Source organism: Flagellimonas pelagia (assembly GCF_003584135.1).
Lineage (GTDB): Bacteria > Bacteroidota > Bacteroidia > Flavobacteriales > Flavobacteriaceae > Flagellimonas > Flagellimonas pelagia.
Map to the genome: position 1 here is coordinate 114,173 of NZ_QXFI01000013.1, position 57,671 is coordinate 171,843.

Annotated in this window: 48 protein-coding genes and 1 tRNA gene (2 of these 49 running past the window's edge); 18 read left to right on the forward strand and 31 right to left on the reverse strand. The window is 42.7% G+C overall.

Features of this window, described 5'->3' with window-relative positions:
- On the forward strand, positions 1–2,060 hold the 3' portion of the coding sequence (locus D2V05_RS05000) for a TonB-dependent receptor (RefSeq protein WP_119646424.1). 424 nt of this gene lie to the left of the window's left edge; the window shows 2,060 of its 2,484 coding nt (coding positions 425–2,484); the start codon falls outside the window, past its left edge; the stop codon is at positions 2,058–2,060.
- 176 nt (positions 2,061–2,236) lie between these two features.
- Here D2V05_RS05000 and D2V05_RS19635 read toward each other — a convergent pair whose 3' ends face one another.
- Entirely contained in the window at positions 2,237–2,413 is a 177-nt protein-coding gene (locus D2V05_RS19635; RefSeq protein WP_183114785.1) for a hypothetical protein, read from the reverse strand.
- A 67-nt stretch (positions 2,414–2,480) separates the two neighbouring features.
- On the reverse strand, positions 2,481–3,374 hold the full coding sequence (locus D2V05_RS05005) for a DUF2167 domain-containing protein (protein WP_119646425.1): 894 nt from the start codon (positions 3,372–3,374) through the stop codon (positions 2,481–2,483).
- Positions 3,375–3,530: 156 nt separating this feature from the next.
- Between D2V05_RS05005 and fumC the strand changes: the two genes are divergently transcribed.
- Entirely contained in the window at positions 3,531–4,928 is a 1,398-nt protein-coding gene (fumC, locus tag D2V05_RS05010; protein ID WP_119646426.1) for a class II fumarate hydratase, read from the forward strand.
- Positions 4,929–5,006: 78 nt separating this feature from the next.
- Here the strand turns inward: fumC and D2V05_RS05015 are convergent, their stop codons facing one another.
- Positions 5,007–5,897, reverse strand: coding sequence for a hypothetical protein (locus D2V05_RS05015; RefSeq protein WP_119641720.1), 891 nt, complete (start codon positions 5,895–5,897; stop codon positions 5,007–5,009).
- A 160-nt stretch (positions 5,898–6,057) separates the two neighbouring features.
- On the opposite strand from D2V05_RS05015, the gene D2V05_RS05020 reads away from it, so the two are divergent.
- Positions 6,058–6,846 (forward strand): MBL fold metallo-hydrolase, encoded by a 789-nt coding sequence (locus D2V05_RS05020; RefSeq protein WP_119646658.1) that lies wholly within the window; start codon positions 6,058–6,060, stop codon positions 6,844–6,846.
- Positions 6,847–6,914: 68 nt separating this feature from the next.
- Positions 6,915–7,607, forward strand: a complete 693-nt coding sequence (locus D2V05_RS05025) for a hypothetical protein (RefSeq protein WP_119646427.1) — start codon at positions 6,915–6,917, stop codon at positions 7,605–7,607.
- An 8-nt stretch (positions 7,608–7,615) separates the two neighbouring features.
- Here the strand turns inward: D2V05_RS05025 and ettA are convergent, their stop codons facing one another.
- The 3 genes from ettA to D2V05_RS05040 form a co-directional block, all read right to left on the reverse strand.
- Positions 7,616–9,307: an energy-dependent translational throttle protein EttA gene (gene ettA, locus D2V05_RS05030; RefSeq protein ID WP_119646428.1), complete on the reverse strand. Its 1,692-nt coding sequence runs from the start codon at positions 9,305–9,307 to the stop codon at positions 7,616–7,618.
- Between the two features lie 34 nt (positions 9,308–9,341).
- Positions 9,342–9,518: a CAL67264 family membrane protein gene (locus tag D2V05_RS05035; RefSeq protein ID WP_231562643.1), complete on the reverse strand. Its 177-nt coding sequence runs from the start codon at positions 9,516–9,518 to the stop codon at positions 9,342–9,344.
- Positions 9,519–9,590: 72 nt separating this feature from the next.
- Positions 9,591–10,574 carry a Gfo/Idh/MocA family protein gene (locus tag D2V05_RS05040; protein WP_119646429.1) on the reverse strand — a complete coding sequence of 328 codons (984 nt, stop codon included), beginning with the start codon at positions 10,572–10,574 and terminating at the stop codon, positions 9,591–9,593.
- Positions 10,575–10,636: 62 nt separating this feature from the next.
- On the opposite strand from D2V05_RS05040, the gene D2V05_RS05045 reads away from it, so the two are divergent.
- Positions 10,637–12,265: an acyl-CoA carboxylase subunit beta gene (locus D2V05_RS05045; RefSeq protein ID WP_119646430.1), complete on the forward strand. Its 1,629-nt coding sequence runs from the start codon at positions 10,637–10,639 to the stop codon at positions 12,263–12,265.
- A 4-nt stretch (positions 12,266–12,269) separates the two neighbouring features.
- On the opposite strand, the gene D2V05_RS05050 is transcribed toward D2V05_RS05045, so the two are convergent.
- From D2V05_RS05050 to menC, 6 genes are read right to left on the reverse strand one after another with little or no spacing between them, the layout of a single operon-like run.
- On the reverse strand, positions 12,270–14,018 hold the full coding sequence (locus tag D2V05_RS05050; protein WP_147378231.1) for a hypothetical protein: 1,749 nt from the start codon (positions 14,016–14,018) through the stop codon (positions 12,270–12,272).
- An 8-nt stretch (positions 14,019–14,026) separates the two neighbouring features.
- Complete coding sequence (locus D2V05_RS05055) at positions 14,027–15,760, reverse strand: tetratricopeptide repeat protein (protein ID WP_119646432.1); 1,734 nt, start codon at positions 15,758–15,760, stop codon at positions 14,027–14,029.
- Positions 15,761–15,801: 41 nt separating this feature from the next.
- On the reverse strand, positions 15,802–17,148 hold the full coding sequence (locus D2V05_RS05060) for a M24 family metallopeptidase (RefSeq protein ID WP_119646433.1): 1,347 nt from the start codon (positions 17,146–17,148) through the stop codon (positions 15,802–15,804).
- 31 nt (positions 17,149–17,179) lie between these two features.
- Positions 17,180–18,253: an AMP-binding protein gene (locus D2V05_RS05065; protein WP_119646434.1), complete on the reverse strand. Its 1,074-nt coding sequence runs from the start codon at positions 18,251–18,253 to the stop codon at positions 17,180–17,182.
- Positions 18,231–19,193 carry a CPBP family intramembrane glutamic endopeptidase gene (locus D2V05_RS05070; protein WP_119646435.1) on the reverse strand — a complete coding sequence of 321 codons (963 nt, stop codon included), beginning with the start codon at positions 19,191–19,193 and terminating at the stop codon, positions 18,231–18,233. Before D2V05_RS05070 ends, D2V05_RS05065 begins: the two co-directional genes overlap by 23 nt.
- Complete coding sequence (gene menC, locus D2V05_RS05075) at positions 19,184–20,236, reverse strand: o-succinylbenzoate synthase (RefSeq protein ID WP_119646436.1); 1,053 nt, start codon at positions 20,234–20,236, stop codon at positions 19,184–19,186. The genes D2V05_RS05070 and menC overlap by 10 nt, the downstream gene beginning before the upstream one ends.
- A gap of 46 nt (positions 20,237–20,282) precedes the next feature.
- On the opposite strand from menC, the gene D2V05_RS05080 reads away from it, so the two are divergent.
- Positions 20,283–21,077: an SDR family oxidoreductase gene (locus tag D2V05_RS05080; RefSeq protein ID WP_119646437.1), complete on the forward strand. Its 795-nt coding sequence runs from the start codon at positions 20,283–20,285 to the stop codon at positions 21,075–21,077.
- Between the two features lies 1 nt (position 21,078).
- Here D2V05_RS05080 and D2V05_RS05085 read toward each other — a convergent pair whose 3' ends face one another.
- The 9 genes from D2V05_RS05085 to D2V05_RS05125 all read right to left on the reverse strand — a co-directional run bounded on the left by D2V05_RS05085 (position 21,079) and on the right by D2V05_RS05125 (position 30,586).
- A complete protein-coding gene (locus D2V05_RS05085; RefSeq protein ID WP_119646438.1) occupies positions 21,079–23,040 on the reverse strand; it encodes a sensor histidine kinase in 1,962 nt (653 codons plus the stop codon).
- Between the two features lie 547 nt (positions 23,041–23,587).
- Entirely contained in the window at positions 23,588–24,340 is a 753-nt protein-coding gene (locus tag D2V05_RS05090) for a LytR/AlgR family response regulator transcription factor (RefSeq protein WP_119646439.1), read from the reverse strand.
- A 33-nt stretch (positions 24,341–24,373) separates the two neighbouring features.
- Entirely contained in the window at positions 24,374–25,282 is a 909-nt protein-coding gene (gene menA, locus D2V05_RS05095) for a 1,4-dihydroxy-2-naphthoate octaprenyltransferase (protein WP_119646440.1), read from the reverse strand.
- Between the two features lie 2 nt (positions 25,283–25,284).
- Positions 25,285–25,884, reverse strand: coding sequence for an SPOR domain-containing protein (locus D2V05_RS05100; RefSeq protein WP_119646441.1), 600 nt, complete (start codon positions 25,882–25,884; stop codon positions 25,285–25,287).
- Between the two features lie 159 nt (positions 25,885–26,043).
- The gene (locus D2V05_RS05105) at positions 26,044–26,874 is read right to left on the reverse strand and encodes a CvfB family protein (protein ID WP_119646442.1); all 831 of its coding nucleotides are present in this window, start codon (positions 26,872–26,874) and stop codon (positions 26,044–26,046) included.
- A gap of 77 nt (positions 26,875–26,951) precedes the next feature.
- Positions 26,952–27,293, reverse strand: coding sequence for a DUF2853 family protein (locus D2V05_RS05110; protein WP_119646443.1), 342 nt, complete (start codon positions 27,291–27,293; stop codon positions 26,952–26,954).
- 38 nt (positions 27,294–27,331) lie between these two features.
- Positions 27,332–29,068, reverse strand: coding sequence for a 2-succinyl-5-enolpyruvyl-6-hydroxy-3-cyclohexene-1-carboxylic-acid synthase (menD, locus tag D2V05_RS05115; RefSeq protein ID WP_119646444.1), 1,737 nt, complete (start codon positions 29,066–29,068; stop codon positions 27,332–27,334).
- A 53-nt stretch (positions 29,069–29,121) separates the two neighbouring features.
- Complete coding sequence (locus D2V05_RS05120) at positions 29,122–30,138, reverse strand: chorismate-binding protein (protein WP_119646659.1); 1,017 nt, start codon at positions 30,136–30,138, stop codon at positions 29,122–29,124.
- Between the two features lie 25 nt (positions 30,139–30,163).
- Positions 30,164–30,586 carry a PaaI family thioesterase gene (locus tag D2V05_RS05125; RefSeq protein WP_119646445.1) on the reverse strand — a complete coding sequence of 141 codons (423 nt, stop codon included), beginning with the start codon at positions 30,584–30,586 and terminating at the stop codon, positions 30,164–30,166.
- Positions 30,587–30,646: 60 nt separating this feature from the next.
- Here D2V05_RS05125 and D2V05_RS05130 point away from each other — a divergent pair, with 60 nt between their 5' ends.
- The gene (locus D2V05_RS05130) at positions 30,647–31,321 is read left to right on the forward strand and encodes an alpha/beta hydrolase (protein ID WP_119646446.1); all 675 of its coding nucleotides are present in this window, start codon (positions 30,647–30,649) and stop codon (positions 31,319–31,321) included.
- Here D2V05_RS05130 and D2V05_RS05135 read toward each other — a convergent pair.
- Together D2V05_RS05135 and D2V05_RS05140 are read right to left on the reverse strand one after the other, a co-directional pair.
- Complete coding sequence (locus D2V05_RS05135; RefSeq protein WP_119646447.1) at positions 31,318–32,247, reverse strand: hypothetical protein; 930 nt, start codon at positions 32,245–32,247, stop codon at positions 31,318–31,320. The two genes, D2V05_RS05130 and D2V05_RS05135, sit on opposite strands and share 4 nt — an antisense overlap.
- A gap of 84 nt (positions 32,248–32,331) precedes the next feature.
- A complete protein-coding gene (locus tag D2V05_RS05140; protein ID WP_119646448.1) occupies positions 32,332–33,588 on the reverse strand; it encodes an NAD(P)/FAD-dependent oxidoreductase in 1,257 nt (418 codons plus the stop codon).
- 141 nt (positions 33,589–33,729) lie between these two features.
- On the opposite strand from D2V05_RS05140, the gene D2V05_RS05145 reads away from it, so the two are divergent.
- A complete protein-coding gene (locus tag D2V05_RS05145) occupies positions 33,730–35,286 on the forward strand; it encodes a M28 family peptidase (RefSeq protein ID WP_119646661.1) in 1,557 nt (518 codons plus the stop codon).
- A 102-nt stretch (positions 35,287–35,388) separates the two neighbouring features.
- On the opposite strand, the gene D2V05_RS05150 is transcribed toward D2V05_RS05145, so the two are convergent.
- Positions 35,389–35,464, reverse strand: a tRNA-His gene (locus tag D2V05_RS05150).
- A gap of 384 nt (positions 35,465–35,848) precedes the next feature.
- Between D2V05_RS05150 and D2V05_RS05155 the strand changes: the two genes are divergently transcribed.
- Positions 35,849–37,819, forward strand: coding sequence for a tetratricopeptide repeat-containing sensor histidine kinase (locus D2V05_RS05155; protein ID WP_235855395.1), 1,971 nt, complete (start codon positions 35,849–35,851; stop codon positions 37,817–37,819).
- On the opposite strand, the gene bshB1 is transcribed toward D2V05_RS05155, so the two are convergent.
- The 4 genes from bshB1 to D2V05_RS05175 all read right to left on the reverse strand — a co-directional run bounded on the left by bshB1 (position 37,820) and on the right by D2V05_RS05175 (position 44,504).
- Positions 37,820–38,542: a bacillithiol biosynthesis deacetylase BshB1 gene (gene bshB1 / locus D2V05_RS05160; RefSeq protein ID WP_119646449.1), complete on the reverse strand. Its 723-nt coding sequence runs from the start codon at positions 38,540–38,542 to the stop codon at positions 37,820–37,822. It lies immediately after the preceding gene.
- 7 nt (positions 38,543–38,549) lie between these two features.
- Positions 38,550–39,716, reverse strand: coding sequence for a trans-sulfuration enzyme family protein (locus D2V05_RS05165; RefSeq protein WP_119646450.1), 1,167 nt, complete (start codon positions 39,714–39,716; stop codon positions 38,550–38,552).
- Positions 39,717–39,751: 35 nt separating this feature from the next.
- Positions 39,752–41,128, reverse strand: coding sequence for an MATE family efflux transporter (locus D2V05_RS05170; RefSeq protein WP_417935670.1), 1,377 nt, complete (start codon positions 41,126–41,128; stop codon positions 39,752–39,754).
- A 205-nt stretch (positions 41,129–41,333) separates the two neighbouring features.
- Positions 41,334–44,504, reverse strand: a complete 3,171-nt coding sequence (locus D2V05_RS05175; protein WP_119646452.1) for a cytochrome c biogenesis protein CcsA — start codon at positions 44,502–44,504, stop codon at positions 41,334–41,336.
- 133 nt (positions 44,505–44,637) lie between these two features.
- Between D2V05_RS05175 and D2V05_RS05180 the strand changes: the two genes are divergently transcribed.
- The 3 genes from D2V05_RS05180 to D2V05_RS05190 are packed head-to-tail and all read left to right on the forward strand — an operon-like array spanning position 44,638 to position 46,496.
- Positions 44,638–45,399 (forward strand): Rossmann-like and DUF2520 domain-containing protein, encoded by a 762-nt coding sequence (locus D2V05_RS05180; RefSeq protein WP_119646453.1) that lies wholly within the window; start codon positions 44,638–44,640, stop codon positions 45,397–45,399.
- Complete coding sequence (locus D2V05_RS05185) at positions 45,383–45,910, forward strand: KdsC family phosphatase (RefSeq protein WP_119646454.1); 528 nt, start codon at positions 45,383–45,385, stop codon at positions 45,908–45,910. Before D2V05_RS05180 ends, D2V05_RS05185 begins: the two co-directional genes overlap by 17 nt.
- Positions 45,911–45,932: 22 nt before the next feature.
- Positions 45,933–46,496: a Maf-like protein gene (locus D2V05_RS05190; RefSeq protein ID WP_235855396.1), complete on the forward strand. Its 564-nt coding sequence runs from the start codon at positions 45,933–45,935 to the stop codon at positions 46,494–46,496.
- Here D2V05_RS05190 and D2V05_RS05195 read toward each other — a convergent pair whose 3' ends face one another.
- Positions 46,497–46,727: a ferredoxin gene (locus tag D2V05_RS05195; protein WP_119641759.1), complete on the reverse strand. Its 231-nt coding sequence runs from the start codon at positions 46,725–46,727 to the stop codon at positions 46,497–46,499. It lies immediately after the preceding gene.
- Entirely contained in the window at positions 46,727–47,971 is a 1,245-nt protein-coding gene (locus D2V05_RS05200) for a peptidase U32 family protein (protein ID WP_119641883.1), read from the reverse strand. Before D2V05_RS05200 ends, D2V05_RS05195 begins: the two co-directional genes overlap by 1 nt.
- 246 nt (positions 47,972–48,217) lie before the next feature.
- Here D2V05_RS05200 and D2V05_RS05205 point away from each other — a divergent pair, with 246 nt between their 5' ends.
- A complete protein-coding gene (locus tag D2V05_RS05205) occupies positions 48,218–50,749 on the forward strand; it encodes a PIG-L family deacetylase (protein WP_119646456.1) in 2,532 nt (843 codons plus the stop codon).
- 111 nt (positions 50,750–50,860) lie between these two features.
- A complete protein-coding gene (locus D2V05_RS05210; RefSeq protein ID WP_119646457.1) occupies positions 50,861–52,573 on the forward strand; it encodes a sodium:solute symporter family protein in 1,713 nt (570 codons plus the stop codon).
- A gap of 49 nt (positions 52,574–52,622) precedes the next feature.
- Here D2V05_RS05210 and D2V05_RS05215 read toward each other — a convergent pair whose 3' ends face one another.
- Positions 52,623–53,477, reverse strand: a complete 855-nt coding sequence (locus D2V05_RS05215; protein ID WP_119646458.1) for a DUF2911 domain-containing protein — start codon at positions 53,475–53,477, stop codon at positions 52,623–52,625.
- Between the two features lie 182 nt (positions 53,478–53,659).
- Between D2V05_RS05215 and D2V05_RS05220 the strand changes: the two genes are divergently transcribed.
- The 4 genes from D2V05_RS05220 to D2V05_RS05235 form a co-directional block, all read left to right on the forward strand.
- The gene (locus D2V05_RS05220; RefSeq protein ID WP_119646459.1) at positions 53,660–54,157 is read left to right on the forward strand and encodes an SRPBCC family protein; all 498 of its coding nucleotides are present in this window, start codon (positions 53,660–53,662) and stop codon (positions 54,155–54,157) included.
- A complete protein-coding gene (locus tag D2V05_RS05225; RefSeq protein ID WP_119646460.1) occupies positions 54,158–55,471 on the forward strand; it encodes a cryptochrome/photolyase family protein in 1,314 nt (437 codons plus the stop codon).
- Positions 55,472–55,566: 95 nt separating this feature from the next.
- Positions 55,567–56,994, forward strand: coding sequence for an amidohydrolase (locus D2V05_RS05230; protein WP_119646461.1), 1,428 nt, complete (start codon positions 55,567–55,569; stop codon positions 56,992–56,994).
- A gap of 89 nt (positions 56,995–57,083) precedes the next feature.
- Positions 57,084–57,671: the 5' portion of a pirin family protein gene (locus D2V05_RS05235; RefSeq protein ID WP_119646462.1), read on the forward strand. Its footprint extends 414 nt past the window's final position; only the first 588 of its 1,002 coding nucleotides appear in the window; its start codon is at positions 57,084–57,086; its stop codon lies off the right edge, out of view.

The window sequence follows — 57,671 nt, forward strand, 5'->3', positions numbered from 1 at the left end:
TTACCACCAGTGGAGGGAATGTAAGTGATGCTTTGAACAATATCCCTTCTGTTTCCGTGGATGTGGAAGGTGCCATCAGTCTTCGTGGAAATGACAATGTTAGGATCTTGATCAATGGAAAACCATCCGCTTTGGCTGGTTTTGGTTCTACTGATATTTTGCAACAATTGCCCGCGGATGCCATTGAAAAAGTGGAAGTGATCACCAGTCCATCGGCCCGGTATGATGCCGAAGGAACTGCAGGCATCCTGAATATCGTGCTCAAAAAAGAAAAAACGTTGGGCATCAACGGGTCCGTGAACACTACGGTAGGAGTGCCCTTCAACGCCAGGGTGACCACCAATTTCAATATCAGGACCGAAAAGTTCAATATTTTCAACACCCTGGGCTATTTTCACAGGGAATCTCCTGGAAGTGGTTTGAACGACAACCGATATTTTTCCGATGCCAGTGATTTTGACAGAATCATTGAGGATAGGGACATTACCCGAAACGATGACGGATTCAATATCAATATCGGGATGGAGTATTTCCTGACTGATAAGTCTTCCGTCACCGGTAGCTTTTTCTACAGGTGGTCTGATGAGAACGATGTGACCGAAAACGACAATCAAAGGTTTGCAGATGGCGATTTAAACAGTAGAACTTTAAGGACCGAAGATCAAGCACAAAAAGAGAATAGTAGACAGTTTTCCTTGAACTACACGAACAACATCAATGATGAAGGCCACAAATTGACCGCCGACCTTCAGTATTCATATGACAATGAAGATGGATTGACGGGAATACAGGAAAACAACACCATTCCCAACAACGATCTTTTGGCCTTGGAAAACATCTACGATAATCAGAAACAGGACGACTTTTTAGCACAGATAGACTATGTGCTGCCTATGGGTGATGCGCAGTTTGAAGCGGGTTACCGAGGGAATTTTGAAAAAGAGGTGAACGATTATCAATTGGATACCCTAAACCAGAATACCGGACAGTTTGAGACCAATTACGATCTTACCAATGTATTTACCTATCGTGAAAACGTGAATGCCCTGTATACCCAATACGGCAACAAATACGGTAAGTTCTCGGTGTTGTTGGGTCTTCGTTTGGAAAATACCCAAATGAAAGGAAATGTGGACGCCAACATCGATAGCGAAGCCTTACAGGAAATCATAGGACAGGATGTGGATCTTAATTTTGATAAGAATTATTTGGGACTTTTCCCTACCGTCAACCTTATCTTTGAACTCTCCAAGACGCAGAACATTTCCGTTGGGTACAACCGAAGGATCAATAGGCCACGCGGCTGGTTTATCAATCCTTTTCCTTCCAGATCTAGTAGAACGAATGTTTTTCAGGGGAATCCCGATTTAGATCCGGCCTATGCCAATGCCTATGATATTGGGTATATGAAAAGATGGAAAAAATTGACGCTTACCTCTTCCATCTATTATCAAAAAGAAACAAGGTCTTTTGAATTCATTAGGGAAGAAACGGGACAAGTAACTTCAGATGGGATTCAGATCATACGGTCATTACCCATCAACCTATCTACCAACGAACGTATTGGAGCGGAAGCAGGTGTTATATACAGCCCTGCCAAATGGTGGCGATTGAACAGCAGTTTCAACTTCTTTACCTTCACTTCCGATGGTGAGTTCAATGGGGTTGAGTATGGAACCACCAATTCAAGCTGGTTCGCTAGGTTGAGTTCCAAGTTTACCCTCCCAGCCAAAATTGAACTCCAGGCCAACTCGTTTTACATGGGTCCACGACAAACGGCACAAAGTGATACCAAAGGTATGTTCTCCATGAACTTGGCCATGAGCAAGGATGTGTTTAAGGATAAGGCCACGGTTTCCTTGAATGTGAGCGATGTGTTCAATTCGAGAAAAAGAAGGTCCTTTACCGAAACACCGACCTTTACCTCTGATAGTGAATTTCAATGGAGAAAAAGACAAATAAACCTTTCTTTTATCTATCGTTTCAATCAACCTAAGGAGAAAAACAACCGAAGGGGACCACAAGAGGACGGCGAGGAAGAAAGACAGTTTGAAGGATAAACCAACTGACCAACCTAAACCAAAGAAAAAAAGAAGCCGAAATGGCTTCTTTTTTTATGCTATAGTTTTACGTAAACTGGTTTATCATCAAATACTTTTATGGTAGGTATAAGAGCTGTCACCATAAAAACATGGTATCTTTCAAAACAAAAAAGAAGCCAAATTGGCTTCTTTTATTATTCTTCTAGTCTGGCCGCTTGCCTGGCCTCCTTTTTTTCTTTGTACAATTCCCTAAGGTTACCGATCAACCAATAAGGTACTACGAAGGTCAACAAGAAAATCATCAACCAAAAACCTATGGTCAAAATCGTTAAAAAAGCTAGAAAACCTAAATATTGGTCAAATTCGAACATTTTTTTTCCTTTAGATGCAACAAAGATACAATGAAAAAATAGTTTTAAACAAGGCCTCTTTTAAATTTTATGCGTTTTTCGAACCAAAAAGTCTTTTTCTCAAAGTACCAAAAGCGGCTACGACACCTACGGCAATAATCTTCCAAAATTTGAGCAATGCAGCAAAGAACCCTACTTTGGCCAATACTTTGCCTGCAATCAATCCACCTATACCGTAAGCCGCCACTTCGTCAAAATCTGGATCAAAATCCGAATAACGTTTACCCGGATTGAATTCGGCACTGGATATGACCCTGTCTATGTTGTTCTGTACCAGATGTAATTTATCCATATCACTTATGGCATTCAGGTTCAAATATCCTTTTCTGCCCAGTACCCTGATGTTGTAGTTAAGGGTGTTCATATCCATCCCCTCAAATTTTATCTCCTTGGCCCAATGCAATTTTTTGGCGTTATGGTCGTAAAAGGGCTCAGCGGCCCATCCTACAATCTCCGCGGTCGGGTACCCCTGTTTTTTGCGTTCCTCGTTTTCTTCGATGGCACTCTCTTGCATATCCTCCAAAAGGTCATCATAATCGATATCGTCCGCATCGTCGTCGTCGATATAACCTTCTTCCGAGTAGGTAATTTCAATGGCATAGGTAAAATCGTCACCCAGAACGGAAATCTCCTCGGGAAACAACATGCCCAAGGTTTCAGACGGTGGATTGCCCCAAAGTTCGGTAAGCACGCGTTGGCTCTGTTGACCATCCAAATATTTAAAACCTTCGGGCACATGTAGTGTGGCAAGATCATTCCCAAGTTGTATGGTACCTTTCTGGAAAGTATAGGAATTATTGATGCTGTCCAGAATTTTTAAATAGATTTCTTCGTCCAATTCAAAACCTGTATCGGTTGAATCTGTTTGCGAGAAGACATGGGAAATACATAGCAAAAATGCTAAAATGGTCAGGTTTTTCATGGTTGGTGTTTTATATGAGGTCCAATTAAAACATAAATAATGAAAGAAAAAAGCCACATGGCCCATTTTAGTTGAAAAACAATATTATTCGGTTGACTTTTACATATGATACTGTGATGGTTTATCTTTGTAGAACAACAAAATCATCATATTCCAATGAGTTTCAGAATAGAAAAAGATACCATGGGCGAGGTGAAAGTGCCCGCGGACAAATATTGGGGTGCACAGACAGAACGCTCCAGAAACAATTTTAAAATCGGCACCCCTGCCTCCATGCCGATGGACATCATTTACGGATTTGCCTATCTAAAAAAGGCCGCCGCTTATGCAAACCATGAGCTTGGTGTACTCAGTGTAGAAAAAAGAGACCTGATCGCACAGGTCTGTGACGAAATCCTGGAAGGGAAACTCGACGACCAATTTCCATTGGTTATCTGGCAAACAGGCTCCGGCACGCAAAGCAATATGAACGTGAACGAAGTAATTGCCAACAGGGCGCATGAAATTGCTGGAAAAAAAATTGGGGAAGGTGAAAAAACCATCCAACCCAATGATGATGTGAACAAGAGCCAATCTTCCAATGATACCTTCCCGACGGGAATGCACATTGCCGCCTACAAAAAAATTGTTGAGGTCACCATCCCCGGTGTGGAGCAGCTCAAAAATACGTTGGACAAAAAATCCAAAGAATTCAAAAATGTTGTAAAAATCGGTAGGACCCACTTAATGGATGCCACTCCCCTAACCTTGGGGCAGGAATTCTCCGGATATGTTTCGCAATTGGAACACGGCATCAAAGCACTCAAAAACACCTTGGCCCACCTTGGAGAACTGGCTTTAGGTGGAACCGCTGTGGGTACTGGATTGAACACCCCAAAAGGGTATGATGTGCTTGTGGCCAAATACATTGCCAAGTTTACAGGCCAGCCTTTTGTCACGGCTGAAAATAAGTTCGAAGCTTTGGCCGCACATGACGCCATTGTGGAGAGTCACGGGGCATTGAAACAATTGGCTGTTTCTTTGAACAAGATTGCGAACGATATTAGAATGATGGCCTCAGGCCCACGTTCCGGTATCGGGGAGATCATTATTCCGGCCAACGAGCCAGGAAGTTCCATTATGCCCGGTAAGGTGAACCCAACTCAGTGTGAAGCCATGACCATGGTCTGTGCCCAAGTAATGGGCAACGATGTTGCTATTAGTGTTGGTGGAACCCAAGGACATTATGAGCTTAACGTGTTCAAGCCTGTAATGGCAGCCAATATTCTACAGTCGGCCCAATTGTTGGGCGATGCCTGCGTAAGTTTTGATGAACATTGTGCCATAGGAATTGAACCCAACCACGAAGTGATCAAGACGCTTTTGAACAACTCTTTGATGCTTGTCACCGCCTTGAATACTAAAATAGGATACTATAAGGCAGCAGAAATTGCGAATACGGCCCATAAAAATGGTACTACGTTGCGGGAAGAAGCTGTTAACCTTGGTTATGTTACCCCAGAAGAATACGATGCGTGGGTGCGTCCAGAGGATATGGTGGGCAGTTTGAAATAGCTTTTCAAAAAATATTGAAGCATAAAAAAAGCCCGTCCAAATTTGGACGGGCCTTTTATTTATGATGGATAGTGTGTATTATTTCAACTCGAACTTGGAAGTACCCAACAATTTCAATTTGCTGTCATAAACATTTACCATGTAGTTACCTTTTTGGTAATCATCTGCTGGTTTGTTCACATAGTCACATACATCCAAGGCATCATTTTCGTAGTAGAAATTGGTTCCTTTGCTGTAAGTGATGGAAGCACCTTCTTCGGTTGACTTGCTGAAGCCATCACCAAGAACGTTTCCTTGTGGTCCCAAAACTTCAATGTAGAATTCCCTGTCACCAGCTTCGGCAATGGTGTTGCTAGCCACGGTGAAACAAACTTTAAGTTTATCGGTAGCTTTAGCTCTTGAAGTGGACACCAATTTACCGCTGCTTCTTTCTTTAACAGCATCTACACTGATAGTGGAAAGATTAAGGGCAGAACCTCTTTCAACAGCATCGGCCAATTGAGTGTTCTGAACGATCAAAGAATCGTTGAAGACGGTTTGTTTTTCCAATTCAACAAACGTGCTGTCCCTTTGCATGGCCAACAAGCTGTTAGATTGTGTCAAGGAATCTACTTGCTTCAATAATTTCTCCCTTTCAGCTTTAAGAACGCTTACTTGTCTTCTGTATCGGGAAAGAGAAGCGATATCAGCTTTCATACCTTGTACAGAATCGATGTACTTTGCAATATTGTCCCTAGCGGCAACCAATTCTTCATTGGTAGCGTTGCTTTCCAAAATGGCCTTGTCATACTCGGATTTCAAGTTGTTCAAGTCCTCAACAACCAATTCCTTTTCTTGGGTAAGCGCTTCGGTTGTCTTCTTTTTGTCTTGGTAAAGGCTCACGGTATAGATGATGGTTCCCAAAAGAACTACACCCAACAACCCGGCAATTACCTTCAATCCATTGTTATTGCTTTTTGTTTCAGTCATAACTTTTTGATTTAATTGATTCTCGTTAAATGTTTTGATCAATTGTGTTTGGTTTATATACGCTTCAGATTCTGGTTTGGATTATTTAACCAAAATTTTTTGTGAAAAAAATCATCATAGTGTCGGAGAAACCTTATTTTTAAAGGAACTCAAAAATTCCATGATGAAAAGAATTATGCCCATTATAGCATTGATGCTCTTCTTTGCCTGTAAGCAGAACAAGCCTCAGGATGAAGAATCTACAGAAGTTGCCACCGAAATGGAGACGGAGGTTCCTGAGAAAGCTACCATCATTCCTATTGAACATGCCACCGCTGTTTTAGAATGGGATGGAAATACCGTTTACATAGATCCCGTAGGTGGCAAAGAAGCCTTTGTGGGTCAAAAATCACCCACTTTAATTTTAATCACCGATATCCATGGCGACCATTTCAGTTTGGAGACCCTACAAGCGTTGGATACCGTAAAAGCAACCGTGGTGACCCCAAAAGCAGTAGCTGACCAAATCCCTGCCGATTTTGGTTCTCCTGTTGTGGTAATGAACAATGGGGACACCAAAAATTTCTCCGGAATTACCGTTGAGGCCATCCCTATGTACAATCTTCGGGAAGAAGCCCTTGATTTCCATACCAAGGGAAGGGGTAACGGATATGTGCTTACCGTTGGCCAAGAGCGTATTTATTTTTCTGGGGATACGGAAGATATTCCAGAAATGAGGGCATTGCAGAACATTGACAAAGCCTTTATTTGCATGAACTTACCTTATACCATGACCGAGGAAAGTGCCGCCGATGCTGTGTTGGAGTTCAAGCCCAAAGAGGTATACCCTTATCATTATAGGGGCCGTCCCGACGTTAGTGATGTGGCGAAGTTCAAAACTTTGGTGAACGAAGGAGACCCTAATATTAAGGTGGTACAACTAGATTGGTATCCCAAAGATGATTTTTAATCCATTATAATAATACCGCCTTTTTGGCGTTAGCATAACAAACTATTAACCAAATCAAATACTTGACCATGGCCCCCAAATCCCATGTTTTAGTAGTTGCGGTACTATTTTTTGCCGTTCAAACTACCTTCGCAAACCAGTGTGATGCCTTTTATTCCAAAGTGACCTACGCGCTCAACCATTGTAAGAAGGCGATGTCCGCCACCAATTTTGAACACCAGATGTACTATGCCGAAAGGGCATGGGAAGCCCTGGAAAAGGCAAAAGCTTCCAAGGGTGAATGTGTATGTGCCAAAGCAGACGAGAAGACCATAGATGCTATGGAATCCTTGGACAAGGCCATTGAACCTGCGGATTGGGAAGCAGGAAGGTTCTTTACCAAAAAAGCACTGGGACAAATCACCGAGTTGATCACGTTCCTTGATGAATGTACCATTGGCATTTCAACAACCGAAACCGTTGTGGAAGATACCGATACGGCCATTTTTGAAAACGAGGCACATCCACAACAAGAGGACACGGAATCCGTGAACAGCATGGAATTGGAAATGATCAAAATCTTTGACAAACACGCCCAAGATAAACTGCATTCCGCAGAAAGTGCCATTTCCCAATTGGTGGAACTATCCAAGACCATTGGAGCCAATCCTGCACAAGACAATGGTGACCCCAATAATTTGGCGGCCCATCAAAAAGCCTATTTGGAAAGGGCCAAGAAAATATTGGAAGAGGGAATCAAAAATCTCGGTGGAGAAGAATAATCCTCTTCTTATCTTATCAATTTTTTATACTTGATGCGCTTGGGCATGATATCACCGCCCAAGCGTTTCTTTTTGTTTTCCTCATAATCCGAGAAGGACCCCTCAAAGAAATAGACTTGTGAATCCCCTTCAAACGCCAAGATGTGGGTACAGATCCTATCCAAGAACCATCTGTCGTGGGAAATTATTACCGCACAGCCTGCAAAGTTTTCCAATCCTTCTTCCAAGGCACGAAGGGTGTTTACATCCAAATCGTTGGTGGGCTCATCCAAAAGTAAAACGTTGCCTTCTTCCTTTAGCGTCATTGCCAAGTGGAGGCGGTTTCGTTCACCACCCGAAAGCATGTTTACTTTCTTGTTCTGCTCACTTCCAGAGAAATTAAATCGGCTCAAATAAGCGCGAGAATTTACCTGTTTTCCACCCATCATCACCAATTCCTGTCCATCACTGAAGTTTTCCCAAATGGTCTTTTCTGAATCGATGTTGGAATGGCTTTGGTCCACATAAGCAATCTTAGCCGTTTCTCCTACCACAAATTCACCTTTGTCGGGAGTCTCCTCCCCCATGATCATTTTAAAAATGGTAGTCTTACCTGCTCCGTTAGGTCCAATGATTCCAACGATACCCGCCTGCGGAAGGTTAAAGTTCAACTCTTCGTACAGCAATTTGTCACCAAAAGCCTTACTGACACCTTTGGCCTCGATTACGTTGGTTCCCAAACGAGGACCATTGGGAATATAGATCTCCAAATTTTCCTCTATCTGTTTTTGATCTTGGCTGAGAAGCTTGTCGTAATTCTTTAAACGTGCCTTTTGTTTGGCCTGACGACCTTTGGCTCCTTGTCGTACCCATTCCAACTCTCTCTCCAAAGTCTTTTGCCTTTTGGATGCCTGTTTGCTCTCTTGGGCCAATCGCTTGGCTTTTTGATCCAACCAACTGGAATAGTTCCCCTTCCATGGAATACCTTCTCCCCTGTCCAGTTCCAGGATCCAACCAGCAACATTATCCAAGAAATAACGGTCGTGGGTCACGGCAATCACCGTTCCTTTATATTGTGCCAAGTGATGTTCCAACCAATGAACCGATTCTGCATCCAAGTGGTTGGTAGGCTCGTCCAACAAAAGAACATCGGGCTCCTGCAACAACAGACGGCACAAAGCCACCCGTCTTCTTTCCCCTCCTGAAAGCACATTAATTTTTTTGTCCGATTCCGGTGTGCGCAGTGCATCCATGGCAATCTCCAACTTGGTATCGAGTTCCCAAGCATTAGCAGCATCGATTTTGTCCTGTAAAGCCGCTTGTTTGTCCATCAGCTTTTGCATCTTATCAGAATCTTCATACACTTCGGAAAGGCCGAACATATCATTGATCTTATTGTACTCATCCAGAATGGCAACAGTTTCCGCAACCCCTTCCTTTACAACTTCCAGTACGGTCTTGTTCTCATCGAGAAGCGGCTCCTGCTCCAAATAGCCCACTGTATATCCTGGGGAAAAAACCACATCTCCTTGATAGTTTTTATCGACCCCCGCAATGATTTTGAGCAAAGTGGATTTACCAGAACCATTGAGACCCAAAATACCGATCTTGGCACCGTAGAAAAAACTGAGATAAATATTTTTAAGCACAGGGGTATTGGCCGTTTTATAGGTCTTGGTAACCCCGGACATTGAAAAAATGACCTTTTTATCGTCTGACATTTGGTTGTAATTAAAATGTTATGAAAAATTGGGCCTACACCCTACCCTTAAGTGCATTGAATACCCAGGCCACGGCAAAAAAGCCAATGCCCACGGCCCCGAAACCGTATCCTGCCACTTCGTCGTATTTGAATGCCCCAAGTGCTATCATTCCTATTCCCACAAAAATCATAATCCATGTGGCCCATGCGAGCACCGTGTTCTTGTTCATTCCCATTGTCTGTAGTTCTGAAGAGGTTCAAATATCGTAAAAAATGAAATAATGCAAAGGCAAAGCTTAGGATTAAGTTTCAAAAGGAAAGGTTATGCCGCATTTTTCACGGACTGTGTCCAATAATTCGGACAGATTTAAGCTGTTTTGGTGCGACCAAAGGTCACTTTCAATCTTTTCTTCCTTGAGACATTTGTTGACTTCCAAGATTTCATAGTAATAACCAATCCCCGTCAACGGCATGGGAACTTCTTGTTCTTCCCCTTCTTTTACCAGTCTATAACCATTTGCTTCATGCCATCTTGAATTCAACAGCAGTTCTCCTTTTGTACAGGAAACTTCGGCTATCATGCTAGACCGACTGGTCAGACCGGAATACAAAACCGCTTGTGCCCGGTCGTAGTCAAAAATCATGCTGGTCTGAAGTTCCGTCCCATTGGGGTGGAAATTGGAGGTAGCCAAAATTTTATCCGGCATCCCCAACAACAAATACGCAAGAAAAATAGGATAAATCCCAATATCAAGAACAGAACCTGAAGCCAATTCGGGGTTCAATAATCTTGAATCCTCGTCCCTGTCCAAAGCATAGAAGGCAAAATCAGCATGCAGGTAACAAAGCTCGCCCAACTCTTCATCATCGATCATTTGCTTTACTTTTTGAATCGTAGGATTAAAGCGCGACCACATAGCTTCCATCAAGAAAACGTTGTTCCGCTTTGATGCTGCCACCATCTCCTCCACCTCGGCTTTGCTTATCCCCAACGGTTTTTCGCAAAGCACATGTTTTCCATTTTCCATGGCCCCAATGGCCAAATCCTTGTGAAAATTATGAGGGGTTGCTATGTAGAGTACGTCCACCTCAGGGGATTGAAACAGTTCTTCATAAGTACCAAAAACATGTGGCACCTCAAATTCATCCGCAAACTCCTGTGCCCTTTGCAAACTTCTTGAGCCAACTCCCGTGAGTATGGCATCTTTAACCAATTGAAGGTCCGACGCAAATTTCCTTGCTATTTTTCCTGGGCCAACAACGCCCCATTTGATTTTGCTTTCCATATATCCCAAAAGTAATGATTATAACTCCTTATCTTTAGCCGACTAAACGAATTTGGACAAAAATGGACCTTACCTTCAATAAAAACGAAGACCATAATAAATTAAAACTCTCCGAGTTACGAAGAAGACTTGCAGAAGTAAAACTGGGTGGTGGCAAAAAGCGGATTGAAAAACTACATGCCCAAGGCAAAATGTCGGCCAGGGAGCGCATCGATTATTTGCTGGATAAAAATGCTCCTGCAATCGAAATTGGCGCTTTTGCAGGTGATGGCATGTATGCGGAGCATGGAGGTTGCCCTTCGGGAGGGGTTGTGGTGAAAATTGGATACGTGAAGGGAAAACAATGTGTAGTGGTCGCCAATGATGCCACCGTAAAAGCCGGAGCTTGGTTTCCCATCACAGGAAAGAAGAATTTAAGGGCCCAAGAAATTGCCATGGAAAACAAACTGCCCATCATTTACTTGGTTGATAGTGCCGGGGTATACCTTCCCATGCAGGATGAAATTTTTCCGGACAAGGAGCATTTCGGTCGCATTTTCAGGAACAATGCCATCATGAGCAGTATGGGAATCACCCAGATTGCCGCAGTTATGGGTAGTTGTGTGGCCGGTGGCGCCTACTTGCCCATTATGAGTGATGAAGCTCTGATCGTTGACAAAACAGGAAGCATTTTTTTGGCGGGCAGTTATCTGGTAAAAGCGGCCATTGGCGAAAGCATCGATAACGAAACCCTTGGCGGGGCAACGACCCATTCTGAAATCAGTGGGGTTACCGATTACAAAGCCAAGGATGACAAAGATGCTTTGGACAGAATCAAAAACATAGTGGACAAGATCGGAGATTTTGAAAAAGCTGGGTACAACAGAGCTGAGGCCAAGTCACCCATCGACAATCCGGAGGATATTTACGGACTTTTGCCTTCATCCCGAAGTGATCAGTACGACATGTTGGAAATCATCAAACGCTTGGTAGACAATTCCGAATTTGAACAGTACAAAGAGGGCTATGGCAAAACCATTCTGACCGGTTATGCCCGTATTGATGGCTGGGCCGTAGGCATTGTGGCCAATCAGCGAAAAGTGGTAAAAACCAAACAGGGAGAGATGCAGTTCGGGGGTGTGATCTATTCCGATTCTGCTGACAAGGCCACCCGTTTTATTGCCAATTGCAATCAAAAGAAGATCCCATTGGTCTTTCTTCAAGATGTTACGGGATTCATGGTGGGTAGCAAGAGTGAACATGGGGGTATCATAAAGGATGGTGCCAAAATGGTGAATGCGGTGAGCAATTCCGTAGTGCCTAAATTCACTATTGTAATTGGAAATAGTTATGGTGCAGGCAATTATGCCATGTGTGGAAAAGCATATGACCCCCGGTTGATAGTTGCTTGGCCCAGCGCGGAACTTGCAGTAATGAGCGGGAATTCAGCTGCAAAAGTTTTATTGCAAATTGAAAAAGCATCATTGGAGAAAAATGGAGAGCCCCTTGACCCTGAAAAAGAACAAGCCCTTTTTGACAAGATCAAGCAGCGATATGATGATCAAATTTCACCGTATTACGCCGCTGCGCGACTTTGGACAGATGCCATCATCGACCCCCTGGATACCCGTAAATGGATTTCCATGGGTATTGAGGCCGCCAATCATGCTCCGATTGAGAAAAAATTCAATTTGGGAATATTGCAAGTGTAAGTTCTTAATTATGAGCCACTTCTGAAGGTAAAACAATACTGAACAAAAATTGATTGGCTTCTTTTAAACCCAACCGAAAAAACTTAATTTCCTTGGTCTGCAACTTGCTCCCGTAATTCTTATAAACGGTGGCCTTCAAGTAACTCGGCGTAAATTGTTTGTTTCCGTGATACGTGGCATTTACCTTCCAAATCCCAGGTAAGGCATCATCCAAAAGAAAATCTGCCATGGAGTATCCCTGTTCTTTTTCAGACCGGATGCGATCCGGCATATCTTCCATAGTATGTTTCCAGTTGAAATATTGATTGTTTGGGTTCACAAACTGCAAGTCGAATTCCGCCTCGGAATCGTTCCATTCAAAGACCAATCTTGTGGTATATGCGTCAATCCCATCCCCGTTCCGCACACGTATCTGTTTGGAACCAGACTTCAAAGTGAAAAGGTTGTCCATTTCCCGCTGAAGGATTTCCGATAATTCGAGGGTGTCCTTACTCAAAAGACCTTCATCCAACAAATAGGAGTGTCGTGCATAAATTGAAGTTGCCGACTCCTTGAATCCTAGGTTGCGATAGCTATTGGCCATATCAATATAACTCTGGGCATATTCAGGTCTTAGGGCATACACCTCTTTATACAATGCATGGGCTTTTTCTAATCTTCCTTGGGATTCGTATATGTAGGCTAGGGATTTTAACCATATCGCATTGTTCCTGAATTGATTAAAATTCTCTTCCACAATTTTATCGGCTTCATCCACCCCAAACATTTCATACATCAAGGCATAACAATCCAAATAGAAATAGGGCACATTGGAATATGATTTTTCAAATTCATCAAAGTTGTTGAGCGCCTCGGTTAAGGAGGTTGCATTTTGAATCGCCAGCAAATAACTTGGCACTTCATTTTTGGCTTCCTCGTGTGAAACTACTTTCTCGGTCACAAAATTGTCTCTTAATCTGGCCCGATCGTAAGATTGTGAACTGTTTTCCTCCCTTAATCCATGGACCCCATTTTTGGTATTGATAATGACCACACCGCCACTTGCAATATGTCCATACCGCCAAACTGCCTGGATACCTGGAATGATACCCACCCTTATAACCATGGAAACATCCAACCAAGTAGGTGCATCATTGAAAATATTCCCGTCAATTTCAAATAAGGCCGGTGTTCGGTAACCTACAGAACCCATTCCCCTTATAAATAGAGCCCTGTTAGATACTCCAGTAGCTGGATTACTAACTGTTCCAACCCGTATACCCGCTCTTCTACTTGCAATGGCGTTTAAAATATCGGATCCGGGAGTGAATTCAGAACCGTCAATCACCTTCAAATGATAGGCAACTGTGGCTGGACTTATATATCCAAATGAAGTGTTGACCACAGAAGAATCCGTGATGTAGGTCATCGCGAGTTTTTTCTGTTTACTGATTTTTTGTTCAACCACCACTTCATCCAACTGTTCCACCCTCAGGTTCATTTTAATGTTCAAAATTTTGGTGACATCCTCTACCAAAATGGAAACGGTGTCCATACCGATGTAGGTATATTGGAGTTCGTCCTTGGGTTTTGCCAAAATCCGATACCATCCTTCATCATTGGAACTTGTTTTTAATCCAGAAGCTAGATTGACAACATGGACATTGGATAATTTGGATGTGCCATCCGTAATTCTCCCTGAAATGGTGTTTTGCGCATTAATGCACCCCATCCAAAAAAAGAATAACAGTATGAATCCAAAATACTTTCCCATCCTGAATTTTAGTTATGAACCACTCTTGCAGGAATACTCATGGTAAACAGTTGTTGGTTGATGTCCCTTGTTCCCAATTGAAACACCTTTACTTCCTTACTTTGCAGTTTGCTGCCATAATTTCTATAAATGATGGCCTTGACAAAAGTTGGCGTTACCTGTTTGTTGCCATGATAAGTTGCATTTACCTTCCAAATGCCTGGCAGCTCATCATCCAACAGAAAATCCGCCATGGAATACCCTTGCTCCTTTTCGGATCGGATACGCTCTGGCATCTCCTCCATAGTATGTTTCCAATTGAAGAATTGGTTATCGGGGTTCACAAACTGTAAGTCGAATTCCGCTTCGGAATCGTTCCATTCAAAAACCAATCTGGTGGCATAGGCTTCATCTGCATTGCTCTTTCGTTGCTTGATTTTTAGGGAGCTACTTTCCAAAGTGAAAAGATTGTTCATTTCACGTTTCATGATATCGGCTAAATCCAGGCTATCCTTGGGCAACAGACCCTCGTCCAACAAATAGGAATGTCTGGCATAAAGTGAAACAGCCGACTCCGGTCTATTAAGGTCACGGTAACTGTTTGCCATATCAATAAAACTTTGGGCATAATCCGGCCGTAGGGTATATATTCTTTTGTAGAGTTCATGTGCCGTTTCCACTCTGCCCTCTGCGTCCAACACGTAAGCCATGGCTTTTAGATAAACGGGGTTGTCCTGCGACATAGTCATGAAATCATTCAAAATACCATTAGCATAATCCTTGGCGTTCTGCTCCTCATAAAAATAACGATAGGCTTCCATCAAAAAGTAGGGATGACTTTTGAATGCGTTGCCATTCTGTTCGTAGGTTAATTTGGCCTCTTGTAACGATTCACTATTCCAAAGTTTTTCACCATATGTTGATGTGGGCGCTTCCTTACCATCAATGGAAACCACATTCCCCTTTACATAATTGTTTCGCAAAAGGGCTTGATCATAGTTTTCCTTTTCTTTCAACCGATACGTGCCGTTTTTGGTGTTTACCACTACCACACCACCAGCACCAATAGATCCATATCGTGAGGTAGCCATAATTCCTGGCATGAGTGCTACGCGTTCCACATTACTTGGGTCAAGCCATGAGGGGCCTTGTGTAAATATCTGGCCATCAATGTCATAAATAGCAGGTTTCTTAGCCATAATGGAACCCATACTTCTAGAGTACACATCAAATGAGTAATCCGGGTTAATTACAACATTCAAACCAGCAAATTTGCCCCTCAAGAACATGCCAAAATGGTAGTGATTGCTGATCATGTCCTTACTTGTCAGAATGGGCAATCGACCTGCAAATGTTTCTTTGTCTATAATGCCGAATGCAGTCCGGATCAAGTTTTCATTGGTGGCATATTGTTGCTCCATGATTCGTTGCTTGTTCCTGCCCACTTCACTTACAACTTCCACTTCATCCAGTGCTTCTACCTGCATTTGCATGCTTACGTTCAAAATCCTGGTCACATCTTCCACAATAATGGAAATCGTATCCATACCCATATAAGAAAATTGAAGCTCTTCCTTGGGTTTTGCCAAAATTTGATACATACCCTCCTGATCAGAAGCTGTTGATACTCCCGAAACAAGGTTTTGTATGTTCACATTTTTTAAGGCACTCCCCTCATGGGTAATACGTCCACCGATCGATTTTTGACCATAAACCAAAATCGTTGGACAAAGCAACACGAAAACTACAATAGATAACCTCATAAGATCATGATGTTTAATAGGTTATCTAATTTACAAAAAAATCAGTTGCCCAATTGTGGTTTAGGCCTTGGAATAAGTAGCATTTCTGTTTGTCTACCATTCACATACCTAAATCCGTCCTCTCCATAAAACCCTGGTTCTTCGAGCATGATTCGAATATCACGATTCCATTCGGGGATATTCACGGTAGCATTGAGTTCTATGGCATAAGCGGTATTGGGGTTGAGGGGATAGTTTTCCCCATCATCTTTCATGACACCTCCTTGAGCGTCCCACATGCCAATAGTGGTTCCGGCTGAGTGGCCATAGGTTCCCAATGGATGGGTATAAAGGGCAGGTCTAAGACCCGCATCTTTGGCATCTTGTAAGGCCTTGGCCAAAATTGCATTGCCCACCTTTCCTTTGATCATGTTCTGGGTCAAGAAATCCTGCACACGGTTGCCCTCTTTCAAGGCATTGACCAAAAATTCAGGTGCTTCCCTTTCTTCTGGTAATAAAACATAGCCCATTTCCTGACAATCCGTATTGAGTCTTAGGTAGGTAATCCCAAAATCACAGTGCAATAAATCTCCGGGAAGAATCACTTTGTCAGCTTCTCCTGCAGAAAAGGAGGTGAGATGACTTACTAGACCTTCGTTATTTCTTTGGATATCCACAGTAGGATGGAACCACGTTTCCAGCCCAAGGTCGGTGACCTTTTGGCGCATCCACCACACCACATCATCTGTTGTGGTGATTCCAGGGGTAATTACTTTTTCAGAAAAGGCTTCTGCCACGATACTATGGGTAATATCCGTCAATTGGGCAAAAATGGCCATTTCCCGAGAGGTACGGGTCTCTATCCAACGTACGGCCAATTGCTCAGCAGAACCCACTTTGGAATGATATTTTTTGGGAAGATTGGCCATAAACTCATCGTAATCTGTTTTGTCCAGTCCATCGGCTATATTGTGGTCCTTGGAAAAATTCAGACCTATCTTTTTAGGGTTCCGCTCTTCGATCAACTCCATCAACCGTTTCCATTGATTGGGTTCTTTCTCCTTGTCCCATGCCGAAATGATGCTCTTTCCCACATTGTAACGGGCCACTGCCAATTTATCGATCGTGTTTTTTTCCTTGTTGCGGTAAAAGAGAAGAATGGTGCGCCTTCTGGCATTCAACCACGTGGCAGGTAGCATGGTCCTGATCACGGGGTCTTCGTTATATTCCCTAGAAATAACGACCCACATATCCAAACCCGTATCGTCCATCAGTTTTGGTAGCAAATGGTTAAATCGTTCCTCCAATATTTCATCCACTACCCGAGCCCTTTCTTTTTCTGAAAGGATCTCTTGTGACATCACAAAAAAGGGAAGCAGCAGCAGAATAAGGTTTATTGTTTTTAGCATGGTTGATTTTTGGTTTATGAAAATACTGAAATTATAAGATTTGCAGTACTGTTTTTTCTCGGTGAATTTTTTGTGTAGAAGTTTCCACAAAAGATTTTACAAAGTAAATCTCCTTGGGAACTTCATATTTTGAGATATCCCTTAAGGATTTAATCTGTTTAAGGAGTGCTTCTTTTGGTGTAGGTTCCCCTTCAATGACCAGAACCAGTTTTTGTCCCAACGCCTGATCTGGTATTCCCATGACAAAAAAACGTGGTGTGATTATCGATGCCAACTTGACCTCAATGGTTTCAGGCATCAGTTTGACCCCTCCTGAATTGATTACACTATCATAACGCCCCAACCATTTAAAACGGGTTTCACTGACCAATTCTACCAGGTCATTGGTAACAACTTCATGATCTGAAATATTGGGAGCATCAATGACCAAACAGCTTCTATCATCTGTTGCCAAAGTAACATGGGGAAGGGCCTCAAAATAAGGGGTTGGTTTAGGAACTATTTCTTTTACTGCTATATGGGTTATGGTCTCCGTCATTCCATAGGTCTCGTAGGCCCTCAAGTGAATTTTAAGCAACTCGGAACGTAATTTGTCGTCCACCGGGGCTCCACCAATGATCAAAGTCTTGATTCGTGACAAATACTCCAAGGAGTTTTGGACCTGTAGCGGAACCATCGCGGTAAAATCGTACTGTTTTTGATTGTGGGACAAAGGGGTTGATGTAGGTTCCACTTCATCCAAATGCAGACCAAGGACCATGGCCCGTACCAACATCATTTTTCCTGCAATACCTGTGCAAGGCAAACATAAAAGAGCAGATTGTTTGGGTCGTAACTTAAAATATTCCCCTGTGGCCATGACCGAATTGACCATCTGCTCTTTTTTCAAAGTGATTTTTTTGGGTTTTCCTGTTGAACCTGAAGTGAAGACTTCCACCGTGGGTTTGTCAGAAACCCAATCCAATAAAAAATCGCCCAAAGGAATCTCGTAGGCTTCCCCTTCCTTGACCAGACTGTAACCAATCTCCGATAAATCCTCCAAAGAATAGGAGACACCGTTCAGTCTAAATTCAGGATGGATGTTATGCCAAATCGGAATCTCCATCTGTGAGGGCTACAAATTCTTCTTTGGTCAATACTTTTCCAAAAAGTCGTTCCTTCCAGTTCTCCCACCCATATTTCTTTGAAAAAATAAGGATGAGGATGGGATAGAATACAAAAACAGGTACCAGAACATCCCACCCCAACACAGGATCGGAAACATCCTTATAAATAGAATTGGTGTGGAAAGCGGTCCAGTCCGCAGTTACCAAAAGTGCGGTGAAAAGGTTGTTGGCGGCATGAAAACCAAGTGGAAGTTCCAATCCTTCATCCATCAAGGTCAAAATACCCAGAAAGAATCCTGTGCCTATATAAAATACCAAAATTCCATAGCCCAATTTTTCAACTTCTGGGTTGAAGATATGCAGGAGGCCAAAAAGAGACGAACTGATGACAAAGGGCAACCATTTGGTCTTTGAGCCAATCCCAATCCCCTGCATAAGATACCCTCTGGTAAAATATTCCTCAAAACTGGTTTGTATGGGCACAAAAATGATGGAAATCACAAAGAGCACAAAAAATGGCATGGGTTTAAAATTGAACACATAGTTTTCTGGAGAAAGATAAATATCCAGCACAACCATGACCGACGAAACGATGCCCCAAAGTCCGAATGCAAAAAGGATGCGTTTCCAATCCACTTTTTTACGGGAGGTCGTGAAGCTTGTAAAAGATTGCTTGTGCAGAAACCGGATTACAACCCAAAGACTTCCCATGGCCGCGACAAAAGTGAGCAGTACCAAGAGAAAAAACAGGTTCAATCCCAAGGTATTGGCCATGGCTCCATAATCAGTGGGCATGTTCATCATGGAGTCCGATTTGAGCAAGAGAGCAGCTACAAGTGGAATCCCCCCCAATATCTGCCAGCCAAAAAAGATGATCAAAAGCCCAACCACGTAGCGCCATCCTTCGCTAAATCCTTTATATCCTTGTTCTATGTACATATTTTCTCAATTTCTTTCCGGTTCCAACCCCTGGATCGGTTATAACATATTTTACCCTGGAAAACCTCCAAAGGACTTTCAAAATTATTCGTATATAAACTTCCCGTGCCCAATCCCTGTGGTATGGTGGGATGTAATGTGTAGGTCCATTGTGCAATGGCGTTCAACCCAATATTGCTCTCGAGCGCACTGGTGACCCACCAACCTATATTATACTTTTCCGCTAAATTGATCCATTGTTCGGACCCTGCAAAACCACCCACTAAACTAGGTTTCAATATAATATATTGTGGTCTTATGGTTTGCAGCAAACGTTCCTTTTCCGCTAAGAAAAAAACACCGATTAATTCTTCATCCAAAGCTATGGGTAATGGGGTTTGCCCACAAAGCTTTGCGATTTCTTTCCACTGCTTGGGTTTTATGGGCTGTTCTATGGAATGCAATTGAAATTGGGCCAATCTTTCCAATTTTTTCATGGCTTCATCAGGAGAAAATGCCCCGTTGGCATCAACGCGCAGCTCTATTTCCTCTGGGCCAAAATTCTCGCGAATGGATTTTAGTATGGCAATCTCCTTTTCAAAATCAATGGCGCCTATCTTCATTTTGATACACTTGAACCCTTCCTTCAATTTTTGCTGCAATTGTGATAACATAAAAGATTCATCACCCATCCAGATCAATCCGTTAATGGGAATGGGCGATTTTTTTTGGGTAAAATCTGAGGGGAAAAGCTCAAAGGGATCATTGGATGAAAGAGAAAGTAATGCCTGCTCCAGACCAAATTGGATGGAAGGAAATTCCATCAATTCCTCCAATAACCGTTCTTTGTCTAATTCGATATTACTACAGACCCAAGCCAATTTCTGCTCGTACTCGGGAACATCGTCAATGCTCAACCCCTTTAATAGGCCACACTCCCCTATCCCAAAACTATGGTCATCGTGCAAAACCAAGAAATAGGTTTTCTTCTGTGTCAATATGCCACGCGAGGTTCCGCTGGGAACTTTAAAATTAAGGGTGTACTTTTTATAGGTCGCTTTCATCCTGTGCCCTCAAATTTAACTATATTTTGCCTCTAAAAGGGAAGTTATGGCAAGTATCAAAGGAAAAACAATTTGGATAACCGGGGCCTCATCCGGCATTGGAAAAAGTTTGGCTTTGGAACTTGGCAAATACCCCTGCAACCTTATTCTATCATCAAGGAAAGAAGCGGATTTGATTAAGGTAAAGGAAGCCTGTGGAGGTTCCGATACTATTTCGATATTGCCCTTGGATCTCAAGGACCATCACCAAATGGACCAAATCTCTAAAAAGGCCATCTCTTTTTATGGCAAGGTCGACATCTTGGTCAACAATGCGGGAATCAGTCAGCGCTCGTTGATCAAGGACACGGATTTGGACGTTTACAAACAACTTATCGATATTGACTATTTGGGTACCGTGGCCTTGTCCAAGGCAATCCTTCCCCATTTTTTGGCCAATGGGATCGGGCATTATGTTACCGTCACCAGTTTGATGGGTAAATTTGGATCTCCTTATCGTTCAGGCTATTGTGGGGCTAAACACGCCCTTCATGGTTTTTTTGATGTGATGCGGATGGAACACGAAAAAGATGGAATACAAGTGACCTTAGTGTGTCCCGGTTTTGTACAGACCAATGTGGCCAAAAATGCACTTACGGCAGATGGTTCTCCCCAGAAGACGGACGATAAGGCCACACAAAATGGGATTACCCCGGAATTGGCAGCAAAAAAGATGGTTTCCGCCATCCAGAAGAGAAAATTTGAAGTGAATATTGGAGGCAAAGAGATAAGCGGAGCTTACTTAAAACGGTTCTTTCCCAAGCTGCTGCACAAGGTAGTCCTCAAAAGCCAAGTGAGATGATTCAACTAAAGTTGAACCAAAATCTTACCCCTTCGGATTGTTTGTCGATGTTGAGCTTAGACTGCAATTGGTTCACCAATCGGTTGATCAGGCGTATTCCCATGGAGGAATGAGTCCTTTCCTCGGTATCCTCCGGCAGCCCCACTCCATTATCGGTATATTCAAAATAGCCTTGGTCGCCGTTTTTACGAAGATGGATGTAAATTTTTCCATTTTCATCATTCTCCGGGAAAGCATATTTGAATGAATTGGAAACCAGTTCGTTCAAAATCAATCCAAAAGGAATGGCCCTGTCAATATCCAATTCGGTGCCTTCGGCATCTATGGTAATGCTGATGTTGTGCCCTCCTTTTTTGTAAACGGACTGCACGCTGTTAATCAAACTCTCAATATAGCCCTGCATTTCGATGACGGATAGGTCATCATTCTGATACAATTTTTGATGGATCAAGGCCATGGCCTTTACCCTACTCTTCCCTTCTTCCAAAGCTTCAATGGCAGCCTTGCTTCTTGTATTTTTGGTTTGAAGGCTGAGCAAGCTGGATACCATTTGAAGGTTGTTCTTCACCCTATGATGGATTTCTTTCAAAAGAGAATCCTTTTCCACCAATGCAATTTCAATAATATGCTTTTGCTCTGCGATCAACCGTTGGTTTTTGATACTCTTCAAATAGGCATATACCAAACCCGCAAACCCTAAAAGGGTGAAAATCAACGATATAAATACAAGATTGATACGTTCATCCTTTGCTTTCATATCGCTACGGGCCAGTTCGTTTATCCTTTTCTGCTCATCTATCAACCGCTGGGAATTTTCAAGATCCTCGTTGGCCACAATGGTCACCAATTGCTGCTTAATGAGGGCCGATTGCTTTTGGGACATGGAATCTTTTATCCTTTCATTGCGCTTATAATAAATGGCAGCATTCCTAAAGTTTTCGATCTTATCATAATAAGCGGCCAACAAACTATTACGCTTAATAGCCTGAAAAATGGTGATGTTATCAAATTCAACATCCAAATATTTTTTGGCTTCTGTATAGTGCTCCATCTTTAGATTGGCATCCGCCAAATACAAGGTGTTATCCACCACCTCACTCTGGTCACTGTTCTTGGGCGAGGTTTTCAGGACTTCAATACTGTTCTGCAATAAGGGCAATGCTTCCTCGTATTCCCCAAGCATCACATGACATTTGGCTATGTTTCCCTCAATTTCAGCCTTAAGAAGATCACTTTCAAAAATATCCGATTCGCTTTTTTGGGTGGAAATATCGTTAAGGTACACATCCAAATAGGCTTTGGCCTTTTTTAACTCACTCAAAGCTGTAGGTGCAGAATTGTCCAATCTGAGATAGTTGCCAACTTTGCTGTGGTATTTTGCCAGACCATAGGAGTCATTGTCCGCGATGGTCGGCTTTACCTCCATGATATATTGGTTCCTTGCCTTTGTGTACAGTCCAAGGTTACTGTAGATATCATAAAAGGATACGTTGTCCGTAATACCCAATTCACGTTTTCTCTTTCTAATCTCAATCTGCTTGTCGTACAACTGCAGGTTGGCATAGTTATCATCCAAGACATCCAGGATAATCCTTTTGGATTCGGGATCCAACGAATCCTTTGAAAAATACAAATCCTTGGCCAAGGCCGTACTCTTGTCATATTCACCCAAATCATTGTACACCTGCGCCTCCATGACCCTATAGAGTTTGGATGCTATGGTATCGTTGGTTTTTTCGGTATTTGCCAGATATATCTTGATGGTATCCAACCAATCGTATGCGGAGTTGGTATTGTACCGGTTTACCGAATTGAAGAAAATATCGAACCTGCCAGATGGTGCATTGGCATCTTTGAATTCCTTTAACACACTCTGCTCCCCATCAGTTGAGATTTGAGCCGAGGCATGAAAAAGAAAAATGAAATATAATGTGGTGAATAAAAATCTTACGTAACGTCCCATTAATTTTCTTGATATAGCAACCACAATCCATAGGATGCAGTCCCATATTATTTGTGCCCTTTTTTTCCTTTATAGCCCCAATACACAAATCTCTTCAGAGACGAAAACCATCAGCTGAAAAACAAGTATGGGGTATATAAAGAACGTTAGTTTAGTCCCAAAATTAAATTCCATACTACAGACTTGTCCACTATTGTTGTGAAAACCCCGTATTCTGTTGTGAAAAGTACATCGATGTATGTGAAGTGGTATTATATCGATGTTTTGTGCATTTCATGGAATAGCCCAAGGATTGCTTAAGTATCAAAATCAAAAAAGGCCTTGCCGATTAAACAAGACCCTTTTACGAGAACACTATATGAAAATGAAAAAATTACTTTCTGAAATATTAACACTACTAAAGTATGGGCATGCTCGTAGATGTTGAAATTTATGTTGTGAACACTATAAAAGTTGTGGTCTTTTTCTTTAAAAAGAGTTGTTGTATAAAAAAAGCACCCTTAAGGGTGCTCTCTAATAATATATTTGAAACAAAGTCCGGTCTTTCCTAACTGTTCATGGATGATAGGATAAATTCCTTGAAGTCTTTGGAAATGGGAATCAGGTTATTATTGATCACAATATCCTTTGAGTTGATGGCATCAATATGATCCACATTTACGATATAGGACTTGTGTGCCCTGTAGAATTTGTTCTGTGGCAATTTTTCCAAATAATCCTTTAACGGTGAACGGACCAAAAACTTCTTGTCAGAGGTATTTACTTCCAAATACACATTGTCCGCCTTGATGAACTGGATGTCCTTAAACTGTATCCTGTAGTAAAGGTGTTGTTTCTTCACAAAGATGGAATCCTTCAGTACGGAGTTGGATGTGAAGCTTTCTCCTGCTTCCTCAAACTCTTTACTGTTTTCCTTTCGGGCGTAGCTAAAATTGGAAAGGGCAATCTCTATAGAGGTGTAAAGATCTTGTTGCTCAAAAGGTTTTACCAGATAACCATCAGGCTTCACCGTTTTTGCATTCTCCACAGTGGCCCTATCGGAGTTGGAGGTCACGAATATGAACGGGATGTTATAATTCTCCCGGATATGTTTTCCTAGGTCGATACCTGTCTTGTCCGAAGCCAAGATGATATCGATCAACACCAAATCAACATGGTTGTTCTTCAATACCTCTACGGCTTGTTCGTATACAATGACATTATCCACAATCTCATACCCAATTTCCTCGAGCATGGATTGCATATCATCCGCAATGATGACATTGTCCTCTACGATTAGAATTTTGATTGGATGTTCCAAGTTCCTTTAAGTTTATCTGGTTGTTAATCAAATTTACAAAAAAATATTTACAGCTATGAAGAAGAGTATGGCAAGTAAGAAAGTACTCAATGCCAACTTCTTCAGTTCCCCATCAAGCTTCACCGGTTCGTGGGTCAACATCACTTTTCTCAAGTGGATCAATAGAGGCACAAAGGCAAGCATAAAAAAGGAATGGCTCCAATGGATGCCTTCCCATACGATATAGACCAAAAAGAGCAACAACGCCATGGATATCAAAAAGAAGTGGTACCGTTTCCCATTTTCATAGCCCAATTTAACTACCAAGGTATTCTTACCATGTTTTTTGTCCGAAACCACATCCCTCAAATTATTGAGATTGAGCACTCCAACGCATAACAACCCAACGGCCACCGCGGGCAAAATGGATGGCCCATCTAACCTTTTTGTGAATAAGAACATGCTTCCCAGCACGCCAAGCAATCCAAAGAACAAAAACACGAAAAGATCACCGAGACCCTTATATCCATATGGATTAGCGCCCATGGTATACTTGAGTGCCGCCCAAATGCTCAGCACCCCAAGTACGGTAAATAGGATAATGTAAGGAAGGTTTTCCCATCCAAAAGCTTGATAGACCAACACCAAGGCCAAAGCCATGGAAATTGCAATGGAAATGATGATACCTTTTTTTAGCGTTGCCCTGGTGAGCAAACCGCTTTGCAATGCCCTTGCTGGCCCAATTCGATCTTCATTATCGGTGCCTTTGACCCCATCGCCATAGTCGTTGGCAAAATTGGAGGTTACCTGAAAACCTATTGTAGTAAGGAGTGCCAATATAAAAATGGAAAGTTCAAAAAAACCTTGTTTTCTGGCCAAGGCAGCTCCTACAATAATTCCGGATAAGGAAAGTGGAAGTGTTCTTAATCGAGCGGCCTGTATCCAGGTCTTAGTATTTCCCAAGCTTAAAAAGGATCTTCTATTTTAACTCTTTTACCGTCTTGATATGAGGCCACAAATGCATCCTTAAAGCCCATTTGTACCAATTGCTTTCTAAAGGATTGGGCTTCCTGCAAGGTTTCAAAATTACCTAGGGAATAGGCATAAAAGGGATTTGTTTTTACAAAAAGGGTATTGGTCAATGCCTCAGATGCCAAGGTTACGTTATTGTCCACAAAAGATTTGACCTGAACGGAATAAATTTTTTCCTTGTTCAGAAACTCCTTGGCCAAATAGAACTCCTTGACCAAACTCAATTCTTCATTTTGTGATTTTAGGTTATCGATCCTTGCTTTGATCACGTCCAAACTATCAATGGACACCAATACGTTACTTTGGTTTTCGAAGGATTGTTTGCTACTGAGCCCGGCGGTAAAGGAGGTGATAGCCAAAGTTCCAATGACGAACAATCCCACAAAACCCAATAGAATGTTCCTTTGCACTTTCAATTTGCGCAAATCTTTGTTCTTATACTTTATCTGATCCAGTAGTCGTTCGTTGATGATCTGGGCCTTATCTATATCCTTATGAAGGTCCAACAAATCGCTTTCTTCAATAAAAGGCATATTGTCAAGGGGTTATGGGTTAAATGTTATGACAAATACATAACAATCAATAAGTTGGTACGTATCCTACAAATGTAAAATATTTAACTAAAGAAAAAAACTCAACGGTATGAAAATAACTCACTTATCCCTAAAAATCCATATTGATGAAATAGATCTTCACAACAAACGGATACCATCCTCTTGAATGGTAATCTTGCGCTGTCTGTAAAGAATGCCCACTCCCTTTTTAAAGGCCTTCTTGCTCAAATGAAGCTGACTCTGGATTTCTTCGGGTGAAGACTTGTCATGCAAGGGTAAAAAACCATTGTTCTGTTGCAGTTTATCAAAAATGATTTTGGCAGTGGGCTCCAACATTTTGGCCCCAATGGGCTGAAGGGAAATATCAATTTTATGGTCATCCCTAACCTTCTTAACATAACCCTTAACTTGACTACCAACCGATACGGGTTTAAAGATATCGCTGTCGAAAATGAGCCCTTTGTATTTGTTGTCCACTATGACCTCCCAACCCAAGGGGGTTTTTCGGTATACCAAAAGATCCACCTCTGTATTGGGTTTGTAGTCGGCGCCTTCATTTATTAGGAACCTGTCCAATTTACTGGATCCTGTCAACCTCATGCTCTCCTCATCCATATAGCAATGCACCATGTATTTTTTCCCTTCCTCCATACGCTGGGCCTGTTCCCTGAAAGGAACGAGCAAATGCTTTTCAAGGCCCCAATCCAAAAAGGCGCCATAGGCACTGACTTCTGTTACTTTTAAAAAAGCAAATCCATCCCGAACAATATATGGTGTTAAGGTGGTAGCGACTGGGCGTTCACTATTGTCCAAATAGCAGAATACGGTTAAATCGGCATCTATTTTAAAGTCTTCGGGCACATACTTGTTGGGCAAAAGAATTTCCGTGCCCTCTTCATCTTCCAAAAAAAGACCGACACTGGTAGCCCTAACAATTTTCAGCGTATTGTAATCCCCTAATTTTATCATGGCACAAAGGTAGATGTAAATTGTGTGTATAAAAAAAGCCGCCCGTAATGGACAGCTTTATTAAGCGGTTAACCATTTTAATTATAAACGGATTCCTTTCCAAAATGTTTGGCCAACATATAGTAGATGACCGCCCTATGCTTGTTTTTTTCAGATTGGCCGTATTTGGCAATGACTTTGTTGATGCCTTCCATTAAGGCAGGACTATCCGCAAGCCCTAATTTTTTGATCAAGAAGTTGTTCTTTACGGTTTCCAGTTCCTTTTCGTCAGATCCAGAAACTTTGGAAGCATCCAGGTTATATATGGCAGGGCCAAGTCCAATGGCAACCTTGGTCAATAAATCCATATTCGGGGTCTCCCCAAATTTGGATTTGATATCCTCTGCGTACTTTTCAATTAACTCGTCTCTTTTGCTCATGATCGATCAGTGTTTTTTTATGATTTATAGCGTAGCCCCTAAGATATGAAATCGAAGTAGCCAAGCAAAATTTTATTGTTCAAGTCCCTAGGGGTGAAAATCTCCAATATCCTTGGTTTTTGTGATGGATCATAAAGATGTTGCAGGTTATCGATAAGCTCCATTTCATTTTCTGCCTTGAAATATTCAAACCCATACATGTTGGCCAAATGCTCGGCGGAAAGACCGTGGTGGGTCTCAAAAAAGGTCTCGAATTCTACTGTGTCCTCCTTGCCCGGCAAGATCCTGAAAATTCCCCCTCCCCCATTGTTGATAAGGATTATCCTGAAATCGGGTCGTATGTGATTGTTCCAAAGTGCATTGCTGTCATAGAAAAAACTAAGGTCCCCTGTAATCAACAGCGTAGGTTCCGGGTTGTGTATCGATGCCCCGACAGCCGTGGACGAGCTACCATCGATACCACTGGTACCCCGGTTGCAAAAGACTTTAAGAGACTCGTGCATGGGGAACAGCTGTGCATAACGCACCGTGGAGCTATTGGCGAGATGCACCTGATACCCTTTGGGTATGCTTTCCATGATTTTATCAAAAACCGTAAAATCTGAAAATGGAATCTGATTTAGGTAGGCCTGTCGCTTTTTTTCATATTGTGTTTTTACCTCTTCCCAATAGGCTTTGTATTCGCTCACCGTATCCTGTGAAAATCCTAAAGCTGTGAAAAACGCATTGGGGCTCGTTTTTATATGTTCCGAAAGGCAATAAAAAGTATTATAGGCCTTCTTTTCATCTATATGCCAATGATGTTTCGGTTTAAATTTTCGCAGAAAGGCCTTTATTTTTTTGGAAACAATCAAACCGCCGAAAGTTACCAACAAATCGGGTTGTAACTTTTTGAACAGTTCATGCACGTTTGTTGATTTTTCAATGGGTGCGATAATGCTGTCGATGCTCAGGAAAAAATTAGGATGGTGCAGATTGGATGTGGTTTCTGTAAATACCAAGGTATTGCCGTCGTTGGCCAATTTTTCCATGACCGATTCATCTATGGAACCGGGATGGTTTACGCCGACCAAGACCATTTTGCGCTGACTTTCATGCCATATTTTGGCCAGTTCTTCCCAATTTTGGATTTCCTGGGGTTTTGGAAACGAGATCAAGCTTTCCTGAATTTTCACTGATCGAGATTCAACCCGCCCATACAAAGGTTCCTCAAAAGGTATGTTGATGTGGACAGGGGCTTTTTCATGAAAAGCTGTTTGCAGTGCTCTTGCTATTTCCTTTTCATTAAAGGCCTGAACGGCTTCCTGGCTTTCCTCCAACAGGTTTGGACCATAGGCGGCAACTTTCTCGGTGGCATGCGAAATATCCTGCTTTAAATTGGCCGCATAACCGATATGCCTGTCCAAAACGTTTTCTTGTCGAATGGTCTGTCCATCCCCTATATCGATTCGGTAACCGGGACGATCCGCCGATACCACGATCAAAGGAATGTCACTATAGAATGCCTCGGCCACGGCCGGATAGTAATTTAAAAGGGCGCTCCCCGAGGTACAGACCACTGCCACCGGTTCCTGCAACTGTTGGGCCATGCCCAGTGCAAAAAAGGCGGCACAACGTTCATCCACAACGCTATAACACTTGAAAGAAGGGTTTTTGGTAAAACTGATGGTCAACGGAGCATTCCGCGATCCAGGTGAAATGACAATATGTTTAACTCCCTTGGATTTAAAATACAACACCAAGGTCTGTGCAGAGGGAATATCTGAGTACATCATGGACTACAAAAATACATTTGAAAAACATATTCCCATAGCATGGAAGCAACTTATTACAAGATGCCGAGCATGGTTTTGCTTTTGTTCTGTGTCTCTATCCATTCCTGTTCTGGAACAGAACCAGCAGTTATGCCCCCTCCTACGAATATGGCGGCATGGTTACTGGAAAGTTCCATGCACCTCAAATTCACGAACAGGGAGGCCTCCTTTGGTGCCCAAAGGTTCAATTCTCCCAAAAAGCCTGTGTAATAGGTCCGTTGGTAATTTTCATTTTGTAAGATGAAATCCTGGGCTACCTTGGTAGGTATGCCGCATACGGCTGGGGTGGGATGTAAAGAGTTGATGATTTCCGATAGACTGGTATTGGGGAGTGGGACTCCCTTGACCTCAGATCTTAAATGCCACAGTTTCCCCGCCCTGATGGATTCAGCTTTTTCAATGATAAGGTCTTCCATCAAGTTACCCAAGGAATCCTTGATATGATCCGATACCATTTGCTGTTCTTCGATTTCTTTTGCCCCCCATTCTGGCTGCTTATTTTCCTCATAAGGCAAGGTAGCGGCCAAGGACATGGTTTTCAGTTGTCCATCCTTGATTCTGACCAAGGTCTCAGGAGTGGCCCCGCACCAGGTACCCACTTTGGGATGATGGAAGAAATAGCAAAAAGCATTGGGGTAATTCCCCAACACATCTTTAAAAATTTGGATTGGATTTTTTGAAATTTTCAGATCAATTTTTCTGGAAAGGACCACTTTTTTCAATTCACCTGACTGGATGGCCTGTATGCCTTTTTCCACAAGTTCAATATGCTCTTTTTGCCCATCCTCGGAAATGACGAGCTCTTTATTTTTCACTTCACTTTCAAAAAGAACATGGGTTTGAAATACTTCATCCGGTTGGATGAGTACCACTCCTTCGTTAAGCGAAAAGGGTGCGAAAACAAAACCGTTGTCCTCAAAATCTTTGGTGATATTTAAATTGGCATTGGACTGAAAAATAGCTGTGAGCACCTGTTCATTGGGTTTTCTGAATGCTACAAAGGGTAGTCCTATTTCCAGGCCTAAACCCATTCTTTTTAAAATGTATTCAGGGTCCTTATTTTCTGGGTAAAGCAATGGTAGTCAATTTACAGTTGGAAATGAGGTCGCCCTCCTCATTGGTGATCTTTATTTCCCAAAGTTGGGTAGTACGGCCTTTATGGAGAATGGAAGCCCTTGCGTACACATAGCCTTCCTTAATGGATTTCACATGGTTGGCCGCAATTTCAATACCTCGGACAAAAAACTCCTTGCCATCCAAAAAAATATAAGATGCAGCACTGCCCACACTTTCCGCCAGCGCTACGGATGCCCCACCATGGAGCACCCCGTCAGGTTGATGGACCTTTGGCGTTACGGGCATTCGGGCCAAGAGAAAATTTTCACCTACATCGATGTACGTGATGTTCAATGTTTCCATCAAGGTCCCTTTGCAGATTTCATTGCAGACGGCCAGAATTTTCTCTTTGTGTTCGTTCATGCTCGCATTTTTTGTAAAATTACACAAAGCTTTGGCAATTTCTAATCAACCTCTGGGATTATGTCCACTATGGAAAAGTCGGTTACCTATACCTCTGAAAACACCTATTTAACGCTCAATGAAATAACTCCCAAGACCCAAAACATTTGGTTGGTCTTTCATGGAATCGGTTATTTGAGCCGTTATTTTGCCAAATATTTTAAAAGTTTGGATTCTGATGAAAATTATATCATCGTTCCCCAAGCCCCTTCCAAATATTATTTGAAAAACGAATATAAGTATGTGGGGGCCAGTTGGCTCACCAAAGAAAATACCGCTGTGGAAATTGAAAATATCATCAATTATATTGATGCTGTCATGGCTAACGAAAACCTCTCCAATAACTTGAATATCAATTTATTTGGATTTTCTCAAGGTGTATCGGTTTTAACACGCTGGTTGGTCCGAAAGAAATTGTCTTGCAACATGATAGTGCTTTACGCCGGAGGCATCCCAAACGAACTTACCGCAGATGATTTTGCATTCCTGGATTTCGACACCACCAAAATCAAGGTCATTTATGGGGACAAGGACGAGTTTTTGACCCCGGACCGATTGGTGGCAGAGCATGCAAAGATCGAAACCCTGTTCGCAGGACACGCAGAAACCATCATCTTTAAAGGAGGGCATGAAGTTAAACCAAAAATCATCCAAAAGTTACTTTCAGAGCCTTCCGACTCCTCATCTGCCAATTAATGGTCGGTCTTTTCCTTGGGGGTTTCTTCTTCAGGGTAGTATTTAATGACCCTTGTGGTGTACGTGTTATCCGGGGTTATAATCTTTTTCACCCAGTTCTTTGGTGTGTGGCTATCAAATTGAAAAATATATTCGTCTACGGCTTCCGTGTTCAGGGTTTTGGTGACCACCTTTTGCAGCACCCCATCCTTGTAGTGGTAGAACAGTTTTTTTTGCGAAACGAACTCTTTCTCCCCAACATCATATAAAAAATCCTCCTGGGTCAACAATTTGCCTTCGGGACCATAAACCTCTTCCACGGCAGTATTGGGCTCACCATCCAAATATTCCTTTGTCAAAACTACTTTTTGGGTACCCTTCGGACCCTTCCTTTCCGAAGTCCTAACTGATTTTTCCAAAATACCATTGGTAAAGGTACTGATGGTCAACTCATTTTTATAGGGAGTATATTCAAAAGTGGTCTCATCCACTCCATCGGTATTGGAAGAAATAATGCGTACCAATTTTCCGTCCTCATTGTATTGATATTCCTCCTTTTCCAAAAACTGTTTGTCGTATGATATAATCTTTTCCACCACTTTTCGTGTGGGAACGGTATCCACGGTATAAAAGTTGGCCATGGACGTTGATTCATCCAACACATTGTTCTTGTAGCTTTCCATGCGTTTTTCCAACAACTCCCCATTACTATACCTGTAATCGGTTATGTCCTGGTCGGAATCATTATATTGGGTGATGGTTTTTGTAAGGATGCCCTCTTCGTTGAACTCGAAAAATTCACGTCCATAATCCGTGATCACCAAACACGATTTCACCTTTCCCTTTAGGTCAAAGTCTTCTACCTTGAAAATTTGGACATCTTGGGACCAAACTCCAAAAATTTGAAAAAATGAGAAAAATAAAAGGGTCGCGTAGTGTCTTTTCATACTGTAAAATTAGTTCTTAATACGGCAACTAAAAAATTTATAGCACACACCATGCCCAATTTAACCCAAAGAAAATATTATTGGTTAAAACCTACGTTCTGGATAAAAAGGGGTGATATCCATTGATAATTTATCACCGGAAATCAGTTCTGTGACCAATTTGCCTGTGGCGGGACCCAAGCTCCAACCCATCATGGCATGTCCTGTGGCCACAATCAGGTTGTCAAGTGCCTTGGGTCTTCCAATATAGGGTAACCCATCAGGAGAAACGGGACGTAGGCCGCATTGCGCACTTTCCTTGTCCTTTTCTGGAATCTGCAATCCTTGATAATATTGTTCCACCCCTTGGGCAATGGCCTCTACTCTTTCCTTTCGGATGATGTGGTTGATTCCGGAAAATTCCATGGTCCCTGCAAAACGAGTAAATCCTTCCATGGGGGTAACGGCAATCTTTTTCTCCATTAAAATGGCGGGCATGGTTATACCTGTTAGAGCATCCATGTTGATTCGGTACCCTTTCCCTGCTTGTAATGGCAGATTCAAGTTCAACTTTTTGGAGATTTCCCCGGTCCAAGATCCAGCGGCAAATACTACTTCATCAGGTTTATAACTGGCCTTGTCCGTTTTAATTTCGGTGATTTTACCACCAGCGGCCAGAACATTCACAACTTCCTCGTTTTTATGTATCTCAACCCCACTTTTGATAAGGTGTTCCAACATTTTTTTCATGATCTGAGGCGGTGTGGTATGCCTGTCACATTCCCATAGAATGGCACCTTTGGCGTTGAAATCTACATTGGGTTCCAATGCTTTCAGCTCTCCCATGGACAATTCCCTTCCCTCCAATCCCAATCCTGCCGCTTTCACCAAAACTTCCATTTCGTGATCACGGGCTTCATCGGTCTGGTACACCATCAACAATCCGCGTTCACCAATCTGAAAGTCGCCCAAATCCCCTGATGTCTTGATGTCCTCATAAAGTTCTCGGCTTAGCAAGTTGATATCCCTAATGATGGGCATTGCTTTTTCCACCTTTTCCTCGGTGGATGATTTTTTGAAATACCAGGCCCATTTGATGAATTCGGGATCGAGCCTGGGCTTCATGTAAAATGGACTGGACGAATTGAACATGTACTTCAATCCCTTGGAAATCATTCCAGGTGCAGCTAACGAGACAATATGGCTTGGGGTAAGGTAGCCTGCATTCACAAAAGATGCCCCGGCAGAAATGTCCGATTTGTCCAAAACGGTTACCTTATGCCCTTGCTTCTGTAAATAATAAGCGGTGGAAAGTCCGACGATACCGCCCCCCACTACGACTACACTTTTAGTATTGCCCATGTCCTTGGATTTTTATGGTTGCATGTTGATTTGAAACAAGGAGCCAATTTACGCAATGGGCAGGAAAAAGTTAATGGGAAGGTTATCTTTTCTTTAGCAATGTTTTACCTATTTTTGGGAAATTTTGAAAACAAACCACACATGAAAAAATTATCCCTACTTGCCTTAGGTCTTGTGATGGCATGCAATTCTACCCAAAAAACGGCGTCAGAAGCACCCAAGACCATGAAGGCAGGAGACCCGGTACCCTTTGCGGAAACCATAACCCAAGATGACCTAAAAGAACACCTATACACCTATGCCTCCGATGAGTTTGAAGGAAGGGAGACGGGTAAACCGGGACAGAAAAAAGCAGTGGAATACTTGAAAGCTTTCTATGAATCCCAAGGCATAGCCGCTGCCCAAGGTAACGGTGACTACTTTCAGGAAGTCCCCTTGGAAGTTTCCAAAGTTCCTGAAGGAAATGTTACCATTAATGGTACAAGCTTTCCTCTAGGAGAAGATGTCATCACTTTCTCTTCTGCACAGGGGACCTACAACAATGTAATCTATGTGGGCTACGGTGTTGAGGAAGGTGATTATTCCGATTACAATGGAGTGGATGTAAGTGGAAAATTGGTGCTCATCAAAGCTGGGGAACCCATGAATGCGGATGGAACCTATTTGATTTCCGGAACCTCTGAAAAATCTGCTTGGGGCAACATGTCAGAAGGGATGGGTAAAAAATCCGAGCTTGCAGTTGAAAAGGGTGCTAAAGGAGTTTTGTACATGGATGAGCAGAATTTTGCCAGGTACAAAGGCTATTTCAATTATATGAAGAACAATGACAGTGGTCGTATGGAGTTGGCCGCGGACCACAATGATAATATGTTGTTCGTTTTGGATGAAAAGGCCGCCAAGGCCATCAAAAGTGATATAGCTGATGCCACAAAGGCCAGTTCCGTTCCCGTTAATCTAGGTCTTAATGTAACAAGTGGTAACGAAAAGTTGAGTTCGGAGAATGTTGCGGCCATCATAAGAGGCTCCGAAAAGCCCGATGAGTATGTGATTATTTCTTCCCACTTGGACCATATTGGAATCACTGGAAATGGGGAAATCAACAATGGCGCTGATGATGATGGTTCGGGCACGGTTTCCTTATTGGAGATTGCACAAGCTTTCAAAAAAGCGGCCGATGCCGGGGAAGGTCCAAAACGTTCCGTTGTTTTCTTACATGTGACCGGGGAAGAAAAGGGTCTTTTGGGTTCCAGATACTATACCGATATTGATCCCATTGTTCCGTTATCGGAAACTGTAGTGGACCTGAACATCGATATGATCGGAAGGATCGACCCCAATTACAAAGGCGCAAGAAACTACCTCTATTTGATCGGGCCGGACAAGTTGAGTACCGAACTGCACAACCTTTCGGAAGCCATCAACAAAAAGTATACGAACATTGAGTTCGATTACACCTATAATGACGAGAACGACCCCAATAGGTTTTATTATAGGAGTGACCATTACAATTTTGCGAAGAACAACATCCCGATCATCTTCTATTTCAACGGTACCCACGCAGATTATCACCGCCCTAGCGATACACCGGATAAAATCAATTACGATTTGATGGAAAACCGCGCCCGTTTGATTTTTTACACGGCATGGGAAATCGCCAACTTGGATCATCGATTGGTGGTGGACAAGGCATCTAAATAAATTTTAGCGATTACAAAATAGTAAGCCCTTATTTTATAAGGGCTTTTTTATTGGCTTAAAATAAAAAACCCAAGCCGTACAGCTTGGGTTTTGTCTACTTAAGGGTGGAAGACCGGGCTCGAACCGGCGACCTCTGGAACCACAATCCAGCGCTCTAACCAACTGAGCTACAACCACCATTTAAAGCGGATGCAAAAATACTTTTTTGTATTGATTCAACCAAAATATTTTATGACTTCCGCTCATTAAAATTTTCATTCTGTATTTGACCTGCATATCTGTAGTCATAACCCACTCAAAATCATGTGGTGCCAAGTTTGGTATAAATCATCGATGAAATGCCTATTTTACAAGACCAAACACACTATTTTTGACGTTTCACAACAATTTGTTCCTTTTAGGGCAACCAAAACTTATTTTTGCACTAAATTATTTCAACCTGTTGTTGTCAGAAAAAAACTTCATACACAAGTATAAAAGCCTACTCATTTCGTTAGTGGTATACAGCTGTACCCTACTCGTTTTCACACCCCTAACGGCGCAATTCAACAAAAGGGACAGTTTGGCTTTTAAGTTGCAACGGTTGGAATCCACTGAAAGGTTCAATCCCAAAGATACTTCACATATCAATCTCTTGATAAAACTGGCCAAATCATATCGATATTTGGACAGTGATAGCATCTACTCCATTGCAAGCAGAGTCCTAAAATACAGTGAGACCATCGATTACGATTATGGCAAAGTGAAAGGATTGGATGCTTTGGCTGAATATTATTATAACAAGGGAAACCGAAAAAAAGCCATGCCCTTGTTCCAAGAGGCCCTCCAATTGGCCAAGGATATGGAGAATATTGAATGTGAGGTTTCCATTATCAATACACTGGCCCAAAACTACAGTTTTGAAGGCAACTATGCTGAGGCATTAAACCTAAACCTAAAGGGAATCGATTTGGCGCGGCAAATCAACCAGCAACAAATGCTCTCGATCTTCAACGAGAATATTGCAAGCCTGTATGCAGACCAGAAGGATTTCAAGAATGCATTGATATTCTATGACACAGTACAAAAGATAAACCATAGATTGGGCAATGAGGTAGTCGATGCAGAAACACAAAGCAACATGGCTTCCTTGTATAAGGATGCAAAGGATTTTAAAAATGCCATGTTCAATATTAACCGTAGTATCAATACCTTTGAAAAACACGAAATAATCGATTGGCTTGCCTATGCCTATGAAGTAAAGGGAGATATTTATCTGGAACAGCAAAAATACCAATGGGCACTCTATTGGTATGACCAGAGTAACATGCTCTTTAAGAACCAGATAGAGGATGACAGGATCAAGATCCAATTGTTGAACGGGATGGCCAAGGTATATCTAGGACTTGAAAAAGATAGTCTTTCCATGGTGTACGCACAGGAAGGCCTTGGGCTTTCCTCCAAAATAAAATCCTTACAGGGACAGATAGATTGTTCCGAGACGTTATACAAGTTAAATAAAAAGAATGGTGACGACTCCAATGCCCTAGCGTATTTGGAGGCCTTCAAAAAGCTTTCCGACTCTTTATCCAGGGACAAGAACAAACAAAGTCTGTCCTTGTTAGAAACTAAGCTGCATTACGAACAAGAAAAGCAGGAGTTGATAGAAGCCAACGAAGAGGCCCTTGCCAAGCAGCGCAACTACATTTACTTTTCTGTCATTATTCTATTGATCCTCAGCATCATCACTTTTGTGATCAGACGTAGCGAGGGTATTCAGAAAAAATTGAACAAAGAACTCAAGGAAAAATCACAGGCGGTAACCGAAAGGGAAGCCGAGTTGCATGAAATAAATAAGACCAAGACCAAATTGTTCTCCATCATCGGACATGACCTTAGAGGGCCTATTGGTGCCCTTCAAGGGCTGCTGAAATTATTTACCGATGGCGAGATCTCCAAGGATGAATTTTTATCTTTCATTCCAAAACTGAAGACAGATGTAGAAAACATTTCCTTCACCCTTAACAACCTATTGTCCTGGGGCCAGAACCAATTGAACGGCGTGGTTACCACACCTAAGAGGGTCTCTTTGGACAAGATTGTGACCAGCAATATCCAATTGCTGTCCGAACTGGCCAAAAGTAAATCCATTAAACTCATCAACCAATTACCTGAAAATCCCCTCATATGGGCCGATCAAAACCAAATGGACATTGTAGTGAGGAATTTGCTGAGCAATGCCATTAAGTTTACTCCTGATAATGGTCTGATCACCATAGAGGCAGAAGAAAAGAAGGATATGTGGCAAGTTTCCGTTAGGGACACCGGTATTGGCATGAACGAGGAAATCCAGAAAAAAATCTTTAAAGATTCCACCAACGTTACCACCTATGGTACCAACAACGAGAAAGGTACCGGGCTCGGGCTTTCATTGTGCAAGGAAATGGTACTGAAAAATAAGGGTAAAATATGGGTGGAAAGTATTCCGCGTAAGGGGACCACATTCTTCTTTACCGTTCCCATGGCCGAAAAAAGATATCAAAAGGCAAGTTGATCAGATCAAATCGCCCAAACTGTCCACGGCGGCAAAACGCTCCACGGTAAATCCCTCGGCATATTCCACACCAACGATCCTTCCCAAATCCCTAGCTCGGTAAATGACGCTATCGATAAAATTCTTACTACTGATGGGGGTTTCCGGTTCGTCACTATTGGGGTCGTAAAATTGTGACCCATATGCTTTTATCGCTGCAATCTTGGTATCAATAAATCCAGTTACATCCATCACGAAATCAGGTTCCAAGTTTTTCCATTGGATGTAATGATAAACCACTTTGGGTCGCCAGGGTTCCTGCCACTCATCATGCCCGTCCATTTTTGTGTCGATTTTGACGAGACCACTCAAAAAACAGGCATCGCTTACCAGTTTACTCCCCTTCCCATGGTCAATATGGCGATCGTCCACCGCATTGCACAATACAATTTCAGGTCTGTACAGCCTTATCATTTTGATAAGCTCAAGTTGATGTTCCTTGTCATTTACAAAAAAACCATCGGCGAATTCCATGTTTTCCCGTACAGAAATCCCTAAGATTTTGGCAGAAGCCGTCGCTTCCCTGTCCCTGATTTCTGCAGACCCCCGGGTTCCCAATTCCCCACGGGTCAAATCCACAATTCCTACTTTTTTTCCTTTGGAAACCTCTTTGGCGATTGTCGCACCAGCTCCAAGTTCTGCGTCATCGGGGTGTGCCCCGAATACTAAAATGTCTAATTTCATAAGCTACTTATGCGGTAACCGTTAGGGCCTTTACCTTGGCAATGGCCTGTTCAATATCCGCTATGATGTCTTCGGTTTCTTCTATTCCCAATGAAAAACGTATCAGGGAATCCTTAATCCCCTGTTTTTCCCTGTCCTCAGCACTCATCAACGCATGTGATGTGGTCACGGGAGAAGTCATGGTGCTCTCCACCCCTGCCAAACTCATGACAGGTTTGACCAATTTTAGATGTTTGTAAAAAAGCGCATGGTCTACATTTGGCAATTCAAACGACAGCATACCTCCGAATCCCTGCATTTGGGATTTGGCCAGTTCGTGATCTGGATGGGTTTCCAAGCCTGGATAATATACAGTAGCCACATCTTCGTTCTGGTTTAGGTAAAGTGCCATTTTCATCGCATTTTCATTTTGGGCCCTTACCCGCAATGCCATGGTCTTCATACTACGCTCCAACAGCCAAACGGTATAGTCGTTCAAGCTGCCACCAAAGCAAATCCCGGTCTGGAACACTTTCTCCATATTTTCTTTTGATGAAGCCACCACCCCGGCACAAATATCCGAATGCCCACCCATATACTTGGTGGCACTGTGCAGCACCACATCCACCCCAAGATCTATTGGGGTTTGGTTGATGGGACTTGCAAACGTATTGTCTATCATGGTCAGTATTCCGTTGTGCTTCGCCAACTTGGACACTCCCTTAATATCCGTTATGGTAAGAAGCGGGTTGGAAGGCGTTTCCATATAGATCAGTTTGGTATTGGGCTTGATCTCGTTTTCAAAATCTTTAGGTTCCCAACCATCGGTGAAGGAATAGGAAATACCAAACTTTGGAAACTGAGTCACTGCAAAATGATAGGTTCCCCCATAAATGGTCTGTTGCAGCACCACGTGATCCCCGGCTTGTAAAAAACTCATAAGGGCTGTACTTATGGCGGCCATGCCACTACCAAAAATTAAAGCGGCCTCGGCATGTTCCAAGGCCGCCATTTTTTTACAGAGTGCTTCTTGATTAGGGGTATTGAAGTATCTGGGATATCGTTTTACATCCACTTCACCGAATTGATAAGATGTACTCATGTACAATGGAGAAGTCGCTCCTTTGTACAATGTATCTTCCAATTCCCCTTCGTGGGTACATAACGTATTGATGCCTTTTTTGTCTATGTTCATGGTGGTCGATCTTTAGGCTAAAGATACGAAACCCATCATACTTGCACCTGCTTCCAGTTTCCTTTTTTAAACCATACCATGGCAATAATGGCCAATATGACTTCTGCCAACGTAATTGCGACAAAAACGCCCATGGCGCCCCATTCCAAGACCAATGCTGCAATATAGGCCAAGGGAAGTTGGAACACCCAGAACGAAATCAGATTGATCTTGGTCGGAGTCTTTGTGTCACCAGCCCCATTAAAGGCTTGGCTCACTACCATACCGTAGGCATAGAAAATATAACCGGCCGCTATGACCTGCAGACAGAGGGACCCGTTTTTAACCACATCGGGCGTAGTGTTGAACCACGAAATAATTTGCTTGGCAAAGATGAGATAGACCAATGAAACCGTTCCCATAAAAATGGCATTGTACTTGCCCGTTTTCCAAACAGAAATTTCAGCTCTATCGGGTTGTTTGGCACCTAAATTCTGTCCTACCAAAGTAGCTGCTGCGTTGCTCATGCCCCAGGATGGCATCAAGGTGAACATCATCACCCGAATGGCAATGGTATAGCCTGCCAAAACTTCGCTACCAAACTCAGACATGATCCGCATCAAAAAAATCCAACTCGATGTACCAATCAAGAACTGCGCAATACCTCCCAATGAAACCTTGATCAGGTTCACCATCACCTTGAAATTTAGGACCAAGTCAGACAAAACCAGTTTGATCTTGCCCCATCCGAAGAACAATATCCCTAATTGGAAAAGGACTGCTGACCCCCGACCGATATTGGTGGCAATGGCTGCTCCCATAACACCGTATTCGGGAATGGGGCCAAACCCAAAGATGAACATGGGGTCCAAAATAATGTTGAGTCCATTGGACAATACCAAGGCCCACATGGCGATGGAGGCGTTCCCTGCTCCCCTGAAAATGGCGTTGATCAAAAACAGCAGTACCACAGTGATATTACCCCCAATCATGAATTTGGTATAGCCAAAACCTTCCTCGATCAGATCAGGTTCCCCTCCCATCAAGGCCAAAATTTCCTTGGCGAACACAATGCCTATTATTCCCAAGATTACCGAAATCAACACTCCAAGACTAATGGCCTGGACCGCTGCAACCCTGGCCCCTTGAACGTCTTTCTCGCCAATTCTTCGGGCTACAACTGCTGTAGCCGCCATACTCAACCCGATGGCCAAGGCATATACTAAAGTAATAACGGATTCCGTAAGCCCAATGGTGGCCACCGCATTTACACTCACTTTGGAAACGTAAGCAATGTCTACCAAAGCAAAAATGGATTCCATGAGCATTTCCAAAATCATGGGAATGGAGAGCATAAATATCGCCCTACGGATGCTGCCTGTTGTAAATTCTGTTTCTTTTCCGGATACAGCAATCCAGAAATATTGAATCATTTTTTTGAATGAAAATGTATTTTGATGTGTCATTTTAAAAGAATTATGTGTGAGAAATGTGTGGAAATGTCAACCGTACCGAAAAGTGTTTCGGTTACTTTTTTGGCATAAAGCCAAATGTGACATCTATAGCGTACATAATTCTTATAACTTCATGATGAAGCAAAGATGCAACTTTTTTTTAAAGGGAAAAGAAAAATCTTAATTATTTGGCGTAGTGCACTTTATATCTCCAATAACTGATGCCTCCCAAAATAAATACCCCTAATACCGTGAACCAAACAAAACTTGGCGTAATTACTTGTTCTCCACTGGCATAACTATGGAGTCCCACCAAATAGAAGTTCACCCCAAAATAGGTCATCATGATACTTGAAAAAGCCAAGACACTGGCAAAATTGTAAATCCATTTACCCCTTAGACCAGGCACAAGCCGCATGTGGAGCACAAAGGCATAGACCATAATGGAGATAAGCGCCCAAGTCTCTTTGGGATCCCAGCCCCAGTAACGCCCCCAACTTTCGTTGGCCCATTGTCCCCCTAAAAAGTTGCCAATAGTAAGCATAACCAAACCTGCGGTCAAAGCCAATTCGTTGATCACGGTAAGCTCCTTGATATTGAGACCCATCCGTTTTTTGTTCTTATCGGTCGTCAAAATCATCAACAACAAGGAAACCACACCAAGGATCATGCCCACGGTAAACGGACCGTAGCTTCCCACAATAACGGCTACGTGTATCATCAACCAATAACTATCCAGAACAGGTTGTAGGTTGGCAATAGCAGGATCTACCCAACTCTGGTGGGCAATCCACAGCAACATGGAAGTAACAAAAGCACTGGCGGCAATGGTAAGCTCACTTTTTCTACCCAGAGCCAGTCCAATGCCCATGGTAGCCCAAGAGACATACAGAATGCTTTCATAGGCATCGCTCCAAGGCGCGTGACCCGAAATATACCAACGCAACACCAAACCAATGGTGTGCCAGATAAAGAACAGGATAATGGTCCCTTTGAGAAGATAGGCGAAAGCTTTTAAAATTTTCCGCTCCTTGAAAATTTGGATCATGAGCACCAAGAACAGGATTACCCCCACCATTGCATAGTATTTGTACAATCGGTTGAAGAGATCTAGTTTGTTGTAGATGATCTCGGTCTTGACCTTATTGTCGGATGGTAAGACTTCCTCCCCATGATTCTTTTGGTTCTGTTTGAAAGCTTCCAACATACGGTCCGGTTGGGAGTAATCTCCAGTAACGATAGACTGTTGCAAGGAATTCAGGTAAAATGGAATGGCATTCCGAATAAAGTTGGAATACAACGAGTCTTGAACTTGGTAATTACCACTCCGATATTCCACCGCGGATACCCATTTGTTGTTCTCATCGTTCAACAAGGGAAATATTTTTACCATATTTCCGCTCAGGGCCATATCCAATAGGCTTAACCTTTCCCCCACCTTTTTAATGTCCTTTTCAAAATTGGAAGGATTGGTGGTAGAGGTGGCTTGCTCTAGATAAGAACGAAGTTTGTAAGCTCCTTTTTCATCAAAAAAATCGGTAGCTTTTACATATTTAGTACCTGACGGAACGCCAATGACCTTGCGGATGCTATCGTTTTGCCATTTACCCACTTCAATCAAATCCACGGTATACCAAACACCTGGATTCAGCATCATGGAAAGGAAAACCTGATTGGCAGACATATCCTTGTACTTGTCCTTTCCACTTAACTTTCTTAACAATTCAGAAGAAAACGTGTGTATAGGCTTCATTCTTCCGGCACCATCTTGGATGACCAAGGCTCCGAATTTTTCAGCATGCTCCTTGGCAACGGTTGTGGCCTTAAGTACGGAATCAATCTGTGCTTGGGTCGGCATTGTGGAGTGTCCATGTTCATCCGTGGTTTCTTGTGCATGTGCTCCGGTTAAAGCTAGCAACAAAAAAGCTATGGCCAAAGCTGCTTTCTTAGCCTTGATTTTCTCCAACATCTGTTGTAGATCTTTAAAGCGCGTATCCCCAAAGAACATGATGCCCATCAATCCGATATAGAGCAAGAAATAGCCAATATAGGTAATCCATGTACCCCAAAAGTCGTGGTTTACAGAAAGAACGGTTCCTTTTTCATCTGGGTCAAAACTGGACTGAAAAAACCGATAACCTTTATGGTCCAAAACATGGTTCATATAAATGTCATAGTCGAAAGGTCGTTCGTCATGAACAGTAACACGACTCATGAAGGAAGCATAACCGGTCTCGGTTCCTGGATATTTTTCGGCAATAAAATCGTTGAGTTCAATGGAAAAAGGCAGTTCATATATCTTGGAGCCATAACTCAAGGAGAAATCCAATCCGCCCACATTGATCTTGTCCGAAAAATTGGTAGTGCCCTGTCCTCCCAAAAGCTTTACTTCTTTGGATTCACCGTTGGATGAAATGGATACAATCAGGGCATCTTGCGTAACCTTGGTGATTTCTTCATCCGGCACCTTCACAATACCATACGTGCCCTTCACCAAGGGTTCTGGGATCACGAATTGCATTCCCGCCATATTGTAGAGCGAACGCAGTTGTAGGGTTTGAAGGCTATCCTGAACCACTTCTCCCTGAAACTGATCGGCCATGCGCATAAAGTTTCCTTCAAAAGGGGGTTTGATCTGGTATCCTCCTTTTTCCGAATAAAAAATGTTTATCGCCCCATCGGTTTCGTTGTTCAAGGCAAAAAGCACATTATGGATGCTGGCAATCTTTCCGTTTTCCAAATAATGTTCGTGGCGTTGCCCATTTCCGGCTTCCACAATCTGAAGGTATTCGGTGCCATTTTCATCGGGAATCAATCCCTTCTCCGCTCCTCGGATAAAATCCACATAGGAAATGGTAAAGGGTTGCCCGTTAAAATCGGATTTCCATGGTAAACTAGAACGTTTTCCTTCGGGGGTCACCAAAATATCATCTTCCAAAATGCGACGCTTGGTTTCCCCATTGATCTCCCCATCAATGTAGGCAGTCAAAAACGTTTTATCCGAATAAAATACCTTCTCATTAGCCCCTTCGCGGATAGGCATCCTGCCTTCAAAGCTGATATAACGGGTAACAAAAGCGCCTACAATGATTAAAATCCAAGAAAGGTGCAACACCAGAATGGCCCATTTTTTCCAATTCAACAATTGGTATCTGTAGATATTCCCTATAAAATTGATTACAAAAAAGACCATGATGGCCTCGAACCAAGTGGTATTGTAGATATAGATTCGGGCAGTTTCAGTGCTGTACGAGCTTTCCACAAAGGTACCGATGGCCATTGCTGCTGCAAAAACCAAAAATAGAACGGCCATAAGTCTTGTGGAAAAAAGGGTCTTTTTGAGAAAATCGATCATGGAAATTCAGTATGCTTACGGCTCGCAAAAATACGGCCTTTTTACCATTTTGTCGTTTTTAGGTCTATAAATAATCCCACAGATTTGTTAATTATGAGAATGATGCATCTATCCTAAATTTGTAGTTTTGGGCATGCTCAACGTTGTGTTACTGGGTACCGGAAACCTTGCCAGACATTTGTTCCTGGCCATATCCCGATCGGATAGGGCCCAAATTGTGCAGGTAGTAGGCAGAAATCTCAATGACTTATCCTGGTTTTCCCATCATACGGCCGTCTCCAATGATTTTAATGATGTTTTTGATGCCAATGTTTACTTGATTGCGGTTAAGGACGATGCCATTGCAGGGGTCTCAAAATGCTTGACCAACAAATCGGGCATTGTGGCACATACTTCCGGGGCAACGGATATGGATGTTCTTATTCCTGAAAACAAAGGCGTTTTCTACCCTTTACAGTCCTTTACCAAAGGCAGGGAACTGGATTTCAAGAACATTCCCATCTGTGTGGAAGCCAAAAAGGAATCCTCGCTTCAAGTGTTGAAACAATTGGCAGATTCCATTTCTTCCAATGTACAGGAAATCGATTCCGACCAGCGAAGAAAATTGCATCTTGCAGCGGTCTTCGTGAGCAACTTCACCAATTATCTGTATGGTGTGGGTCAAGAAATCTGCTCGGAAGAAGGACTTTCGTTCGACCTTTTGAAACCATTGATCTTGGAAACTGCGAAAAAGGTGCAGACCTTTGCACCGCGTGAAGCCCAAACGGGTCCTGCCAGACGGAATGATGTTTTGAGCATGCAAAATCACCTGAACCTATTGAAAAATGAAAAACACATCGCCCTGTATAAACTGTTGAGCGATACCATAAAAGAAGTTTATGAAGAAAAACTATAAAGAGCTTTTGAGCAACATCACCACCTTTATTTTTGATGTGGATGGTGTTTTTACCGATGGCTCTGTTCTCATTACCTCTGACGGGGAGTTACTCCGAAAAATGAGTGTGAAGGATGGCTATGCTGTTAAAACTGCCATTCAAAAAGGGTATAACATCTGCATCATCACCGGGGGCACCAATCCTGGTGTAAAGGAACGACTTAAAGGTTTAGGGGTCACAGATTTTTATATGGGTGCCCATCATAAGGAAGAGCCCTTGAAAGAGTATCTCGACATTTATAGCATAGATTCCCAAAGCGTTGTATATATGGGTGATGATCTTCCAGACATACCGCCCATGAAGATGGTGGCCTTGGCGACTTCCCCACAAAATGCAGTGCCAGAAGTGAAGGCCATTTCTGACTATGTTTCCCATAAAAATGGAGGCGATGGTTGTGTCAGGGACATTATAGAACAAGTTTTAAAAGTTCGAGGGGATTGGAACGATAATTTTAGCGCCAAGAATGACTAAGAATCCACTAAAGGAAAAACTAATGGAAATCAAAATCATTCTGGGATCTGGATCCCCAAGACGCAAAATGTTCTTGGAAGAATTGGGGCTCGAATTTGAAGTTCGGACCAAATCAGTGGAAGAAGTTTATCCCGAACACCTTCAAGACAAAGAAATATCGGATTACCTGGCCCAATTGAAAGCCGAACCCTTCAAAGCTGAGTTAAAATCCAACGAGGTCGTTATCACCTCGGATACGGTGGTTTGGCACAAAGGGATCTCATTGGCAAAAGCCGCCGATGAAGAAGAAGCCTTTACGATGTTACGGACACTTTCCGGGGACTGGCATGAAGTGATCACATCGGTATGTTTTACTTCGAAAGAATTCCAAAAAACCGTCAGTGCCGTTACCAAGGTGAAATTCAAAGAGTTCACCGATGACGAAATCAACTACTATATTGAAGAATTCGAACCGTTCGACAAAGCTGGTGCTTATGGCATTCAGGAATGGATCGGGATGATCGGAATTGAAGAAATCCAAGGGTCCTACTCCAATGTTGTGGGTTTGCCCACCCATTTGGTGTACGAGACGCTGATGAACCTTTGATCAAATACTTTTTACCGAAATAATCTTTACAGGACAAGCTTTTGCCGCTTGTTCACAGTTATCAAAGATATCGTCATCATGTGATTTGATTGTATGGAAACCTTTCTTGTTCTGGGCGTGCAGCAAAACGGATTTACCATCTTTTTTGGACATGGCGAACTGCTCCGGGGCCATTTCCACGCAGTAATTACACCCAATACACTTTTCGCGCTGCAAGGTCACTACAACCATTAGGCCTCTACCTTATTTTCAACAATTTTGTACAATTTGTCGGAAGGTCTGATCCTGAATTCCAAAGGAATGGTTACGGAATCCCCCTTCTTTCCTGTAGAGATTTGGGCATCGTTCACCAGCATTTGGGTCACCTTCATTTCTTTGGCTCCTGTGGTAGGGCCAGTAATCAAGATGGTATCGCCGATGGAAATATCATAAGCCTCAATACTGAATTCCCCAATATTGGTCTTGGGAAAGAAATGTGCCCCTTTTCCGATGTAGACTTTTTTCTGGGTGGCCGAAGAACCAGGAATTTTGCTCCACTCCCCTAATTTTTGGCCTAGGTAGTATCCACTCCAAAAACCACGATTGTAGACCTTTTCCAGTTCCTGCATCCAAGTGATCACCTTTTCTTTATCGTAGGTTCCATTGTACAGACTATCAATGGCCTGACGGTAACAGCCAATGACCTTGGCTACATATTCAGGTGCCCTGCCCCTTCCCTCGATCTTCAATACTTTGATACCTGCATCGGCCACTTGATCCAAAAAATCGATAGTGCAAAGATCCTTGGGTGACATGATGTACTCATTGTCGAGTTCCATTTCAAAACCGGTCTCTTGATCGATCACCGTGTATTTTTTTCTACAGTTTTGCTTGCATGCTCCTCTGTTGGCAGAAGAATTATAGGAATGAAGGCTCATATAACATTTGCCCGAAACAGCCATGCACAAGGCTCCATGACCAAAAATCTCTATCTCTACCAATCGACCTGATGGACCTTTGATCTGCTCCTTTTCTATTTGATCGGTGATTTTTTTTACTTGTCTCAAACTCAATTCTCGACTCAACACCATTGTATCCGCAAAAAGGGCGTAAAACTTCACTGTCTCTATGTTGGTGACATTGATCTGTGTGGAAATATGTACTTCCAACCCGAGTTCCCTGGCAGAAGCAATTACCGCCTGATCCATGGCAATAATAGCCGTAAGATCGGCCTCCTTGGCTTTTTTGAGCAATGTTTTCACGATGGAAAGATCGTGATCGTAAATGATGGTATTCAAAGTAAGGTAGGTCCTAACCCCTTTTTCCTTGCATCTTCTGGATATTTCGGGAAGATCATCCAAAGTAAAGTTGATGGATGCCCTTGCCCGCATGTTCAACTGCTCCACCCCAAAATAAACAGAATCCGCCCCATTGTCCAAGGCCGCTTGCAACGATTCAAAGTTGCCTGCCGGTGCCATCAGTTCTATCTGTTGCATTCCCATTACTTTATTGCTTCAATTTTTTTGCAAAACTACGCTTTTAGCTTGCATAACAAAAAGTTAAGTGTGATTGTTATTTTTCGTATTCCTATACGATATAAAAACTATGATTTAACTTTATCGATGAGTTCAGATCCACAACCCTTTTATTTGTAACGTATGCGCCATGTTAAAACTGTTCTAAATAACCGAAGCCCTATTTTTTATCTTTCTATATTTGGTTCAACCACTAACAAACCAACCATGAAGCACTTTTGGGCCTGTTTTTTATTTCTTGCATTTTTAAGTTCCAACTCCTTAGCCCAAAAACCTGATAAACCTACTACTTCAGAAATTTATCACCACCTTCAAAAGTTGAACTTTTTGGGGACTGCCCTTTATGTGGCGGCCCACCCGGATGACGAGAACACCAATCTGATTTCATATCTATCCAACCATGAACATGCCCATACCGTGTACTTGTCCATGACCCGTGGGGATGGCGGACAGAACTTGATCGGTTCAGAGCTTCGTGAGCTTTTAGGCGTATTACGTACCGAAGAACTTTTGGCAGCACGAAATATTGATGGTGGGGAACAACGATTTACAAGGGCCAACGATTTTGGTTTTTCCAAACACCCAAATGAAACCTTGAAAATTTGGGACAAGGATAAGGTGTTGAGCGATGTGGTTTGGGCTATTCGGAACATAAAACCTGATGTCATCATCAACCGTTTTGACCATCGTACACCGGGATCTACACATGGCCACCATACCTCTTCCGCCATTTTGAGTATGGAAGCCTTTGATCTGGCCAATGATGCCACAGCCTATCCCGAACAATTAAAATCAACTTCACTTTGGCAACCCAAAAGAGTATTTTTCAATACTTCGTGGTGGTTTTATGGCAGTCAGGAAAATTTCGAGAAAGCCGACAAGTCCAATTTGGTGAAAATGGATGTGGGCGCTTATTATCCTGATTTAGGGTTGTCCAACAACGAGATTGCCGCTATGGCACGCAGCCAGCATTTATGTCAAGGTTTTGGAAGATTGACCGATCGCGGGTCTTCTGATGAATACGTTGAATTTTTGAAGGGAGACAAGCCTACCAACAACGATCTTTTTGCTGGCATCAATACTACCTGGTCACGTGTGAAGGGTGGTGAGGCTGTTGGGGAAATCTTATACAAAGTTCAGGACAATTTTGACTTTAGGGATCCATCCAAACACCTTCCCGATTTGGTGAAAGCTTACCAATTACTCCAAAAAGTGGAGGATGACCATTGGAGAACCCTTAAATCCGAAGAACTCAAAAATCTTATTTTGGAATGCGCCGGATTATATCTGGAAGCCAGTTCCGAATCGGGAACCACAACACCGGGAAGTACAGCCAAAATCCGAATAGAGGCCATAAACCGGAGTGCGCGGAACATCACCTTGAAAGAAATTGATATTATTGGGGCTTCTTCAAAATTGACACCCAATGCTGCATTGTCCAATAACGAGGAAAAGAATTTTGAAATCAGTTTTACCGTTCCGGAAAACACCAATTACACAAGTCCCTATTGGCTGAACGAGCCGGGGACTTTGGGCACTTACACGGTAAACGATCAAAGTTTAATTGGAAAACCGGAAACACCTGCCGCTTTCGTTGCGCGATTTGTACTGAATCTTGCTGGTACTGATATCGCATTCGATAAACCAGTAGTCCACCGATTTTCCAAACCCGATAAAGGAGAATTGTACGAGCCATTTGCTGTTTTGCCCGAAGCCACTTCAAAAATTGATGAAAAGGTACTGATCTTCGCCACGGATGCCACTAAAGACATTCAAGTTAAGGTTAGGGCTGGGAAAGACAATGTAGCGGGCACAGTTGCTTTGGATCTCCCAACTGGATGGACCGTAACTCCGTCCAGTATTCCTTTCAACATTCCACAAAAAGGACAGGAAGTAACGGTAACCTTCAAGGTAACACCGCCCCATACGGACAGCGAAGGAAAAATTTCGCCTATAATTACCATTGGAAACAAGAAGTATGGCAAGGAACTTGTGGAAATTAATTACGACCATATCCCAAGGCAATCCATTTTGTTGCCATCCGAAGCCAAAGTCGTTCGAATGGATATTCAAAAATCCGGGGAACACATTGCCTATATTATGGGAGCTGGGGATATGGTTCCGGAAAGTTTGGAGCAAATTGGGTATCAGGTACATATCATCGACCCCAATGATATCCAAAAAGGTTCTTTGGATAAATATGATGCTGTTGTAGTTGGAATTAGGGCATACAACGTGGTGGAAGCCTTGAAATTCAAACAACCCCTACTTTTTGAATATGTAAAAAATGGGGGAACCATGATCGTACAGTATAATACGGCAGGAAGATGGGCCAGCCAGTTTGAAAATATTGCTCCATACGATCTTACCTTATCCAGTGATAGGGTTACCGATGAAAACTCGGAGGTGAAGATCGTAGCGCCAGGGAATCCTTTGATGAACTACCCCAACAACATCCAAAAAAGCGATTTTGATGGATGGGTACAAGAAAGGGGGCTCTATTATCCAAAGACTTGGAGTTCAGAGTTTACCCCGGTAATTTCTATGGGTGACGAAGGGGAATCACCCACTGAAGGAAGCCTTTTGGTGGCACCATACGGAGAAGGTCATTATATTTACACCGGATTGAGCTTTTTCAGGGAACTCCCTGCCGGTGTATCCGGAGCTTATAAGCTTTTTGCGAATATGCTGTCCGTTGGAAAAAGTGAAGTAAAAAAAGAAAGTAATGTCAAAGGATAATATGGATACCAAAATGGAATGGAAAAAGGAATACACGGTTGTGGTCCTTTTGAACGCCATTTATATTTTGATTTTTTACTTCATCATGCTACTAAATAACTAGAATTCTTAATGGCCTTATTAGATTGGATCATTCTTGGCAGTACACTATTGTTCATAGTAACCTATGGCGTTTGGAAAACCCGAGGCAGCAAGGATGTTGATGATTACGTTCGTGGTGGAAACGATGTGAAATGGTGGACCATCGGTTTGTCCGTTATGGCAACCCAGGCCAGTGCCATTACCTTTTTATCCACACCAGGTCAGGCTTTTCATGATGGGATGGGGTTTGTGCAGTTTTATTTTGGACTGCCCTTGGCCATGATCGTCATCTGTTTGATCTTCATTCCTATATATAAAAAATTAAAGGTTTTTACCGCTTATGAAATGTTGGAAGGGCGTTTCGACCTGAAGACCAGAACCTTAACAGCCATTTTGTTCTTGGTACAACGCGGACTTGCTGCGGGTATCACCATTTTTGCACCTTCCATCATTCTTTCGGCTGTTTTGGGATGGGACCTCCGTACTTTAAATATCATCATCGGGATACTGGTGATCATCTATACGGTTTCCGGAGGAACCAAGGCGGTCAGCGTTACGCAAAAGCAGCAGATGTTCATCATCATGATGGGGATGTTCTTTGCCTTTTTCTTTATTCTAGGGGCACTGCCTACGGATATTTCCTTTGATAAAGCATTGAAAATCGCTGGGGCCAACAACAAACTCAATATTCTCGACTTTACCTTCGACACCAATAATCGATATACATTCTGGAGTGGTATCACTGGTGGATTCTTCTTGGCCCTCGCCTATTTCGGAACAGACCAAAGTCAGGTACAACGATATCTTTCCGGAGCATCGATACGGGAAAGTCAATTGGCCTTGGTCTTCAATGGCATCTTTAAGATTCCGATGCAATTTTTCATCCTATTGGTCGGTGCCATGGTTTTTGTGTTCTATCAGTACAATACTTCACCACTAAATTTCAACCCCGCAGCCACGCAAGCCGTAATGACCTCTGAATATGCCGATGAATATGCGGCCCTTGAGGAGGACCATAAAAAAATCGAAATGGAAAAGCAGATTGCCCAACATGCGTATTCCGGGGCTTTGGAGCTGAAAGAATATAACGCCATTGAACAGGCCAAACGAGATATCATCAAAATAAATGAAAAGGAAAAAGCAAGCAGGGATGCCGCAAAGGAGCTCATTACAAAGGCCAACACACAGGTGGAAACCAATGACAAGGACTATGTGTTCATCCACTTTATCCTCCACAATCTTCCAGTGGGACTGATTGGATTGTTATTGGCCGTGATTTTATCGGCAGCCATGTCTTCCACGGCATCGGAGTTGAATGCTTTGGGCACCATCACCGCCCTTGACCTGTATAAGAGAAACCTGAAAAAAGAACGGGATCCCAAACACTACCTCATGGCAACCAAAGGGTTTACATTGTTATGGGGAATCCTGGCCATATGCATTGCCAACGTGGCCAACCTTTTTGATAATTTGATACAATTGGTCAACATCATTGGATCTATTTTCTATGGGAATGTATTGGGCATTTTCCTTCTTGCATTTTTCTTCAAGTTCGTAAAGGGAAATGCAGTTTTTGTCGCGGCCATCGTGACCCAGATTATTGTCATTATTGGTTGGTACCTGGATTGGATGTCCTATCTGTGGCTCAATGCCTTTGGCTGTGTTTTGGTCATCCTATTGGCCACCATTACGCAAGGTTTTGATAACTTCTTGGGCAACTCTCCTGTGAAAGTAGAGGAATAAAAAAACCCACTTTAAAAGTGGGTCTTTCCAATATGCTTTAGAAGCTTCATTACATTTCGGCCCACTCTTTGAGCGAGTCCTTGTTCATTTTAACATAATCCTCATTACCAGCAGCTTGAGCGGCAGCCAAAGATTTTTTAGCAGCTTCAATGGCACCTTTCTTATCGCCCAATTTGGCATAGATCAAAGATTGGGTACGCATCATCCAGTAGGCTTTACCTCCATCCATTTCAACGGCTTTATCTACCCATTCCTTGGCTTGCTCCATATTCATTCCTTCACTGAAGTAATAGGAACCTGCAGCAAAGTAATCATTGGCAGTAAGGCCTTCCGTTTTGGACATGGTTTCCGTAATGCTCTGAATGGCCTTGTCAACAGTAGGTACCACAAATTTTACCCCAACATAGGTTTTCTCCCAAAGAATGCCCAAGGTTGCTCCATTGTTGTTCAGGTCATCAATGGTGAACGTAAAGGTTTCGATGTTTTCAGAAATAGGATAAACCTCCACCTTAACGGTTGCAGCTACTTTGGAAGCATCCCATTCTTGTGGATTTCCCCAGTTCTCTGTATCCGTGTAGAAAATAACTTCCCAAACAGCTTCACCTGGTCTTGTGTAGATGGCGTAGGTACCAGCTTTCAGTTGCTTCCCTTCCACCACCACATCATCACTAAAGGAAATGGTAGTGTTCTTATTGGCACCTGTCCTCCAAATGGCATCAAAGGGAACAAGGTCTCCAAAAACCTTTCTTCCACGCATCGATGGCCTGGAATATTCTACGACTACATCGGTTAGGCCAACTTTCTGCTCCAACTTGGAAAATGGACTGGGAGCGGGGGTCTGAATCTGGGCCTGCACAGATACCGCTAATGTTGCAATAAATAATAAAAGTGAATTTTTTTTCATAGGAATAGTGTTTACATACGTTTAGTCGAACAAAGCTAAAGATAAAGAAATCCCTTATTTGTTAAGAAATCCTTAAAAGGATGAATCGGATAAACCCGACGTTCTCTAATGTAAAGGTATATTTTTTTGTTTAATCTTTTTTTAAATAAATTAAACAATATTATCTTTGTGAAAACAATTGGATGAAACTTTATCAACTCCATGCCAAACAAGCATTGCCCATTTCCAAAAAAGAAGCTTGGGAATTTCTATCCAATCCAAGAAACCTGAAAACCATTACACCGAAACACATGGGATTTGACATTCTATCAGGAGCGAACAAAAACATGTATCCTGGCCAGATCATTCAATATCGGGTTAAACCCTTCCCTTTTTTCAATACCAAGTGGGTCACGGAAATTACCCATGTTAGGGATGGGGATTATTTTGTGGATGAACAACGGTTCGGACCTTATGCACTTTGGCACCATAAACACTTTTTGAAAGAAATTCCCGGTGGCGTGGAAATGGAAGATGTTGTGGATTACAAAATCCCCTTCGGATTCTTGGGAAGTTTGGCTCAGACATTATTTATCAAGAAACAACTTGAGACCATTTTTTTATTTCGGGAACGCAAGCTGAATGAGATTTTCGGGAAAGTTGATGAAAACAGTAGTACCCTAAACTTCAAGAGCATTTAAATGAAGGATACCGTATCTATTTTTTGGTTCAGAAGAGATCTAAGGCTAGATGATAATGTCGGTTTATACCAGGCGTTAAAATCCGGACATCCCGTACTCCCGATTTTTATTTTTGATACTGAAATATTGGAGCAACTACCCAAAAAAGATGCTCGGGTGAGCTTCATCCATGAAAGGCTGCAGCATTTACATCAGAAGTTGGCCTCAGATTATGGAAGCGGTTTGGCACAGTTCCATGGCACTCCAAAAACTGTTTTTCAAGAATTGACCCAGGAGTTTAATTTAAAGGCGGTATACACCAACCATGACTACGAACCCTATGCAAAAAAAAGGGACAAAGAGATAAGTGATTTTTTGTCCAGTATTGCTATTGATTTTAAAACTTTTAAGGACCAAGTCATCTTTGAAAAGAGTGAGGTGGTAAAGGATGATGGTAACCCTTATGTGGTATATACCCCTTACATGAAAAAATGGAAAGAAAATTTCAATCCCTCCATCCACTTGGTCAATTATGACACACTCCCCCTACTCCCTGAAAAAGTATATAAATCCAACTCACTGCCCAAGCTTTCCTTGGACGGTATAGGTTTTGAAGCTTCCGAAATCAGTGCCCCCGATTACAATGTTTCACCTGGCTTGATCCATAAATATGCTGAAACAAGGGATTACCCAGCCATGGAAAATGGTACTTCCCATTTAGGTCCTCACCTGCGCTTTGGTACGGTATCCATCAGAAAAATGGTTAAAAAAGCCATTGCAGAAAAAAATGAAACCTTTTGGAACGAGTTGATCTGGCGGGAGTTTTTCATGCAGATTCTTTGGCATTATCCCCGGACCGTGCACGAAGCCTTCAAACCTAAATACGACCGCATCGTTTGGCGCAACAACGAAGAGGAGTTCGAGCGATGGAAGTCCGGACAGACGGGTTATGTCCTTGTCGATGCAGGAATGCGTGAACTAAACGCAACGGGACACATGCACAATCGGGTACGAATGTTGGTGGCGAGCTTTTTGTGCAAACATTTACTGATCGATTGGCGATGGGGCGAAGCGTATTTTGCCGAAAAGCTGTTGGATTATGAAATGGCCAGCAATGTGGGAAATTGGCAATGGGCCGCCGGAAGTGGTGTGGATGCCGCTCCATATTTCAGGATTTTCAACCCAATGACCCAAGTTGAAAAATTTGACAAGCAACGGGAATACATCAATCAATGGGTGCCTGAACTCCAGGAACTCACCTACCCTTCCCCGATAGTCGACCATAAGATGGCGCGTGAACGCTGCTTAAAAGTCTACAAAGAAGCTGTGGGTTAAAGCTTTTTCAGTAATTTTAGTACTTGCAATGATCAGATAACCTTTCTTCTGGAAGGTAATGGTCATGCATCTCTAACTAACTGTAAACCTTTAAAATGAAAAAAACCACAACTCTTTTGCTTTTGGGACTGCTTTCGCTCAACTTGGCGGCCCAAAAGATGACCAAAGACAAAAAAGAGGTCGTTGCCTCTGTCGAAAAACACAAGGAAAACCTTATTCAATTGAGCGACTCTATTTGGGCATTGGCCGAAACCGCCTTTGAAGAGTCCGTTTCCTCCAAGTTATTGGCCGATTATGCCGAAAAAAATGGCATGATGGTGACCCGTGGCGTAGCCAACATCCCGACCGCTTTTATAGCCACTTATGGTTCTGGAAAACCGGTAATCAGTGTTTTGGGGGAATTTGATGCCCTTCCAGGTCTTTCACAGAATTCAGTTCCCACAAAGGATCCCCGAATTGAGGGTGCTCCTGGACATGGCTGTGGGCACAACATGTTCGGTGCAGCGAGCCTTGGTGCCGCCATCGCCATCAAAGAACAAATTGAAGCGGGAAAGATAAAAGGAACCGTTAAATTCTTCGGAACGCCTGCGGAGGAGAAATTCTTCGGTAAAGTTTGGATGGTGGAAGCCGGTCTTTGGGATGATGTTGATGTGAACGTAAGCTGGCACCCATCCGCCCAAATTGAAGCCGATGTGCAAAGCGGTCTGTCTTTGGTGGACTTTATTGTGGAATTCTATGGACAGGCAGCCCACGCTTCCGCAGACCCTTGGAATGGACGCAGCGCGGCAGATGCTTTGGAGCTTTACACCACCGGTATCAATTATTACAGGGAGCATATTAGGCCTACTTCCAGAATCCATTATCACATTCAAGATGGTGGACAAGTGGTCAACGTAGTCCCTGATTATGCCCGCTTATGGGTAAGGGTTCGCGATCCCAAGCGTAAAGTAATGCTTCCTACCTATGAAAGAGTGAAGGCCATGGCCGAAGGAGCAGCCATCATGGCCAATGTGGACTATAAGATTTCCTTGGTGTCCGGTATCTATGAAACCTTGGTGAACCGAGCTGGTGGAGAAATCATGCAGAATAACTTGGAACTTTTGGGTCCCATTACCTATACCGAAGAAGAAACGGAATACGGAAAGGCCATTCAACGTGCCACTGGAAAACCTGAAGTGGGTATGGACGGCGCAGTACATGAGTTTAAAGAAACCGAAGAACTTCCTGGAGGTGGCTCTACCGATGTGGGAGATGTGAGCTGGAACGTGCCCAACATCAATTTGGGTGTAACCGTTGCTCCGAAGGACACTCCATGGCACTCTTGGGCCGTAGTTGCCTGCGGAGGAATGAGTATTGGTCACAAAGGAATGGTCCATGCTGCAAAAGCCATGGGGTTGACCATGTTCGACCTGTTCAAAGATCCTAAATTGGTGACCAAGGTGAAAGAAGAATACAAAACCAGAAAAGGGGATGAAAAATATAAGGCCATGATCGATGGTCCTCCTCCAATCCCTGGTAAATAATTTAAAGACTGAGATAAGCCTGCCACATAGCAGGCTTTTTCAATTATAGCCATACCTTTGATGTACAACATTTTAAAATTTTGACCACAATGAATGACCCCATCATAAAAATCTTCCCATTGAGTATGCCCTGGCAAACCCAAGATCCCTTTCTATTCAGTGTATACCATCTAGACCATTACCCAAAAGGTAACGGGGAAATGGGTCCAGAGCCAGAGTTGTTAAAGGGAAGAAACTTGGGCAACGATTTCAATCCGTCTGAAAAATGGCGCATGTACCACGGGCAGACTATACCAGGCTTTCCGTACCACCCGCACAGAGGTTTCGAAACGGTGACCATTCTAAACAAGGGCTTCTGTGATCATTCAGATTCCCTTGGGGCGGCAGGTAGGTTTGGTGAGGGTGATGTACAATGGATGACCGCAGGAAGAGGAGTGCAACATTCCGAAATGTTCCCATTGTTGAAGGATGACCAAGATAATCCCTTGGAACTCTTCCAGATTTGGCTGAACCTACCAAAAGCTGGCAAGTTTGTGGAACCCCATTTTAAAATGTTATGGAATGAAGATATTCCCGTAGTAACGGAAGGGAATGCGACGATCAAAGTGGTTGCCGGAAATTATAAATCGACCGAAGCCATTGCCCCTGCACCTGACTCCTGGGCTGCAGACCCAAAC

Excerpts from the sequence above, each read along its gene's own strand:
- ettA (WP_119646428.1), bottom strand. The coding sequence starts at position 9,307 with ATGTCAGACGATAAAAAGGTCATTTTTTCAATGTCCGGGGTTACCAAG.
- D2V05_RS05230 (WP_119646461.1), top strand. The coding sequence starts at position 55,567 with ATGAAAAAAACCACAACTCTTTTGCTTTTGGGACTGCTTTCGCTCAAC.
- D2V05_RS05140 (WP_119646448.1), bottom strand. The coding sequence starts at position 33,588 with ATGGGCAATACTAAAAGTGTAGTCGTAGTGGGGGGCGGTATCGTCGGA.
- D2V05_RS05220 (WP_119646459.1), top strand. The coding sequence starts at position 53,660 with ATGAAACTTTATCAACTCCATGCCAAACAAGCATTGCCCATTTCCAAA.
- D2V05_RS05050 (WP_147378231.1), bottom strand. The coding sequence starts at position 14,018 with ATGGGAAAGTATTTTGGATTCATACTGTTATTCTTTTTTTGGATGGGG.
- D2V05_RS05060 (WP_119646433.1), bottom strand. The coding sequence starts at position 17,148 with ATGCTAAAAACAATAAACCTTATTCTGCTGCTGCTTCCCTTTTTTGTG.
- D2V05_RS05145 (WP_119646661.1), top strand. The coding sequence starts at position 33,730 with ATGAAAAAATTATCCCTACTTGCCTTAGGTCTTGTGATGGCATGCAAT.
- D2V05_RS05065 (WP_119646434.1), bottom strand. The coding sequence starts at position 18,253 with ATGGAGATTCCGATTTGGCATAACATCCATCCTGAATTTAGACTGAAC.
- D2V05_RS05215 (WP_119646458.1), bottom strand. The coding sequence starts at position 53,477 with ATGAAAAAAAATTCACTTTTATTATTTATTGCAACATTAGCGGTATCT.
- D2V05_RS05035 (WP_231562643.1), bottom strand. The coding sequence starts at position 9,518 with ATGAACAAGAACACGGTGCTCGCATGGGCCACATGGATTATGATTTTT.
- D2V05_RS05100 (WP_119646441.1), bottom strand. The coding sequence starts at position 25,884 with ATGCCTTTTATTGAAGAAAGCGATTTGTTGGACCTTCATAAGGATATA.
- D2V05_RS05005 (WP_119646425.1), bottom strand. The coding sequence starts at position 3,374 with ATGAAAAACCTGACCATTTTAGCATTTTTGCTATGTATTTCCCATGTC.
- D2V05_RS05210 (WP_119646457.1), top strand. The coding sequence starts at position 50,861 with ATGGCCTTATTAGATTGGATCATTCTTGGCAGTACACTATTGTTCATA.
- D2V05_RS19635 (WP_183114785.1), bottom strand. The coding sequence starts at position 2,413 with ATGTTCGAATTTGACCAATATTTAGGTTTTCTAGCTTTTTTAACGATT.
- D2V05_RS05015 (WP_119641720.1), bottom strand. The coding sequence starts at position 5,897 with ATGACTGAAACAAAAAGCAATAACAATGGATTGAAGGTAATTGCCGGG.
- D2V05_RS05225 (WP_119646460.1), top strand. The coding sequence starts at position 54,158 with ATGAAGGATACCGTATCTATTTTTTGGTTCAGAAGAGATCTAAGGCTA.
- D2V05_RS05195 (WP_119641759.1), bottom strand. The coding sequence starts at position 46,727 with ATGGTTGTAGTGACCTTGCAGCGCGAAAAGTGTATTGGGTGTAATTAC.
- D2V05_RS05040 (WP_119646429.1), bottom strand. The coding sequence starts at position 10,574 with ATGGAAAGCAAAATCAAATGGGGCGTTGTTGGCCCAGGAAAAATAGCA.
- D2V05_RS05190 (WP_235855396.1), top strand. The coding sequence starts at position 45,933 with ATGGAAATCAAAATCATTCTGGGATCTGGATCCCCAAGACGCAAAATG.
- D2V05_RS05070 (WP_119646435.1), bottom strand. The coding sequence starts at position 19,193 with ATGTACATAGAACAAGGATATAAAGGATTTAGCGAAGGATGGCGCTAC.
- menD (WP_119646444.1), bottom strand. The coding sequence starts at position 29,068 with ATGATGTACTCAGATATTCCCTCTGCACAGACCTTGGTGTTGTATTTT.
- D2V05_RS05125 (WP_119646445.1), bottom strand. The coding sequence starts at position 30,586 with ATGAACGAACACAAAGAGAAAATTCTGGCCGTCTGCAATGAAATCTGC.
- D2V05_RS05110 (WP_119646443.1), bottom strand. The coding sequence starts at position 27,293 with ATGAGCAAAAGAGACGAGTTAATTGAAAAGTACGCAGAGGATATCAAA.
- D2V05_RS05020 (WP_119646658.1), top strand. The coding sequence starts at position 6,058 with ATGATGAAAAGAATTATGCCCATTATAGCATTGATGCTCTTCTTTGCC.
- D2V05_RS05130 (WP_119646446.1), top strand. The coding sequence starts at position 30,647 with ATGTCCACTATGGAAAAGTCGGTTACCTATACCTCTGAAAACACCTAT.
- D2V05_RS05180 (WP_119646453.1), top strand. The coding sequence starts at position 44,638 with ATGCTCAACGTTGTGTTACTGGGTACCGGAAACCTTGCCAGACATTTG.
- D2V05_RS05085 (WP_119646438.1), bottom strand. The coding sequence starts at position 23,040 with ATGGGACGTTACGTAAGATTTTTATTCACCACATTATATTTCATTTTT.
- D2V05_RS05080 (WP_119646437.1), top strand. The coding sequence starts at position 20,283 with ATGGCAAGTATCAAAGGAAAAACAATTTGGATAACCGGGGCCTCATCC.
- D2V05_RS05045 (WP_119646430.1), top strand. The coding sequence starts at position 10,637 with ATGGACCTTACCTTCAATAAAAACGAAGACCATAATAAATTAAAACTC.
- D2V05_RS05120 (WP_119646659.1), bottom strand. The coding sequence starts at position 30,138 with ATGGGTTTAGGCCTGGAAATAGGACTACCCTTTGTAGCATTCAGAAAA.
- D2V05_RS05055 (WP_119646432.1), bottom strand. The coding sequence starts at position 15,760 with ATGAGGTTATCTATTGTAGTTTTCGTGTTGCTTTGTCCAACGATTTTG.
- D2V05_RS05185 (WP_119646454.1), top strand. The coding sequence starts at position 45,383 with ATGAAGAAAAACTATAAAGAGCTTTTGAGCAACATCACCACCTTTATT.
- D2V05_RS05135 (WP_119646447.1), bottom strand. The coding sequence starts at position 32,247 with ATGAAAAGACACTACGCGACCCTTTTATTTTTCTCATTTTTTCAAATT.
- bshB1 (WP_119646449.1), bottom strand. The coding sequence starts at position 38,542 with ATGAAATTAGACATTTTAGTATTCGGGGCACACCCCGATGACGCAGAA.
- D2V05_RS05105 (WP_119646442.1), bottom strand. The coding sequence starts at position 26,874 with ATGATAAAATTAGGGGATTACAATACGCTGAAAATTGTTAGGGCTACC.
- D2V05_RS05205 (WP_119646456.1), top strand. The coding sequence starts at position 48,218 with ATGAAGCACTTTTGGGCCTGTTTTTTATTTCTTGCATTTTTAAGTTCC.
- D2V05_RS05175 (WP_119646452.1), bottom strand. The coding sequence starts at position 44,504 with ATGATCGATTTTCTCAAAAAGACCCTTTTTTCCACAAGACTTATGGCC.
- D2V05_RS05025 (WP_119646427.1), top strand. The coding sequence starts at position 6,915 with ATGGCCCCCAAATCCCATGTTTTAGTAGTTGCGGTACTATTTTTTGCC.
- fumC (WP_119646426.1), top strand. The coding sequence starts at position 3,531 with ATGAGTTTCAGAATAGAAAAAGATACCATGGGCGAGGTGAAAGTGCCC.
- D2V05_RS05170 (WP_417935670.1), bottom strand. The coding sequence starts at position 41,128 with ATGATTCAATATTTCTGGATTGCTGTATCCGGAAAAGAAACAGAATTT.
- D2V05_RS05200 (WP_119641883.1), bottom strand. The coding sequence starts at position 47,971 with ATGCAACAGATAGAACTGATGGCACCGGCAGGCAACTTTGAATCGTTG.
- D2V05_RS05165 (WP_119646450.1), bottom strand. The coding sequence starts at position 39,716 with ATGAACATAGACAAAAAAGGCATCAATACGTTATGTACCCACGAAGGG.
- menC (WP_119646436.1), bottom strand. The coding sequence starts at position 20,236 with ATGAAAGCGACCTATAAAAAGTACACCCTTAATTTTAAAGTTCCCAGC.